Source organism: Solimonas aquatica, assembly GCF_900111015.1.
Classification (GTDB): Bacteria; Pseudomonadota; Gammaproteobacteria; order Nevskiales; family Nevskiaceae; genus Solimonas; species Solimonas aquatica.
The window spans coordinates 503257-560927 of sequence record NZ_FOFS01000001.1; the positions used below are offsets into that span (position 1 = coordinate 503257).

Sequence of the window (57671 nt, forward strand, 5' to 3'; positions counted from 1 at the left end):
CGCTATCTGGTCAACCACCCACGCCAGCCGTATCAGCCCTCGACGCGGGCGCCAGTACCCTGATCGCGCATACAATGCGCGCATGACGCGCATCGATTTCTACATCCTGCCGGAAGGCGCCAACGGCGCCGCCGGCCCGGTGATGACGGCCTGCAAGCTTTGCGACAAGGCGGTGTCGGCCGGACACCGCGTCTACGTGCACCTGCCCGACGCGACGCTGGCCGAAGAGCTGGACGGCGCGCTGTGGAGCTTCCGCCAGGGCGGTTTCGTGGCGCACGAACGCTACGAGGGCAAGCCCCTGGAAGAACCGCTGCCGATGGTGCTGATCGGCACGCAGGAACCGCCGGACAGCCACCACGGCGTGATGCTCAACATGAGCCTCGAAGTGCCCGACTTCTTCAGCCGCTTCGAGCGCGTGCTGGAGATCGTGCCAGGTGACAACCACAGCCGCGGCAAGTCGCGCGAGCGCTACCGCTATTACCGCGACCGCGGCTACGAACTGAGCAGTCACAACCTGTGAAACACCACGCTCTCGCTTACGCGGCCCTGCCCCTGCTGGCGGCCTGCAGCCTATTCAATCCCAAGCCCGATGCGGCGCTGGTGAGCCAGGTACACGCGGCCCTGCCCCTGGGCATGACGCTGGAAAAGGCCGAGGAAACCCTGCACCAGATGAACTTCGATTGCGAACGCCGCCACGGGGCCTACACCGATGAAGCCGGCGGCAATCACGAAGACCAGCGCTTTGCGCTCTGCGTGCAGCGGCCCACCAAGCTGGTGAGCTTCGCCTGCGACAACCGCAATCAGGTGGTGCTGGTGCCCGATGCCAACCAGAACCTCGCCGTGGTCGCCGTCAGCCGTGGGCCCTACTGCGCCGGACAATGAGCGGCCGCCGCCGCGCCATCGTTCCCGCACCAGCGGGAATCCAGGTCCGGCCCGCGAGGCAAAGCCGCGCTTTCCAGTTCCGCATTGGCGGGCCTGAGCGCAGGGCCAGGTCCAGAGTCAAACCCGTCACGATGATTTTCGCCCGCAGCCTTCGCGGGCCTCAGAAGCGAAGCAAACAACATGGACAAGACTTTCGAGCCGCGCGAGGTCGAAGCGCGCTGGCGTGAATTCTGGGAAAGCCAGGGCTGCTATGCGCCCAGCGGCACGGGCGAGCCCTACAGCATCATGATTCCGCCGCCCAATGTCACCGGCACCCTGCACATGGGTCATGCCTTCCAGCACACGGTGATGGACGCGCTGATCCGCCACGCGCGCATGTGCGGCCGCGACACGCTCTGGCAGCCGGGCACCGATCACGCCGGCATCGCCACGCAGATGGTGGTGGAGCGCAATCTCAAGCTGGCCGGCGGACCCAGCCGCCATGAACTGGGCCGCGAGAAGTTCATCGAGAAGGTCTGGGAGTGGAAGCAGTATTCCGCCGGCACCATCGGCGGCCAGATCCGTCGCATGGGCTCCTCCGTGGACTGGTCGCGCGAAGCCTTCACCATGGACCCCGGCTACTCCAAGGCCGTGATCGAGCACTTCGTGAAGCTGCACGAAGCGGGCCTGATCTATCGCGGCAAGCGTCTGGTGAACTGGGACCCGGTGCTGCTCACCGCGATCTCCGATCTGGAAGTGGTGAGCGAGGAGGAAAACGGCAAGCTCTGGCATTTCCGCTATCCGCTCGCCGACGGCTCGGGGCATCTGGTGGTGGCCACCACGCGCCCGGAAACCATGCTCGGCGACACCGCCGTGGCCGTGCATCCTGAAGACGCCCGTTACCAGCACCTCATCGGCAAGACCGTGAAGCTGCCGCTGGTGAATCGCGAGATTCCCATCGTAGGCGACGATTACGTGGACAAGGACTTCGGCAGCGGCTGCGTGAAGATCACGCCGGCGCATGATTTCAACGACTATGCCCTGGGGCAGCGGCATGGTCTGCCGATGCTCAACATCTTCACGCCCACCGCGCATCTCAACGAGGAGGTGCCGGCGGGCTATCGCGGCCTGGAGCGCTACGCCGCACGCAAGCAGATCGTCGCCGATCTGGAAGCCCTCGGCCTGGTCGAGAAGATCGAAGACCACAAGCTGAAGGTGCCGCGCGGTGATCGCAGCGGCGCGGTGGTGGAGCCTTATCTCACCGATCAGTGGTTCGTGGACCTCACGCGCGAGACGCGCCACGACGGCCAGCCCGGCCCGGGCGGTCTGCTCGCCATCACCAAGCCGGCGATCGAGGCCGTGGCCTCCGGCCGCGTGCGCTTCGTGCCGGACAACTGGAAGACCACCTACTTCCAGTGGCTGAACAACATCCAGGACTGGTGCATCAGCCGCCAGCTCTGGTGGGGCCATCGCATTCCGGCCTGGTACGACGCGCAGGGCAAGATCTACGTCGCGCGCAGCGAAGCCGAGGTGCGCAGCAAGTATCAGCTGGACGCCAGCCTCACGCTCACGCAGGACACCGACGTCTTCGACACCTGGTTCTCCTCCGACATCTGGCCGATGGCCACGCAAGGCTGGCCGGAACCGACCGAAGCCCTGAAGAAGTACTACCCGTCCAGCGTGCTGGTCACGGGTTTCGACATCATCTTCTTCTGGGTCGCGCGCATGGTGATGATGGGCCAGTACTTCATGAACGAGGTGCCGTTCCGCGAGGTCTACATCACCGGCCTGGTGCGCGATCCCGAAGGCAACAAGATGTCCAAGTCCAAGGGCAATGTCCTGGACCCGCTGGACGTGGTGGACGGCATCAGCCTCGATGAACTCGTGAAGAAGCGCACCACCGGCCTGATGAAGCCGGAGACCGCGCCCAAGATCGAGGCCAAGACCCGCAAGGATTATCCGAACGGCATCGAAGCCGTGGGCGTGGACGCGCTGCGCTTCACCTTCGCCGCGCTGGCCACGCAGGGCCGCGACATCCGCTTCGACGCCGGCCGCGCGGCGGGCTATCGCAACTTCTGCAACAAGATCTGGAACGCGGCGCGCTATGTGCTGATGAACGCTGAAGGCCAGGACTGCGCGCAGGACGGCGGCAGCGACTATGCGCTCTCCGAAGCCGACCGCTGGATCATCTCGCGCCTGCAGAAGCTGGAAGCCGAGGCCGCCGAGCACTTCGCCAGCTACCGCTTCGACCTGCTCGCACAGGCGCTCTACCAGTTCATCTGGAACGAGTACTGCGACTGGTATCTGGAACTCTCCAAGCCGGCCTTGCAGCAAGGCTCGGCCGCGCAGCAGCGCGGCACGCGCCGCACCCTGGTGCGCGTGCTGGAAACCTGGCTGCGCCTGCTGCATCCGCTGATGCCCTTCATCACCGAAGAGATCTGGCAGCGCGTTGCGCCGCTGGCCGGCGTGAGCGGCGCCACGCTGATGCAGCAGCGCTATCCGCAGGCTGTAGCAGAGAAGATCGACGAAGCCTCCGAAGCCGATATCGAATGGCTCAAGGCCTTCATTCTCGGCGTGCGCCAGATTCGCGGCGAGATGAACATCGCGCCGGGCAAGATCCTGCCGCTGCTGCTGCAGAACGCCGGCGATGCCGACCGCGCGCGACTGACGCGCCTGCAGCAGGCCATCGAATTCCTGGCCCGCGTGGAAGCACCGCGCGTGCTGGCCGCCGATGAAGCGGCGCCGCAGTCGGCGACCGCGCTGCTGGGGGCGATGAAGCTGCTGGTGCCGATGGCGGGCCTGATCGACAAGGACGCCGAGCTGGCGCGTCTGGCCAAGCAGATCGCCAAGCTGGAAAGCGATCTGGGCAAGACCCAGACCCGCATCGAAAATCCCAACTTCGGCAAGGCCCCGGAAGCGGTTCAGCAGCAGGCGCGCGAGCTGCACGCCAAGCAGCTGGCCGATCTGGCCGCGCTACAGGACCAGATCGAGCGCATCCGCGCGCTCTGACAGGGTGAGGCAAAAGTGCATCCCTGCACTTTTGCCTGTCGCTTCGAGAAGGCATGGCTTTTCTCCGCTCCCGACCATCAGGCGCTTGCAGCGCCTGATGGTCGTTGGCACCGTGCCGAATACTTCGTTTTCAGCACACTGCTCAGGCAGCGGCATCCGCCGCACGCCGGCACGGACTCGCCTCAGCCGGGCTGACTCTCCACGTATTCGCGGATGGTCCGCACAAAGCTCTGCCCGTACTGCTCCAGCTTGCGGCTGCCCACGCCGTTGATCTCGGCAAACGCCGTCAGGGTCTGCGGCTGGGTCTGCGCCATTTCGCGCAGGCTGGCATCGCTGAACACCATGTAGGGCGGCAGGTTCTGCTCATCGGCCAGTGATTTGCGCAGCGCGCGCAAGGTTTCGAACAGCGACAGATCGCCCGGCGCCAGCGCCGGAGCAGCGCTCCTGGTTTTGCGCTTTTCCTTGCGCTGGCGTTCCGGCGGCGGCGCAAGCTGCACGCGACGCTCGCCCTTGAGCACGGCGCGGGAGTCGTTGTTGAGCTTTAAGACCGGATAGCCGTCGGTGGTTTCATCGAGCAGGCCCTGGTGCAGACAGGCGCGCAGCAGCACGCGCCACTGATCCTGGCTGCGTGACTTGCCGATGCCATAGGTGGACAGCTGCTGATGTCCGCGATCGATCAGCTTCTGGCCCTGCGAGCCGCGCAGGATGTCGATCACATGCGCCGCGCCATAGCGCTCGCCGCGCTGCGCCAGCCGCGCCACGCAGGACAGCAGCTGCTGCGCTTCCAGGGTCCAGTCCTCCAGCACGCGCGGTTCGGTGCAGTTGTCGCAGGCGCCGCAGTTGCCGGAAAAGCTCTCGCCGAAGTAACGCAGCTGCACCGCGCGCCGGCATTCGCTGGACTCGGCATAGTCCAGCACCTGGCGCAGCTGCTGGCGTGCGACGCGCTGCTCCTGTTCCAGGGGCTCGCCGGTCTGCGGATGGATTTTCTGCGCGATGAAGTATTCGGCGGTGTGGATGTCCCCCAGTCCGAAGTACAGCACGCAGCGCGCCGGCTCACCGTCGCGGCCGGCGCGGCCGGCTTCCTGGTAATAGCCCTCGATGCTGCGCGGCAGATCGTAGTGCAGCACCCAGCGCACATCGGGCTTGTTGATGCCCATGCCGAAGGCCACGGTGGCGATCATCACTTGCACATCGTCGCGGATGAAGCGCTCCTGGTGCGTGCGACGCGTCTCGGCATTGAGGCCGGCGTGATAAGCCAGCACGCTGATGCCGTCGGCCGCCAGGCGCGCGGCGAGTTCATCGACCCGCTTGCGCGACAGGCAATAGATGATGCCGGAGCCGCCCTCGCGCGCCTGCTTGAGCAGCTCGGCATAGGTCTGCGAAGTCTTGGGCCGCACCGCGTAGTACAGGTTCGGACGATTGAAGCTGGACAGATGCAGGGCCGGCTCGTGCAGCTGCAGCTGCGCGACGATGTCCTGGCGCACCCGCTGCGTCGCAGTGGCGGTGAAGGCGAATACCGGCACCTGCGGCAGATGCGCGCGCAGGCTGCCCAGCTGGCGATACTCGGGACGGAAGTCATGGCCCCACTCGGAAACGCAGTGCGCCTCGTCGATGGTCAGCGCGCCGATGCCCACGCTGCCCAGCAGACGCGGCAGCAGGCCGTCGAGAAACTCCGGCATCAGCAGCCGCTCGGGCGCCAGGTACAGCAGCTTGTATTCACCGCGCTGCAGGGCGGCAATGCGCGCGCCGGCCTCTTGGCCGCTGAGCGATGAATTGAGAAAGGTGGCGGCGATGCCCATTTCCTGCAGCAGCCGCACCTGATCCTGCATCAGCGCGATCAGCGGTGAAACCACCAGCATCAGCCCGGGCCGCAGCAGCGCCGGCAGCTGGAAGCACAGCGACTTGCCGCCGCCGGTGGGCATGATCGCCAGCAGATCGCGACCGGCCAGCGCATCGCGCACCACCGCTTCCTGACCGGGACGGAAATGATCGAAGCCGAACCAGCGCTTCAGCTCGGCGTGCAGCGGGTCGGCGGCGTGATCGGGCAGCGCGCTCATGCCAGTCCCAGCACCTCACGGCCCGAGCCCAGCATCGCGCCGGCGATCTCCTGCTCCGACATCACCGTGAGACTGGCTCCGCACTGCTGCAGATGCAGCAGCTCGGCATCCGAGTGCGCACGCGCCACGATCAGCAGCCCGGCATTGGCCTGGCGCGCCTGCTTCACCACCTGCCCCGCCTCGAAAGCCTGGGGAATGGCCACGAACAGACAGCGCGCCTGCGCCAGATTGGCGGCGGCCAGCACCTGGGCTTGTGCGGCATTGCCCAGCAGCAGCTCCGCGCCATCTTCACGGGCCTGCGCGGCCGGCTTGTCGCGATCCTCGATCACCAGATAAGGCCTGCCGCCGGCGCGCAGGCCGGCGGCGATGCGGCTGCCGACGCGGCCGTAACCCACCACCACCGCGTGCTGTGAAAGACGGGTGCCGGCGAGCAGCGCTTCGGGTGAAGGCGAGGCCAGCGGTCGGCGGCCGCGCCGCTCGGCGATGGCGAAGGCCAGCGGATTGAACAGAATCGAGGCGATGGCGCCGGCCAGAATCAGATCCTGCGCCTGCGCCAGAAACAGTTCGAGTGAACGGCCCAGCGTGGCGAGGATGAAGGAGAACTCGCCGATCTGCGCCAGGCTCGCGGCGATGGTCAGCGCCGTGGTCTGCGCATAGCCGAAGGCGCGCACGATGTAGAAGGCGGCAATGGACTTGCCGATCAGAATGATCGCCAGGGTCGCGAGCAGCTGCAGCGGCGCGCGCAGCACGATGGCCGGATCGAACAGCATGCCCACCGAGACGAAGAACAAGACCGCAAAGGCTTCGCGCAGCGGCAGCGATTCCTCGGCGGCGCGATGCGCCAGCGGCGACTCGGCCAGAATCATTCCGGCGAAGAAGGCGCCGAGCGCGAAGGACACATCGAACAGGTAGGCCGCGCCCAGGGCCACGCCCAGCGCGCAGGCCAGCACCGAGAGATTGAACAGCTCGCGCGAGCCGGTGGCGGCCACCCAGTCGAGCAGACGCGGAATCACCCGCCGTCCCACCAGCATCATCACCGCCACGAAGGCCGCGACCTTGCCCAGGGTCAGCGCCAGCGCGCCGGCGATACCGGCCCAGCGCAGCTCGCCGCCGCCCAGCGCGTCTGCGAGCACCGGAATCAGCACCAGGGCCAGCACCATCGCCAGGTCTTCGACGATCAGCCAGCCCACGGCGATGCGGCCACGCTCGCTGTCGAGCAGACGCCGGTCCTGCAGCGCGCGCAGCAGCACCACGGTGCTCGCCACCGACAAGGCCAGACCGAACACCAGACCGCCGCCCAGAGGCCAGCCCAGCAGCAGCGCCAGGCCGGCACCGAGCAGGGTCGCCACCGCGATCTGCACCAGCGCGCCGGGCAGCGCGATGCGCCGCACCGCGAGCAGCTCCTTGAGCGAAAAATGCAGACCCACGCCGAACATCAGCAGGATCACGCCCAGCTCGGCGAGTTCGGCGGCGAGGCTTTGATCGGCGACGAAGCCCGGTGTGTTGGGGCCGATCAGCACGCCGGCGAGCAGATAACCCACCAGCGGCGGCAGGCGCAGGCGCTGCGCCAGCGCGCCGAAGATGAAGGCGAGCACCAGGCCGGCGACGATGGTCGCAATCAGGGGCGTCGGATGGTGCATACGAGATATCCCGGGGGGAATGGACGCGAGCGACCCAGGATAATGCCTGAGCCGGCGCCTCGATGTGAGGCGCACGGCACTGTCATCGCACTCAAACCTCGGCGCGATTGCCCTCGCGTTCCAGCCAGTCCTTGCGATCACCCGCGCGCTTCTTGGCGAGCAGCATGTCCACCACCGGATCGGCGGGAGACTCATCGAGCGTGAGCTGCACCAGACGGCGCGTATCCGGCGTCATCGTCGTTTCGCGCAGCTGCAGCGGATTCATCTCGCCCAGACCCTTGAAGCGCGTGACCTGCGGCTTGGCGCGACTGCCCTCCGCCACGAGCCGGTCCAGCACACCGTTCTTCTCGGCCTCGTCGAGCGCGTAGAACACCTGCTTGCCGGCGTCGATGCGAAACAGCGGCGGCATCGCGATGTAGATGTGTCCGGCTTCCACCAGCGGCCGGTAGTGCTTGAGAAACAGCGCGCACAAGAGCGTGGCGATGTGCAGGCCGTCGGAGTCGGCATCGGCCAGCACGCAGATCTTGCCGTAGCGCAGGCCGCTGATGTCGGGGCTGCCGGGGTCCACGCCGATGGCCACCGAGATGTCGTGGATTTCCTGCGAACCCAGCGCCTCGTTGGCGTCCACTTCCCAGGTGTTGAGAATCTTGCCGCGCAGCGGCATCACCGCCTGGAACTCGCGATCACGCGCCTGCTTGGCGCTGCCGCCGGCCGAATCGCCTTCAACCAGAAACAGCTCGGTGCGGCCCGGATCGCTGGACACGCAGTCGGCAAGCTTGCCGGGCAGCGCCGGACCGCTGGTGATCTTCTTGCGCACCACCTGCTTGGCGAGCTTGAGGCGGGCATTGGCATTGGCGATCACCAGCTGCGCGATCTGCTCGCCGGCCTCGGTGTTCTGGTTCAGCCAGAGACTGAAGGAGTCGTGCACCACGCCCTGCACGAAGGCGGCGGTTTCACGCGAGGACAGACGCTCCTTGGTCTGGCCGGCGAACTGCGGGTCCTGCATCTTGATGCTGAGCACATAGGCGCAGCCGTTCCACACGTCTTCCGGCGTGAGCTTCAGACCACGCGGCAGCAGATTGCGGAATTCGCAGAACTCGCGAATCGCTTCGGTAAGGCCGGTGCGCAGTCCGTTGACATGCGTGCCGCCCTGCGCGGTGGGAATCAGATTGACGTAGCTCTCCGCCACCGGCTCGCCGCGCGGGCCGTCCTGATTGAGCCACACCAGTGCCCACTCGGCCTCTTCACGCGCGGCCTTGAACTGACCGATGAAAGGCTCCGGCGGCAGGGTCTCGGCGCCGGCCAGGGCGTCCTTCAGATAATCCGGCAAACCGTTCTCGTACTGCCAGACCACTTCCTCGTTGTGGATGCGGTCGCTGAGCGTGACCTTGAGATTCGGACACAGCACGGCCTTGGCGCGCAGCACCTGCTTGAGGCGCGGCACCGCGAACTTGGGCGAATCGAAATACTTGGCGTCCGGCCAGAAGCGCACCGTGGTGCCGCGCCTGTTCTTGGCCACTGCGCCCACGGCCTTGAGCTTCTGCGAGACCTCGCCGTCGGCGAACACGATCAGGTATTCCTGAGCGTCGCGGAACACCCGCACTTCCAGACGCGTGGACAGCGCGTTGACCACCGACACGCCCACGCCGTGCAGGCCGCCGGAGTACTGGTACATCTTGTTGGAGAACTTCGCGCCCGAGTGCAGCTTGGTGAGAATCAGCTCCACACCGCTGACCTTGTGCACCGGATGCAGGTCCACCGGCATGCCGCGACCGTCGTCGGCCACCTCCAGCGAACCGTCCTCGTGCAGGATCACGTTGACGCTCTTGCAGTAGCCGGCCAGGGCCTCGTCCACCGCGTTGTCGATGACTTCCTGCGCCAGATGGTTGGGGCGCGTGGTGTCGGTGTACATGCCGGGGCGCTTGCGCACCGGGTCCAGGCCCTGCAGGACTTCAATCGCTGCGGCGCTGTAATTTTGCTCGGAGGCCATGATCGGGAAGGGCTGACAGCTCGGGGAGGGCGCGACCTTAGCCAAGGCGGCACAGGCCCGCAAGATTGACAGATGGCTGCGCGCGCCGCCGTGCTTTGGGTAGACTGCGCGTCCTCCCCGCTTCAGGCAGCGCAAGACCAGCATGGCCCGCAGCAAGACCGAGTCTCCCCCCGCCGACAACGACCCGGTTGGCGCCTTCGAAGCTGCCATGCAGGAGCTGGAAACCATCGTGCAGTCCCTGGAACACGGCGAGCTGAAGCTGGAGGAATCGCTGCGCCTGTTCGAGCGCGGCACCCAGCTGGCGCAGCAATGCCGTCAGGCCCTGCAGAGCGCCGAGCTGAAAGTGCAGGAACTCAGCGCCGGCAACGGCGACGAGAGCGCGTGAACGCCTCGTTTGCCGCGCGGCTCGACGAGTACCGCAGCCGCCTCCAGCAGAACCTGGACCGCTGGCTGCCGCCGGCCAGCCACTACCCCGCCCGTCTGCACGAGGCCATGCGTTATGCCTGCGAGGGCGGCAAGCGTCTGCGTCCGCTGCTGGTCTACGCCGCCGGCGAGGTGCTGCAGCTGCCGCCGCGCAAGCTCGATGCCGCCGCCTGCGCGGTGGAGCTGATTCACGTCTATTCGCTGGTGCACGACGATCTGCCGGCCATGGACGACGACGATCTGCGTCGCGGCCGTCCCACCACGCACAAGGCCTATGACGAGGCCACTGCGATTCTGGTCGGCGACGGCTTGCAGACCCTGGCCTTTCAGCTGCTGGCGGCGGACCGCGATTCGGGTCTGACGGCCGCGCAGCGCCTGGCCATGGTGGAAATCCTGGCCGAGGCCGCCGGTTCGCGCGGCATGGTCGGCGGCCAGGCCGTGGATCTGGCGGCGGAAGGACAGTCGCTGACGCTGGCCGAACTCGAAGCCCTGCACATCCACAAGACCGGCGCGATGATTCTGGCCTGCCTGCGCCTGGCCTGCGCGACGGACGACACGCTCAGCGCCGAGTCGCGCGCCGCGCTGGCGCATTACGGCAAGTGCATCGGGCTGGCCTTCCAGATCCAGGACGATGTGCTGGACATCGAGGGCAATGCCGCCAGCCTGGGCAAGACCGCCGGCAAGGACGAGGCGCATCTGAAATCCACCTACCCCTCGGTGATGGGCCTGCCGGCCGCCAAGGCCCGCGCCGCCGAGCTGTTCGCCGACGCCGCTGCATCCCTGGCTTTGTTCAATGACGCCGCAGAACCCCTGCTGTGGCTGGCCCGCCATATCGAGGCCCGCCAGAGCTGAGACACTGCGCACCAAGTTGGTTCGGGCATGGTGATTGCCCGATAATGCACGGTCCAAAAAATTCTTAACTTCCAGTTCCACGCCCCGCCCGTATGAGTGACATACCCGGTTACGCCCTGCTCGGTCTTATCCGCACGCCCGATGAGCTGCGGAAAATGGCTGTCGAGGATCTTCCCGCGCTGGCGGTGGAGATGCGCCGCTATCTGATCGAAACCCTGGGGCGTGTCGGCGGCCATTTCGCGGCCAATCTGGGCACGGTGGAGCTGTCGCTGGCCCTGCACTGGTGCTTCGACACGCCGCGTGACCGCATCGTCTGGGACGTGGGCCATCAGGCTTATCCGCACAAGATGCTCACCGGCCGGCGCGAGCGCCTGGAAACCATCCGCCGTCTCGGCGGCCTGGCGCCGTTCTGCCTGCGCGCGGAAAGCGAGTACGACACCTTCGGCGTGGGCCACTCCTCCACCTCGATCTCGGCGGCGGCCGGCATGGCTGCGGCGGCGCGCGTGAAGCAGGAACAGCGGCGCGTGGTGGCGGTGATCGGCGACGGCGGCATGACCGGCGGCATGGCCTTCGAGGCCCTGAACCACGCCGGGCACCTGAAGCTGGACATGCTGGTGATCTACAACGACAACGACATGTCGATCTCGGAGAACGTCGGTGCCCTGCGCGACCACTCCGCGCGCCTGATGAAGAAGCTGGGCATCACCGCCCCGCATGCCGCGCGCGAACCGCAGGCCGAGCACAACGAGGCGCATCTGGATCATCCCGGCGCGATGTTCGAGACCTTTGGCTTCCGCTACAGCGGGCCCGTCGACGGCCACGACCTGCCGGCGCTGATGGCCAAGCTCGACGAGCTGAAGAACGCCAAGGGTCCGCAGCTGCTGCACCTCATCACCACCAAGGGCAAGGGTTTCGAGCCGGCCGAGGCCGATCCCATCGGCTATCACGGCATCACGCAGTTCGATCCGGTCACCGGCGCCTTCCCTGCCAAGAAACCCGCCGCCGCGCCCAGCTACACGCAGGTGTTCGGACAATGGCTGTGCCAGGCCGCCGAGCGCGATCCGGCCGTGGTCGGCATCACGCCGGCGATGCGCGAGGGCTCGGGCCTGGTGGAATTCTCGCAGCGTTTCCCCGAACGCTATTTCGACGTCGGCATCGCCGAGCAGCATGCGGTGACACTCGCCGCCGGTCTGGCCTGCGAGGGCCTCAAGCCGGTCTGCGCGATCTACTCCACCTTCCTGCAGCGCGGCTACGACCAGCTGATTCACGATGTCGCCATCCAGAATCTGCCGGTGCTGTTCGCCCTGGATCGCGGCGGTCTGGTCGGCGCCGACGGCGCCACGCATCACGGCGCCTTTGATCTGTCCTACCTGCGCTGCATTCCGAATCTGGTGGTAATGGCGCCTTCGGATGAAAACGAATGCCGTCGCATGCTCAGCACCGGCCTGTCCCTGAGCCAGCCCAGCGCCGTGCGTTATCCGCGCGGCAACGGCACCGGCGTGGCCTGCGAGGCCGAGCCCAAGCCGCTGAGCCTGGGCAAGGGCCGCATCGTGCGCGAAGCCCACGGCCGCCGCCGGCCGCGCGTGGCGATTCTGGCCTTCGGCGCGATGGTGCATCCGGCCCTGGAAGCGGCCGAGATTCTCGATGCAGTGGTGGCCGACATGCGCTTCGTGAAGCCCTTGGACGCCGAGCTGATTCTGCAGCTGGCCAATGACAATGATCTGCTGGTCACTGTCGAGGACAATGCCCGCATCGGCGGCGCCGGCTCCGGCGTGAACGAGGTTCTGCTGGCGCAGCATCAGAGCGTGCCGGTGCTGAACCTGGGTCTGCCGGACCAGTTCGTGGAGCACGGCACGCGCGAAGAGCTTCTGGCGCAATGTGGCCTCGACACCGCCGGCATCCTGCGCGCGATCCAGCGTCGCCTGCGCAGCCGCGACCTGGACGAAACCGCCCGCAGCAAGCGCGGCACCTGAGCGCAGGGCCCGGCGAGGCCGCCGAGCCGTCGCCGCGAACGGTGGCGCGGACTACGGTGCGCGCGCGCCGAACCAGGCCAGCTTGGCCCTCAGACGCACCACCTCGCCCACCATCAGCAGGGCCGGCCGCTTGATGCTGCCGGCATCGATCTGTGCGGGCAGTTCGGCGAGCGTGCTGGCGATGACTTGCTGCTGCGCCGTGGTGCCATCGATCACCACGGCTGCCGGCCAGTCGCCGGGCAGGCCATGGGCGATGAGCTGCTGACAGATCAGCCCCAGGGTCTGCAGGCCCATGTAGAACACCACGGTCTGGCCGCGACGCGCGAGCTGGTCCCAGTGCAGTTCCAGCTGACCATCCTTGCGGGCATGACCGGTGACGAACACACAGCTCTGCGCATAATCGCGATGCGTGAGCGGAATGCCGGCATACGCGGCGCAACCGGAGGCGGCGGTGACGCCCGGCACCACCTGGAAGGCCACGCCATGTGCCATCAGGGTTTCGATCTCCTCGCCGCCGCGCCCGAAGATGAAGGGATCACCGCCTTTGAGCCGCAGCACGCGCCGACCGGCCTGCGCCTGGCGCACCAGCTCGGCATTGATCTCGTCCTGCGGCACGGTGTGCAGATTGCGCGACTTGCCGACGAAGATGCGCGTGGCATCGCGACGCACCAGCTCCATGATCGCGTCGGAGACCAGGCGGTCGTAGAGCACCACATCGCACTGCTGCATCAGGCGCAGCGCGCGGAAGGTGAGCAGATCCGGATCGCCCGGCCCGGCGCCGACCAGATACACCTCACCCTTCGGCCTGGCCTGGGCGATGGCCGCATCCAGCTCCGCCAGGGCGCCGGCCTCGTTGCCGCGCAGCAGCGCCTCGGCACCGGCGCCATCGACGAAACGCTCCCAGACGCCGCGACGCAGGCTCTGCTCCAGCGTCTTCACGCGCGCACGATGGGTCTGCATGAATGCAGCCAGGCGGCCATAAGCGGCCGGAATCTGTGCCTCCAGGCGCTCGCGCAGACGCCGCGCCAGCACCGGTGCACCACCACCGCTGCCGATGGCCAGCAGCAAGGGACTGCGGTCGACGATGGCCGGCATCACGAAGCTGCTGGCAGCGGCATCGTCCACGACATTCACCGGCACCCGCCGCTCACGCGCAGCGGCCGCGAAACGCGCATTGAGTCCGGCATCGTCGCTGGCCGCCACCGCCAGCGTGCAGCCGTCCAGTTGTGCAGGCTCGAACTCGGCGGCGAGGTGCCGGACCCGATCGGCAGCCACCAGCGCCGCCACCTCCTCGTTGAGCGCCCGCGCCACCAGCCGCACCTGTGCCTGCGCACGCAGCAACAGACGCAGCTTGCGCGCCGCCACCTCGCCGCCGCCCAGCAGGAGCACCGGCTCGGCCTGCAGACGCAGGAAGACGGGAAAGTAAGGCCAGGGGGCTTCGTCGCTCATAGGGGCGGCAGCTTAACGAGCGGCCTGGCGACGCCTCAAGGCAAAATCGCTCATTCGAGCTCAGCCCGCCATAAAGAAAGACAAAAAAAATATAGGCAACTTAGACCCAGATCGAATATAAAGCTGCCATGAAACTTCGACAGCTGCATTACATCCATGAGGTGGCCCAGCGCGGACTCAATGTCACCGCTGCAGCCGAGGCCCTGTTCACCTCCCAGCCCGGCGTCAGCAAGCAGATCCGCATGCTGGAAGAAGAGCTGGGCGTGGATATCTTCGTGCGCAATGGCAAGCACCTCACCGAGATCACCCCGGCCGGCCAGCGCATTCTGGATTACGCGCAGCGCCTGCTGTCGGAAGCCGACAATATCCGCCGCGTGGCCGAGGAATTCCACGACGCGGACCGCGGCGATCTGGCCATAGCCACCACGCATACCCAGGCGCGTTATGCCCTGCCGCAGGTGATTGCGCCGTTTCGCAAGCGCTATCCCAAGGTCAACCTGCATCTGCATCAGGGTTCGCCGCCGCAGATCGCCAAAATGGCTTCCGAGGGCCAGGCGGATTTCGCCATCGCCACCGAGGCCATGCATCACTTCGATAATCTGGTGATGCTGCCCTGCTACCGCTGGAACCGCAGCATCCTGGTGCCGCCGAACCATCCGCTGGCGACCAAGCGCAAGCTGAGCCTGGCGGACATCGCCGCCCATCCGGTGATCACCTACACCTTCGGTTTCACCGGCCGCTCGAAGCTGGACCAGGCTTTCGCCGCGCACGGCCTGCGCCCGAACGTGGTGCTGACCGCCGTGGACGCCGACGTGATCAAGACTTACGTGCGCCTGGGGCTGGGCATCGGCATCGTCGCCGCCATGGCTTACGACGAGCGCATCGACAAGGACCTGGTCAACCTGCCGGCCGATCATCTGTTCGAGCCCAGCGTCACGCACATCGGCTTCCGGCGCAGCCTGTTCCTGCGCGGTTATATGTATGAATTTCTTGCGCTGTTCGCGCCGCATCTGACGCGCGCCGTGGTGGACGAAATTGCCTCGATCACCGAAGCCGAGCAGCGTCAGGCCCGGGTGGCCGAGCTGATCAAGCAGCTTCCGGAAGCAGAATAACTTTTCGATCTAAGCTTAGACCGAGAAACGCGCGCAGCAGCAAATTCATCAGGGAGGGTCGGATAATACCGCCCCCTGCGGTTAGCCCTACGCCATGTATCAGTACGACGCCTACGACCAGCAGCTCGTTGACGAGCGAGTCGCCCAGTTCCGCGACCAGACCCGGCGCTTCCTCGCCGGCGAGCTGCCGGAAGACGAATTCCGCGCCCTGCGCCTGCGCAACGGCCTCTACGTGCAGCGCTTCGCGCCCATGCTGCGCGTGGCCATTCCCTATGGTCTGATCGCCGCCAAGCAGATGCGCATGCTGGCGCATATCGCGCGTCGCTACGACAAGGGCTACGGCCATTTCACCACCCGCCAGAACATCCAGTACAACTGGCCGAAGCTGGAGGAAGTGCCGGACATCCTGGCCGATCTGGCCTCGGTGCAGATGCACGCCATCCAGACTTCCGGCAACTGCATCCGCAATGTCACCAGCGATCATCTCGCCGGCGTGGCGCGCGACGAGCTGCTCGATCCGCGCCCCTATTGCGAGCTGACCCGGCAGTGGTCCACCTTCCACCCGGAATTCAACTGGCTGCCGCGCAAGTTCAAGATCGCCTTCTCCGCGAGCCAGAGCGACCGCGCGGCGGTGCGCGTGCACGACATCGGCGTGCAGATCGTGCGCAACGAGACCGGCGAGCTGGGCTATCGCATCTATGTCGGCGGCGGTCTGGGCCGCATGCCCATGATCGGGCCGCTGATCAAGCCCTTCCTGCCGGAGCTCGATCTGCTCTCGTACCTGGAAGCGGTGCTGCGCGTCTACAACCGCCTGGGCCGTCGCGACAACATCCACCGCGCGCGCATCAAGATTCTGGTCAAGGACATCAAGCCGGAGAAGTTTGCCGAGCTGGTCGAGGCCGAATGGGCGCAGCTGCGCGAGGGCGAGCTCAAGCTCCGCCACGCCGACATCGAAGCCATGCGCCAGCGCTTCGACCAGTTCACGTACGATCCCGCCGCCGCGCAGGACCGCAGCTACGCCAAACATCTTGAGCAGGACTCGGCGTTCGCCAGCTTCGCCAAGCGCAATGTGCTGGCGCATCGCGTGGACGGTTATGCGGTGCTGTTCGTCTCGCTCAAATCACCCAGCGGCGTGCCCGGCGACATCAGTGCCGAGCAGATGGAAGTGGTGGCGGATCTGGCCGAGCGCTACAGCTTCGGCGAAGTGCGCGCCACGCATGACCAGAATCTGGTGCTGGCCGATGTGCAGCACAAAGACCTCTATACGGTCTGGAAGACTCTGCGTGAACATGAGCTGGCCACGCCCAACATCGGCCTGCTCACCGACATGATCTGCTGCCCGGGCCTGGATTTCTGCTCGCTGGCCAATGCCAGCTCGATCAGCGTGGCGCAGGACATCAACGACCGCTTCGATGCACTCGATCATCTGCACGACATCGGCGAACTCAAGCTCAAGATGTCGGGCTGCATGAACGGCTGCGGCCATCACACCGTGGGGCACATCGGCATTCTCGGCGTGGATAAGCATGGCGAGGAGTGGTACCAGGTGACGCTGGGCGGCTCGGCCGGCAATGACGCCAGCCTGGGTGATCGCACCGGCCCCTCCTTCAGCCGCGCCGACATCGCCGAAGCGGTGGAACGCATCATCGATGTCTACCTGGAAGCGCGCGACAGCGAGGAAGAAAGCTTCCTCGCCTGCTACCGCCGCATCGGCATGGCGCCGTTCAAGGCACGCCTGTATGCCGAAGAAGCCGTGGAGGCCGCATGAGCGCGCTGATCAAGAACGGCGCGCTGGTCGCCGACGAATACCGTGCACTGGCCGATGAGGACGCGCTGCCGGCTCAGGGCGCGGTGATCGTCACGCTCAAGCGCTGGCTGGAACAGCAGGAAGTGCTGCGCGCCAGCGGCCTGCGCGTGGGCGTGCTGCTGCCGAACACCCTGGACGTCGCCACGCAGTGGCAGGCGCTGTCGGACCGTCCGCTGCTGGTGCTGGACTTCCCGGCCTTCGCCGATGGCCGCGCCTACAGTCAGGCGCGCCTGCTGCGCGAGCGCTATGGCTTTGCCGGCGAGATCCGCGCGCAAGGCGCAGCCGTGGTGCGCGATCAGCTGCACAGCCTGTATCGCAGCGGCTTCACCAGCTTCGCGCTGCGCGCCGACCAGAATCCCGAGCAGTGCCTCGCGGCCCTGAAGGACTTCACGCTCGCCTACCAGCCGACCATCGTCGGCTCGCCGCTGGTGCGGCGTCTGCGCGGGCTGAGCGCGTAATCGGGGACTACAGGCAAGCAATCACGCAAAGGCGCTATTCAAGCCTTGAAGCTTTTTTGCGCCTCTGCGTGATTCTGTCGCCGTAAGAGTCTTTACCCGATCTTTTCCAGCCCCGGCAGATAGGCCCGCAGCGCGTCGGGAATGGCGATGCTGCCATCGGCCTGCTGGTAGTTCTCGATGATGCCCACCAGGGTGCGGCCCACGGCCAGGCCCGAGCCGTTGAGCGTGTGCAGCAGCTCCGGCTTCTTGGTCTGCGGATGCCGGTAGCGCGCCAGCATGCGCCGCGCCTGGAAGTCGCCGAAGTTCGAGCAGGAGGAAATCTCGCGATAGCGGTTCTGGCTGGGCAGCCAGACTTCCAGATCGTAGGTCTTCTGCGAACCCGCACCCAGATCACCGGCGCAGAGCACCACCACGCGATACGGCAAACCCAGCAGCTGCAGGATCTTCTCGGCATGGCCGGTGAGTTCCTCGTGCGCGCGCCGGGAGTCTTCCGGCAGCGTGGCCTGCACCAGTTCCACTTTCTCGAACTGGTGCTGACGGATCATGCCGCGCGTGTCGCGGCCGGCTGAACCTGCTTCCGAGCGGAAGCAAGGCGTGTGCGCCACCCATTTCTTCGGCAGGTTTTCCGGCGCGAGAATCTCGTCGCGCAACAAATTGGTGACCGGCACTTCGGCGGTGGGAATCAGGTATCTATCCTTTTCCTGATTCAATTTGATCTTGAGAGTATTGCTGCCATCCAAACCGAAGTGCCTTTCAGCTTGAAGTAACAAACCAACGTCAGCAAAGTTCAACCCCGGATTTGGGTTAACTAAATTGAATAAGTCCTCTGCAAACTTAGGCAGCTGCCCAGTGCCATAAAGTGAAGCCCCATTGACCATGTAGGGTACATACAACTCTTCATAGCCATGTTCACGGGTATGCACATCAAGCATGAACTGCGTGAGCGCGCGATGCATGCGCGCCAGGCCGCCGCGCAGCACGGTGAAGCGCGCGCCGGTGAGCTTGGCGGCGGCGGCGAAATCCATCAGCCCCAAGGCTTCGCCGAGATCGGCGTGATCCTTCGCACCTTCGGACGGACGCGGCGTGCCCCAGCGGCGCAGCTCGACGTTGTCGTTCTCGTCGCGGCCGTCCGGAACGCTGGCGTCCGGAATATTGGGCAGACGCGCCAAAAAATCATCCAACAAGCCCTGTAGCACCGCGAGCTTGCCTTCGTTGTCGGCCAGCTGCGCCTTGATGCGATCCATGTCGGCCAGAATCGGCGTCACGTCCTCGCCCTTGGCCTTGGCCGCACCGATGCGCTTGGAGCCGTTGTTGCGCTCCGACTGCAGCTGCTCGGTTTCGGTCTGCAGTTGCTTGCGCTGGGCGTCCATCGCCTGGAAGCGCGGCAGATCGAAGATGAAACCGCGACGCGCGAGCTGCGCGGCGATCTTCTCGGGTTCGGTGCGGAGGAGTTTGGGATCGAGCATGGCAATCGGGCCTTTTGCGAAGGCGCCGATTGTAGCCGAGCCGGACCGCCGCTTTACTTGCTGCCGGTCAGCCCAGCAGCACCTTGATGCCGTGCACGCTGAGCAGGCCCAGGCCGGTGAGCAGCAGCGAGCCGAGCACGTGCAGGCCCACGGCCAGCAGCGCCCAGCTGAATTCCTGGCGCAGCAGCAGCGAGGTGGTTTCCGCCGAGAAGCTGGAGAAGGTGGTGAGCCCGCCGAGAAAGCCGGTGCCCAGCAGCAGGCGCAGCTGCGGTGAGAGTTCCGGCACCAGGCTGAACACCCCCATCACCAGGCCCATCAGATAGGCGCCGATCCAGTTGGCGGCCAGTGTGCCGAGCGGAATGGTGGCGAACAGCGGATTGAGCCAGAGACTCAAGAGCCAGCGCGCCCAGGCACCCAGCACCGCGCCGCTGCCCACCGCGAGAAATCCGATGCCGTTCATGCTGCCTCGCTCAAGACTTGCCACCGCGCGCCGCGCGCAGCTGCGCCAAGCGCTCACCGATCTTGATCTCCAGCCCGCGCGTGGTCGGCGCGTACAGCTCGGTGCCGCGCAGGCGCTCGGGGAAGTATTCCTGCCCGGCTGCCAGGGCACCCGCCTCATCGTGGTCGTAGCGATACTCGCGGCCGTAGCCCAGATCCTTCATCAGCCGGGTCGGCGCATTGCGCAGGTGCACCGGCACTTCCAGGCTGCCGGTCCTGGCGACCAGCTCGCGAGCCGCGTTGTAGCCGGCGTAGACCGCATTGCTCTTGGCTGCGCAGGCCAGATAGACCACGGCCTGCGCCAGGGCCAGCTCGCCTTCCGGGCTGCCCAGGCGCTCATAGGTATCCCAGCCCTGCAGGCAGAGCTGCTGCGCGCGCGGATCGGCCAGGCCGATGTCCTCGATGCTCATGCGCAGGATGCGCCGCGCCAGATAGACCGGATCGACGCCGCCATCGAGCATGCGCGCGAACCAGTACAGGGCCGCGTCCGGATCGCTGCCGCGCACGGATTTGTGCAGGGCCGAGATCTGGTCGTAGAAGTTCTCGCCCTGCTTGTCGAAGCGACGCAGGCCGCGACCAATGAGCTTCTCCAGCAAGGCCTCGTCCGCAGCGCCGCTGCCGCGTTCGGCGCGCGACAGCTCCACGGCGGTTTCCAGCAGCACCAGGGCGCGCCGCGCATCGCCGTCGGCGGCCTCGGCGATGCGCGCCAGCCAGGACGCCGGCAGCGCGTCCTCGCGCAGCCCCAGGCCGCGCTCGCGGTCGCAGAGTGCGCGTCGCAGCAGCGCGGCGATGTCGGCCTCTTCCAGCGCGCGCAGCACGAACACGCGCAGCCTGGAGAGCAGCGCGGCATTGAGTTCGAAGGAGGGGTTTTCGGTGGTGGCGCCGATCAGCACCAGGGTGCCGTCTTCCACGAAGGGCAGCAGTGCATCCTGCTGGGCCTTGTTGAAACGATGGATCTCGTCGATGAACAAGACCGTGCGCCGGGGCGCCAGGCCCTGCCGCAGCGCCTGCGCCTGCGCCACCGCCTCGCGGATGTCCTTGACCCCGGCGAGCACAGCCGAGAGCGTGAGAAATTCCGCCTCGGTGTGCTGCGCAATCAGCCGCGCCAGCGTGGTCTTGCCCACGCCCGGCGGACCCCAGAACACCAGCGAGGGAATCTTTCCCGACTCCAGCAGCAGCCGCAGCGGCGCGCCGGCTGCCAGCAGATGCGCCTGCCCCGCCACCTCGTCGAGGTGTTGCGGGCGCATGCGCTCCGCGAGAGGGTGCGCCGGATCCGGCCGATGTCCGGTGGACATCGGCCCCGGCGGACGCCCGGCCATGGAAGGCCGGGCTGGGGTCTGATCAGTCATGGGCAATCGCGCCAAGGACGGCAATGACGAAGCCTAACAGGCTCCGGCTCCCGGCTTACGGCGCCTTGCCATCATCCACCACTTCGGTGCCCTTGGGCGGCGTGAAGCCGAAACGCGCGGCATCCAGCTTCACGCCGGTCTTCACCTTGGAAAAGCGCACATCGGTGTAACCGCCCAGCGCATCGTAGAACTTCATGCGCTGCGGCACGCCGGCAGCCAGCCACAACTCGATCTTCCTGAAATCGGCATCACCGCGCGGCTTGAGAATCACCAGATCGACACCGTCCTTGGCGCCGCCGGATTCGATGGCGAAGGCATCGCCCAGCAGACTCTTCTGCGCCAGCAGCGCCGCCGGCGTGCCGCGCAGCACCTGCGCCGCATCGCGCACCGTCACCTGCGCCAGATCCGGCTCGTAGTTCCAGATGCGCTGGCCGTCGCAGACCATCAGCTGCTGGTAAGGCGACTCATAGCTCCAGCGGAAACGCCCGGGCCGCGACAGCTCGAAGCTGCCGCTGCGCCGCGAGAGCACGGCGCCGTGCTCGTCGATCTGCACCTGCTCGAAAGCTGCACTCAAGGTCTGTACGCCATCGACGAAACGCTTGAGCGCATCCTCGCCGGCGCCGGCCCAGGCCGGCGGCCAGCACAGCAGCAGGAAGGGCAAGCACAGCAGCCTGAGCGTTTTCATGAGCCTGTGAGTCATAGAGAGTGTGGTGCCGGCACTATGGTTCCCGGCACTGAACGCCGTCTTAAAAACAGCCGCGCTCACTCACGCCCGCCGGGCGCGAGGATCTCGCGATTGCCGCCGGGTCCGCTGGGACCAACCAGCCCCGCCGCCTCCATCTGCTCGACCATGCGCGCGGCGCGGTTGTAGCCGATCTTCAGACGCCGCTGCACCCAGCTGACGCTGGCCTTGCGCTCGGAGAGCACCATGGCCACCGCCTGATCGTAGAGCGGATCGGCCTCTGCATCCTCGCCGCCCTCGCCCGCCGGCGTGGCCGGCGCCTCGTCGGCGCAGATGTCCTCGATGTAGCGCGGCTCGCCGACCTGCTTGAGATAGGCCACCACCTTGTGCACCTCGTGGTCATCCACGAAGGCGCCGTGCACGCGGTCCAGACGGCTGGAACCGATGGGCCGGAACAGACCATCGCCATGACCGAGCAGGGTCTCGGCGCCCATCTCGTCGAGGATGGTGCGCGAGTCGATGCGCGAGGCCACCTGGAACGCCAGGCGCGAGGGGATGTTGGCCTTGATCAGGCCGGTGATGACATCGACGCTGGGGCGCTGCGTGGCCACCACCAGATGGATGCCGGCGGCGCGCGCCTTCTGCGCGATACGCGCGATCAGCTCCTCGACCTTCTTGCCGACCACCATCATCATGTCGGCCAGCTCGTCGATCACCACCACGATGTGCGGCAGTGACTCCAGCGTTTCCGGCTGCAGCACGGGCGCCTGTTCGTCGAACAGATCCTGGGCCACGGTCTTGAGCGGGTCCACCAGCGGCGCACCGGCTTCCTGAGCGTCGAGAATCTTGCGATTGAGGCCGGCCAGATTGCGCACGCCCAGCGCCGACATCAGACGGTAGCGCCGCTCCATCTCCGCCACACACCAGCGCAGGGCGTTGGCGGCGTCCTTCATGTCGGTGACCACCGGCGTGAGCAGATGCGGAATGCCCTCGTACACCGACAGCTCCAGCATCTTCGGGTCGATGAAGATGAAACGCACCTGATCCGCCGTGGCCTTGAACAGCATCGACAGGATCATGCCGTTGATCGCCACCGACTTGCCGGCGCCGGTGGTGCCAGCCACCAGCAGATGCGGCATCTTGGCCAGATCAAAGGCCATGGGATTGCCCGCGATGTCCTTGCCCAGGGCCACGGTCAGCGGCGAGCTGGAATTGCGATAGGCCGGCGAGTCGATGATCTCGCGCAGCATCACCATCTCGCGCTTGTGGTTGGGGATTTCCAGGCCCACCACCGACTTGCCTTCGATGACCTCGATCACGCGCACGCTGGACACCGACAGCGAGCGCGCCAGATCGCGCGAGAGATTGGTGATCTGCGCACCCTTCACGCCCGGCGCCGGCTGCAGCTCGAAGCGCGTGATCACCGGACCCGGCGTGGCCGCCACCACCTGCGCCTTGATGCCGAAGGATTCCAGATGCCGCTCCACATCGCGTGACAGCCGTTCCAGTTCCTCCGGCGTGTACTGCCGGCCGCTCGGACGCGGCGGATCGAGAATGCTGGAAGGCGGCAGCGGATCGCCGTCGAAGCTGGGCACTTCCAGCGGCTCGTTCTTGCGCGCGGCGGCGGGCTTGGCCGGGGCGCTGACCGTGGGCAGCAAGGGCAGTTGCTCCTCCTCGCTGCCGGGGAGGCTGGGCGCCTTGCGCTTGCGCTTGCCTTCCTTGGCCACCGGCATGTCGATGATCGGCACCGGAATGCTGAAGGCCGGATCGATGCGCTCGGCGTGCGGCTCCTGCGCCGCCGTCGATTCCACCGTCGCCGGCTCGACCCGCCGCGCCTCGATGCGCCGCGCGGCCAGCGCAAAAATCGCATTGCCGATGCGGTCGAACAGGGTGAACCAGGAGAACACGATGGCCAGCGGTGCGCTGATCGCCGCCAGGGTCAGCAGCAGCAGGCTGGCGCCGAAGTTCCCCAGCACCGCCACCAGACCCGCCGCCAGGGCTTGCCCGGCAATGCCACCACTGCCCTGCGGCGCCCAGGACGGCGAAGCCCCCACGTACATCGCCGCCAGAGCGGCCAGCACCAGCAGCAGCACCAGCCAGGCCGCCACGCGCAGACCGCGCGGAATCACACTCACCACCGAACTCGGACTGAACAAGCGCAGTCCAATCAGCAAGACCGCCAGCGGCAGGAGAAAAGCCACGTAGCCCGCCAGCGACAGCAGCACATCGGCGAGCCAGGCACCCACCGGCCCGGCGAGATTGTGAACGCTGCTGCCGCTGCCAGACGACGACCAGCCGGGATCGTCGGCATTGAAACTGACCAGGGTCATCAGCAAGAACAGGGAAAGGCCCAGGCAAGCCAGCATCGCGGCTTCGCGCGGCAGACGTTCGAGCCAGCTGGGTCCTGCGGTTTCGTCGGTGGCGTGGGCTTTGGCTTTGAACATGCCGGCGGCAGAAAGAATCGGCAGGCGTGCATCTTGCTCGCCTTGCGCGGGGCGCCGGAATGGGCCCCTGGGATATTCGGTCAGTATACCGGCCTTGAGCGGTTGTCGCGGAGTCTTGAAAGTGCCGCTAAAAGCTTCATATTGGAGCTTAAGTCCAACACGCTTCGTCGCAAGCGATAGCAGGTCCACATGAGCCAGCAAGTTCGCCATTTTGTCCTGACGCCGGAAGGCGGCATCCGCGAGTTCTCGCCGGAGCAGGCGGCCCTGATCGCCGCCGGCAACCAGAACCTGCCGGAATTCGCGGGCCGCGATCTGCGCTATCTGCAACTCACCCTCAATGACGGCGCCAGTAGCGGCGAGCTGAAAATCCAGACCGCCGGCGCTTCGATCCATTTCGACGCGCAGGGACGCCTGGAGCAGGCCGGGCCACCTAACGACAGCATGCCCATCACGCATTTCGAGCATGACGCCGTGGTGCAGTGGGTCTTGCGCGACGTGCCGGCGGTGGCGCCGACCTTTCACTAAATTGCGGCGCTCGCCCTCATGCAGGTGCATGAGGGCCGGCGGCGCGGGTATGCTTGGGCTCAAGGAGTGAAGTAGCCCGCACCGCCGATGGACAGTCCGATACGCCTTCATTGGCTGGATCCCCGCAACCCGCACCAGCCTTTCCCGCCGGTGCGGCTGGCGATGCGCGATCCCAATGGTCTGCTGGCCATCGGCGGCGATCTCTCGCCGGCGCGTCTGCTCTCGGCTTATCGGCAAGGCATTTTCCCCTGGTACAACCCGGACGAGCCCATCCTCTGGTGGTGCCCGGACCCGCGCGCGGTGCTGGAAGTCGACGGCATGCGGGTCTCGCGCAGCCTCACCAAGTCCATCCGCCGCGGCGATTACGCGCTGAGCTTCGACAAGGCCTTCACACAGGTGCTGCTGGCCTGCGGCGCGCCGCGCGAGCGCAGCCGCGGGACATGGCTGGGCGACGATATGCGTCGCGCCTACATCGACCTGTTCAACCAGGGTTATGCGCACAGCCTGGAAGTCTGGCGCGAAGGTGAGCTGATCGGCGGGCTTTACGGCGTGGTGCTGGGCCGGGTGTTCTTCGGCGAGTCGATGTTTTCGCGCGCCACGGACGCTTCCAAGATCGCCCTGTACTGGCTCTGCGAACAGCTGCGTCAGTGGGGCTTCGAGCTGATCGACTGCCAGATCAGCTCCGCCCACCTGCTCAGCCTGGGCGCGCAGGAGCTGAGCCGTGAACGATTCTTGCAGAGACTGAGTCAGGCGGTGACGCAGCGCCCGGATACGGGGCGCTGGCAGTTCGACATCGCCGTCCCTGCCGATGCCCGACACGGTCCGCCATGACCCAGTCCCTGCGCCTGTTCCTGAGCACCGAACACGTCTGCGGCTATCTGCCCGGGCTGATGGCGCGCAGCGCCTTCGTGGACCCGGAAGTGGGTTTGGGCCCCACGCATTACCAGCATCTGCTGGAACTGGGTTTCCGTCGCAGCGGCGACCACACCTACCGCCCGCACTGCCGCAACTGCACACTCTGCCTGCCGGTACGCTTGCCGGCGCTGACGTTCCAGCCGGACCGCTCGCAGCGCCGCTGCCTGCGCGACAACGAAGACCTCACGCTGCGCATCGAAACCGAGCTGGGCGATGAGCACTACGCACTGTACCGGCGTTATCTGAGCGCGCGCCATGCCGACGGCGGCATGGATCCGCAGGATCGCCGCGCCTTCCATTCCTTCCTCGAATGCAGCTGGCTGGACGTGCGCTTCTGGTGCCTGCGCCAGAACGGACGCCTGCTGGCGGTGGCGGTGGTGGATCATCTGCCGCAGGCGCTCTCCGCGGTCTACACCTTCTACGATCCGGAAGAGCGCGCCCGCAGCCTCGGCACGCTGGCGGTGCTGCAGCAGCTGCACTACGCCGCCGACACCGGTCTTGCCCACGTCTATCTCGGCTACTGGGTGGAGAACAGCCGCAAGATGGACTACAAGCGTCGCTTCAAGCCCATGGAAGGTCTGATCGGCACCCGCTGGCAGGAGCTGGCACTGCCGCCCGCCTGAGCCGCCGCGGCGCCGGCAGGTTGCCCCCGCACTGCTCTTTCCCGATAATGCCGGCCTTCTAAAAGGACGAGTATCGTCGCAAAGGGCGTATGGCGAAGGAAGATCATATTGAAATGGCCGGCACCGTGCTGGAAACGCTGCCGAACACCACCTTCCGCGTGAAACTGGAGAACGGCCACGTGGTTGTCGCCCATATTTCCGGCCGCATGCGCAAGAACTACATCCGCATCCTCACGGGCGACAAGGTCAAGGTTGAACTGACGCCCTACGACCTCAGCAAAGGCCGCATCACCTTCCGCGACAAGTGAGTTTGTCGCACAGCGACACACTCATCCCCGCGCAAGCGGGGATCCATCGCTCAAGCGCGTAGCGAAACCCTCTAGGCGCAAGCGGGGATTGAGTGCCACCCTGGCTGTTCGCGCTGTACCCTGGATTCCCGCTGCGGCAGGAATGACCAACAAAAAGCCCGCTCATGAGCGGGCTTTTTTGTTTGACGCCAGAGGCGCGAACTCAGACCGGTTCCAGCGTGGTCGGCTTCTCGCGTGCCTCCACCTCGAACACCGGCTCGTCCTTCTCGCCCATCACCGCGTGCACGCGGCCGCCGTTGGCGAGCTTGCCGAACAGCAGTTCCTCGGCCAGCGGACGCTTGATGCTTTCCTGGATCACGCGCGCCATCGGGCGGGCACCCATCTTCACGTCGTAGCCGCGATCCGCCAGCCACAGACGCACGGACTCGTCCACTTCCAGCTGCACATGCTTGGCGGCCAGCTGCTCTTCCAGCTGCATGAGGAACTTGTCCACCACGCGCAGAATCTCGCGGCGGCCCAGCGGCGCGAACTGCACGATGGCGTCCAGGCGGTTGCGGAACTCCGGCGTGAACATCTTGCGCATCACTTCCATGGCATCGGTGGTGTGGTTCTGCTCGGCGAAGCCCATGCTGCGACGCGAGGATTCCTCGGCGCCGGCATTGGTGGTCATCACCAGAATCACATTGCGGAAGTCCGCCTTGCGGCCGTTGTTGTCGGTGAGCGTGCCGTGGTCCATGACCTGCAGCAGCAGGTTGAACACATCCGGATGGGCTTTTTCGATTTCATCGAGCAGCACCACCGCGTGCGGATGCTTGATCACCGCCTCGGTGAGCAGGCCGCCCTGATCGAAGCCGACATAGCCCGGCGGCGCGCCGATCAGGCGCGACACCGTGTGCCGCTCCATGTATTCGGACATGTCGAAGCGGATCATCTCGATGCCCAGCAGCTGCGCCAGCTGACGGGTGACCTCGGTCTTGCCCACGCCGGTGGGACCGGCGAGCAGGAAGGAGCCGATCGGCTTGTCGGGATTGCCCAGGCCCGAACGCGAGAGCTTGATCGCCGAAGTCAGCTGGTCGATGGCCGTGTCCTGGCCAAAGATCACCAGCTTCAGATCGCGCTCCAGCGTGGCGAGCTTGTCGCGGTCATTGGCCGAGACGCTCTTGGGCGGGATGCGCGCAATGCGGGCAACGGTTTCTTCGATGTCCCGCACCTGCACGGTCTTGCGCTTCTTGCTCTCCGGCAGCAGACGCAGACGCGCGGCGGCCTCGTCGATGACGTCGATGGCCTTGTCCGGCAGATGGCGGTCGGTGATGTGCCGCGCCGAGAGTTCCACCGCCGAGCGCAGCGCGCCGCGGGTGAACTGCACCTGGTGATGATCCTCGAAGCGGGCGCGCAGGCCTTCGAGAATCTTCACGGCGTCGTCCACGCTGGGCTCACCCACGTCGATCTTCTGGAAGCGGCGCGCCAGGGCGCGGTCCTTTTCGAAGATGCCGCGATATTCCTGGTAGGTGGTCGAGCCCATGCAGCGGATCTCGCCGGAGGCGAGCAGCGGCTTGAGCAGGTTTGAGGCATCCATGACACCGCCGCTGGCGGCGCCGGCCCCGATGATCATGTGGATCTCGTCAATGAAGACGATGGAACCGGGACGCTTCTGCAGGTCATTGATGACCGCCTTGAAGCGCTTTTCGAAGTCGCCACGGTACTTGGTGCCGGCAATCAGGCTGCCCAGGTCGAGACTGAACACCACGGCGTTGCGCAGCAGATCCGGGACCTTGCCTTCGACGATCAGCCAGGCCAGGCCTTCGGCAATGGCGGTCTTGCCCACGCCGGCCTCGCCGACCAGCAGCGGATTGTTCTTGCGGCGGCGGCAGAGCGTCTGCATCACCCGCTCGATTTCCAGATCGCGGCCGATCAGGGGGTCGATCTTGCCTTCGGCGGCGCGCTCATTGAGGTTGACCGCGTACTGCTCCAGCGGGCTCTGGTTGGTGCTGCGCTCGCTGCTTTCCTCGCCGGACTCGGATTCGGCCGGCTTGTCCGGCGCGGCGTTACGCGACACGCCATGCGAGATGTAGTTGACGATATCCAGGCGCGTCACGCCCTGCTCGCCGAGCAGATACACGGCGTGCGTGTCCTTTTCCGAAAAGATCGCGACCAGCACGTTGAGCGTGGTGACTTGTTTCTTGCCGGCGGCCTGCACGTGGTAAATGGCCCGCTGCAGCACGCGCTGGAAGGACAAGGTGGGCTGCACCTCGTGCTTTTCCAGCTCCTTGACCGCCTGGATGTGGGTCTGGATGTAGTCCTTGAGCGCGGCTTCGAGCTTCTCGCTGTCGGCGCCTGCGGCGCTCAGCGCACCGGCGACCTGCGTATCCGACAGCAGGGCCAGCAGGAGATGCTCTACCGTGAGCAGTTCGTGACCCTGCATGCGGGCCGAGACGAATGCGGCATCCAGCGCTTTTTGCAGCTCTTCACTCAACATTTGCGAACTCTCCGCGCCTTATCAGCGTCAGACTAAAGTGACTTACGCCTTCTCCATGACCGTCAGCAGGGGGTGTTGGTTCTTGCGAGCAAACGCATTGACCTGCGCAGTCTTGGTTTCAGCGATCTCGGCGGGAAAAATGCCCGCCACACCCCGGCCCTCGGTATGAATCTGCAGCATGATCTGTACCGCCTTTTCCCGGTTGTGCCGGAAGAACTGCTGCAAAACCTGGACCACGAATTCCATCGGGGTGTAGTCATCATTGATCATGATGACCTTGTACATGGGCGGGGGCGCGAGGCCGGGCTTGGCCTCCTCCACCGCCAGACCTTGGTTGTCACCGGGACGTGTCAGCTCGTTGCTCATGTCCCGCAGTTTACCCCTTCCGGTCCGGCGGCCAAGATGCTTTTCCTGTCCTGTTTCATGAATCTTGAATTTGGGTCGATTCCTCCAGCCTCAAGAGCAGCGATGACACATTGTCATCGCCTGCCGGTATGATGCCGAGCCCATGGCGCAATCCATCTCCCTGCAGCGGCTCTCCCGCTGGTACGAACAATACGGCCGCCAGCTGCCGCCCGCTGCTACGCTCATCCTGCTGCTTATCAGCGCCCATCTGGCAGCGCGGCTATGCTGGTCCCTGATACCCCTGCCGGCAGAGGTCCGCTGGCAGCCGCCCGTCATTTCCCCGTCATCGCGGCCGGATGCGCGTCAGGTCGACGTCCAGGCGCTGGCCGAACGCCATTTGTTTGGCACCTGGCAGGCACCCACCGCCGCCGACGCCGCCGAGGCGCCGGAGACACGCCTGTCGCTGACCCTGCTGGGCATCCTGGCGTCCAGCAAGCCCGAGGGCTCGCGCGCCCTGATCGGCAGCTCCGACGGCGAGGAAAAGCCCTACGCGATCAGCGACGAGGTGATACGCGGCGTGACGCTGCAGGCGATTTTTGCCGACCGCGTGGTGCTCTCGCGCAATGGCGTGCTGGAAACCCTGCGCCTGCAGAAGGACGCCCCCATCGAAGGCAGCACCCCGGATCAGAACGTCAGCAGCGCCGCCGGCTCGCAGCTCGGACAGATCCGCGACCAGATCATGGCCGACCCCAGCAAGGCGGCGCAGTACATCCGCGTGCAGCCGGCCATGGTCAACGGCGCGATGCGCGGCTTCCGCATCTATCCAGGCCGCGAACGCGAGGCCTTCAACAATCTGGGCCTGCGCCCCGGCGATCTGGTCACCGCGGTCAATGGCATACAATTGGACGATAGCCAGAAAGCCCTGCAGACCCTGACCGACATGGCCAAGGTCGGATCGGCGTCGGTGACCATCGAACGCGGCGGGCAGAGCCAGCTCCTAAACCTGAATTTCAACTAATGACGACTATGCGCAAAGCGTTTGCAGGCGCGCTGCTGGCTCTGGCCTGCCTGGTCACGGCGCCGGCCCGTGCCGATATCACGCTGAACCTGAAGGACGCCGACATCAGCACCCTGATCGCCACGGTCAGCGATGTCACCGGCAAGAACTTCATCGTCGACAACCGCGTCAAGGGCAAGGTCACGGTGGTCTCGGCCTCGCCGATGAATGCCAACGCACTCTACGAAACCTTCCTGGCGGTGCTGCAGGTCAACGGTTTTGCGGCGGTGCCGGCGGGCAACACGATCAAGATCATCCCCGAGGCCAACGTCCGTCAGGAAGCCAGCCCCTACACCTCCGACGGCAGCGGCCTGCCGCGCGACGACGTGGTCACCCATGTCTATCAGCTGCAGAACGTCAGCGCCACGCAGCTGGTGCCGATTCTGCGTCCCCTGATTCCGCAATGGGGACATCTGGCCGCGTATCAGGCCAACAACACCCTGATCATTTCCGACCGCGCCGCCAACGTCGCGCGCCTGGGCAAGCTGATCGCGCAGATGGATCAGGCCGGCGACCGCGACATCGAAAAGCTGCATCTGAAATACGCCTCGGCGGCCGACACCGTGCGTGTGCTGACCTCGATGCTGCAGCAGGACGTCAAGCAGGGCGATGCTGCCGCCAACAAGCCGATGGTGATCGCCGACGAGCGCAGCAACAGCATCCTGATCGGCGGCGACAAGACCGACCGCGACCGTTTGATCGCGGTGGTCAAGGAGCTGGATGTGGAGCTGCCCGACGGCGGCAGCACCCAGGTGGTGTATCTGCGCTACGCCAGCGCCGAGAACCTCGCGCCGATCCTGGAAGGCTATGCCCAGCAGATCAAGAAGGCCGACAGCGCCGGCGGCACATCCGGCGCTGCAGCGCCCAGCACGCCGGCCGCCAGTTCCAGCAGCAGCGGAGGCGGCAACGGCGATTCGCGCGTGCTCGCCGACAAGGACACCAACTCGCTGATCATCACCGCCGCGCCCAAGGCCATGCGCCAGATCCGCGACGTGATCGCGCAGCTGGACATCCAGCGTGCGCAGGTGCTGGTGGAAGGCATCATCGCGGAAGTCAGTGCCAACAAGCAGCGCGACGTCGGCGTGAACTGGGCGGTGTACAACCCCGACCGCATCGCCGCCGCCGGCATTCTGAGCAGCTCCGTGTCCAGTGCCCTGAGCAGCCTCGGCAGCGCTGCCGCCAGCACCAGCAGTTCCAGCAGCAGCAACAACGCGCTGATCGGCGCCGCCGCCGGCGCGCTCACCAGCGGCGGCAACATGGTGATCGGCTCCACCACCGGCAACACCATCTTCGGCGCACTGATTCAGGCCATGCGCAGCGACGGTGACACCAATGTGCTGTCGACGCCCTCGCTGGTGACGCTGGACAACGAGGAAGCCAAGTTCTCGGTCGGCCAGGAAGTGCCCTTCCTGTCCGGCAGCTACGCCAACACCGGCACCACCAGCGCCACCGGCGTGGTCAATCCCTTCCAGACCATCAACCGCAAGGATGTCGGCCTGACGCTGTCGGTGACACCGCAGATCAGCGGCGTGGGCGACACCATCAAGCTCAAGATCAATCTGGAGACTTCCGGCATCGCCAGCGGCGCCGCCGGCTCGGCCAATCTGATCACCAACAAGCGCACGCTGAGCAATGTGGTGGGCATCGAGAACGGCCAGATCCTGGTGATCGGCGGCCTGATCGACGATCAGCTGCAATCCAGCCAGACCGCGATTCCCTTGCTGGGCGACATTCCGCTGATCGGCGGCCTGTTCCGCAGCAACAGCGTCAAGAAGTCCAAGCAGAACCTGATGCTGTTCATCCGGCCGACCATTCTGCGCAAGGCGGCCGACATCGATTACTACACGCGCATCAAGTACGACGGCGTGCGCCAGAGTCTGGTCGATGCCGCCAACCGCGGCGGCGGCAAGACCAATCCGCTGCTCAAGCCCTATGACGACTACCTGAAGGATCGCGCGCCGAGCAGCAACGAAGCGCCGCCGCCTGCCGCCAGCAGCGCCGGGCCCGGTGCGTTGCAGGCGCCGCCCAGCGACGCCAAGTCCGGCAACTGAGACTGCGCATGCAAGCGCCGCTGCGTCGTCCGCCCTTCACCTTTGCCAAGCGTCACGGCCTGATCGTCACCGAGGATCTGGGCGAGCAGGTGCTGGCCGTGATCCGCCCGGGCACGAGCCTGGACGCGGTGCAGGAGACGCGCCGCTACGTCGGCCGGCCGCTGAAGCTGCAGAGCGTGGACGCCGCCAGCTTCGACGCCCTGCTCTCGCGCACCTACGAGGGCCAGACCGCCGCCACCGCCAGCCTGATGGACCGCCTGCAGGACGACGAGGCCGATCTCGACGCGCTGGCCCAGGCCCTGCAGGAAAACCAGGACCTGCTGGACAGCGACGACGATGCGCCGGTCATCAAGTTCATCAACGGCCTGCTGGTGGAAGCCATCCGCGAGAACGCCTCGGACATCCACATCGAAAGCTTCGAGTCGCGCCTGCAGATCCGCTTTCGCGTCGACGGCGTGCTGCGCGAGGTGATGTCACCGCCGCGCCAGCTGGCGCCGCGCCTGGTCTCGCGCATCAAGGTGATGGCCAAGCTCGACATCGCCGAAAAGCGTCTGCCGCAGGACGGCCGCATCTCGCGCGGCTTCGGCGGCCGCAAGGTGGACGTGCGCGTCTCCACCATTCCCACCGGCACCAATCAGGAACGCGTGGTGATGCGTATCCTCGACAAGCAGGCCGAGAAGCTCGATCTGGAGCAGCTGGGCCTGGATGAGGCCGCCATCGCCGCGCTCAAGCGCATCATCCACCACCCTTACGGCATTCTGCTGGTCACCGGCCCCACCGGCTCGGGCAAGACCACCACCCTGTACTCGGCGCTGTCGGTGCTCAATGACCGCTCGCGTAACATCATGACCGTGGAAGACCCCATCGAGTACTACATCGACGGCGTCGGCCAGACTCAGGTCAACACCAAGGTGGAAATGACCTTCGCACGCGGCCTGCGCGCGATTCTGCGCCAGGACCCGGACGTGGTGATGGTCGGTGAAATCCGCGATCTGGAAACCGCCGAGATTGCGGTGCAGGCCTCGCAGACCGGCCATCTGGTGCTCTCGACCCTGCACACCAACACCGCGGTCGGCGCGGTCACGCGTCTGCGCGACATGGGCGTGGAGCCTTACCAGCTCTCCTCCTCGCTCATCGGTCTGGTGGCGCAACGCCTGGTGCGCCAGCTCTGCGCCCACTGCAAGCAGGCTTACGAGGCGCCGATCGCCGAGAAGGAACAGCTGGGTCTGGACCCGGCGCAGCCGCTGACCCTGTACAAGGCGGTGGGCTGCGCGCAGTGCCGTCACACCGGCTACTTCGGGCGCAGCGGCATCCATGAAGTGATCGAAGTGGACCGCACCCTGGAGGCGATGATTCACGACAACGCCTCCGAGCAGCAGCTGGAAGCCTACGCCCGCAAGAACAGCCCCGGCATCCTGCAATCCGGGCGCAACAAGGTGATCGCCGGCCACACCACGCTGCGCGAGGTCTTGCGCGTGACGATCGAGGAGTGACGGTACGTGAGGCCTGAGGCGCGACAGCAAGCAGGCCGGTGCGGCGCGATCGCTGCGTTGTGCCCGCCCGCCAAGCGCCGGCCCGCCTCTCAAGCCTCGCGTTAAATGGCCGCCTACGAATACACCGCACTCGACGCCCAGGGCCGCGAGAAGCACGGCCTGATCGAAGGCGATACGCCGCGTCATGCCCGCCAGCTGCTGCGTGAGCGCGGCCTGTCGCCGCTGCAGGTGCAGGAAGTCGCCGAGAAACGCGGCGGCGCGGGCAGCCCCTTCCAGCGCGGCGGCATCAGCGGCGCGGAGCTGTCGCTGTTCACCCGCCAGCTGGCGATTCTGGTGCGCTCCGGCCTGCCGCTGGACGAGGCGCTCACCGCCGTGTCGGAGCAGAGCGAGAGCAAGCGCGTGAAACGCGTGGCGCTGGGCGTGCGCGCCGGCGTGGTGGAAGGCAACACCCTGGCGCATTCGCTCAACCAGTTTCCCAATGCCTTTCCGGCCCTGTTCCGCGCCACCGTGGAAGCCGGCGAGCAGTCGGGCAAGCTCGATCACATCCTCGAACGGCTCGCCGACTACGTCGAGCGCCGGCAGGTCCTGCGCCAGAAAGTCAGTCTGGCGCTGATCTATCCGGTGATGTTGACCCTGGTCGCCATCACCGTGATCGTGGCCCTGCTCACCTACGTGGTGCCGCAGGTCGTGGAGGTGTTCACCAGCATCGACGCGCAGCTGCCGGTGCTGACGCGCGCGCTGATTGCGATCTCCGCATTCCTGCGCGAATTCGGCCTGTATCTCTTGCTGCTGCTGGGCCTGGGCATCTTCGTCTTCCTGCGCATGATGCGCGGCGAGGCCTTCAAACGCCGCGTGCATGCGCTGATCCTGCGCATGCCGCTGGTGGGCCGGCTCACCCGCGGCAGCAACACCGGCCGCTTCACGCGCACCCTGGGCATTCTGTTCGGCTCGGGCGTGCCGATTCTGGATGCCATGCGCATCGGCACCCAGGTGGTGGGCAATCTGCCGATGCGCGAGGCGATCAACGAGGCGGCGATCAAGGTGCGCGAAGGGGCCCCCTTGTCGCGCTCGCTGGCTGCCAGCAAGCTGTTCCCGCCAATCACCGTGCATCTGATTGCCAGCGGCGAATCCTCCGGCAAGCTCGACGAGATGCTCAACCGCTCGGCGGAGAATCAGGAGCGCGAGGTGGAGCTGCTGGTGGCCACCACGGTGAGCATTTTCGAGCCGGCCCTGATCGTGGTGATGGGCGGCATCGTGCTGCTGATCGTGCTGGCGATATTGGTACCGATTTTCGACCTGAACCAACTCGTCAAGTGAGCCGGCTGCGAGCCATCCATGGCGCTTGAGTCCTGCCTCGCCATCCATGGCGGGGCGTTCAGCGGCGCACGAAGCCTGGCTTCGTCAGCGCGCCGCGTCACCCAATTTTCGATCTGAACCAGCTGGTCAAGTAACGACCGACCGCGCCTTGGCAGTGCTCAGCTGGTGGCGCGTACCACCAGCTCCGTGGGCAGCATCACCGACTCGGGCGTTTCGCCGGCGACGATCTTCAAGAGCTGATCGACCAGCGCGCGACCGGCATCGACCACCGGTTGGCGCACCGTGCTCAGCTCCGGATGGAAATAGCGCGCCAGTTCGATATCGTCATAGCCGGTCACGGCCACATCATCCGGCACACGCTTGCCCACGGCACGCAGACCGTTGATCACAGTCATCGCCAGCAGATCGCTGCAGGCGAACACGGCGTCGAAGGCAATCTGCGCATCGAGCAGGTGCTTGAGCGCGGCGCGGGCGCTGTCCTCGGCAAAAGCCACCGACAGCTTGAGCTGCTCCGGCACCGTCAGACCGGCGCGCTGATGCGCGAGCAGGAAGCCTTCGAGACGCTGCGCCACTTCAGGAAAACGCGCATCGCCGAAGAACGCGATGCGACGACGACCGCGCTCCAGCAGATGCGCGGTGGCCAGTGCGCCGCCGAGCACATTGTCGCCGCCGACCGTGCAGTAGAGTTGCTGCGGTAACTGAGCCCCCCAGACCACCACCGGCAGACGGCGCAAGGCCATGGCATTGAGCTGATCGTGATGCAGCCACTGTCCGATCATGATGATGCCCACCGCACGCCCGGTGTCGTAGAGACGGCTGACCGCATCCAGATGTTCGGCATCGACACGCGACAGCAGCATGTCGTACCCGCGCTCGGTGAGCGCATCGGCGAGACTGCCGACCATGCTCAGGAAGAAGGGATCGGAAACATGCTGGCGGGTGGCGCTGTCCAGCGGCACCACCACCGCCACCGTGCGGTTCTGCCGCGTGCGCAGGCTCTGCGCGCCGGCATTGATGGAGTAGTTCAGGGAGCGCGCCAGATCGGCGATGCGCTGCCGCGTCTGCTCGTTGATCAGCTGGCTGCCGGCCAGCGCCCGGGAAACGGTGGACACCGAAACTCCCGCCATACGGGCGATATCGGCCATCTGCAGGCGCCGGCTTGCCGCCGGCAGTTCCTGCTGCGCCTTCTCTCGCTTGCTCGATTTGTCAGGCATGAGTCCCAGACCGTGTTCAGTCGCTTGGCGGCATTCTACAAAGCGGCTCCGACTGCATACTGTGTCGCACTTGGCGACAGGAATCACGATACGACTTGCAATCGATTGCAATATGATCTAAAAAATGGCGGCGGGCATGGCTACCGTTTTAATGCAATCGTTTTCATCACAGCGGGCACTTCGGTGCCGGCGCTGCAAAACGACCCCTAGACCGAGCCCGACCAAAACAATACGGAGGATGCTCATGAGAAACCTGTGCTTCACTGTCACGCCCTGGGCTGCCGCCCTGTCCCTGGCCCTGGCCGCGATGGCCAGCGCGCACGCCCAGGAGGCCGCCGAGCCGCCCGCCGCCACCGCGCCGACAGCTGACGCGGCCACCGGCCCGCTGGATCTGGACGAGGTGGTGGTGACCGCCTCGCTGGCCAAGGCCTCCAAGATGGACAGCAGTGTCTCGGTGAGCACCCTGGACGCCGAACAGATTCTGCAGAGCGGCGCCAGCAGCACCGCCGAACTCCTGCGCAGCATCCCCGGGGTGCGCTCGGAATCCTCCGGCGGCGAGAGCAATGCCAATCTCACGGTGCGTGGCGTGCCGATCTCGGCCGGCGGTTCACGCTATGTGCAGTACCAGGAAGACGGCTTGCCGATCCTGCAGTTCGGTGACATCGCCTTCGCCACGCCCGACAGCTTCGTGCGCACCGACCTCTACACCAGCCGCCTGGAAGTGATTCGCGGCGGCTCGGCGTCCACGCTGGCCAGCAATGCGCCCGGCGGCATCATCAATTTCATCAGCAATCGCGGCGAACACCCCGGCGGCAGCGCGGCCATCAGCTATGGCCTGGATTTCGAACAGACCCGCTACGACCTCGCCTATGGCGGTCCTGCCGGAGACAGCAATCGTTTCTTCGTCGCCGGACACTACCGCTCCGGTGAGGGCATGCGCAACGGCGGGGTGGGCATCGAACAAGGCGGTCAGCTGCGCGGCAATTTCACGCACGATTTCGAAAACGGTTCGGTCACGGTCAGCTTCAAGCATCTGGACGATCACTCGCCCACCTATCTGCCGGTGCCGGTGCAGTTCAGCAGCAGCGGCAAGATCTCCCGGCGTCCCGGCATCGACCCGCGCAAGGCCAGCTTCTACTCGCCGTACTGGCAGCTCGACGCCACGCTGGCGCGCGACAACACACGCGTGCTGTCCGACATCAACGACGGCCTCACCGCCAAGACCGATGCCATCGGCGTGGACGCGCAGTTCGATCTGGGCCAGGGCTGGTCGCTGTCGGAGAAGTTCAGCCACGCCAGCAACAGCGGTCGCTTCATCGGCATCTTCCCGGGCGATGATCCGGCCAGCGTCAGCACCACCTACCTCACCGGCCCCAAGGCCGGCCAGGCTTACAACGGCCCGGCCTTCCACGCCGTGGTGTTCAACACCTCGCTGGATGATCTGGGCCTCACCGCCAACGACCTGAAGCTGGAGAAAAGCCTGAACCTCGGCGAGGCCACGGTGAAGGCCAGCGCGGGTATCTACACCGCCACGCAGAATCTCGCCGTCACCTGGAACTTCAACCAGTACCTGCTCGAAGCCAGCGGCAACAAGCCGGCCATGCTCAATGACGCAAGCAATGGCACGGTGGCTTTTGGTGGCTGCTGTTCCAACACCCAGGATTCGCAGTACCGCAGCACCTCGCCGTATGCGGCCCTGAGCCTGAACTTCGGTGCGCTGAACCTGGACGGCAGTCTGCGCCGCGACAAGCAGAAAGCCACCGGCAGCTATAACCAGCTTGGCTTTGCCGGCAGCGGCGCCACGCAGTACGACCTGAGCAAGGCGCGTGCGATCGATTACGAGGTGGACCACAACTCGTATTCGGTGGGCGCCAACTACCGCCTCAGCAACGATCTGGCACTGTTCGCGCGCTACAGCGACGGCGTTGCCTTCAACGCCGACCGCATCACTTTCTTCCACGCCGCCGCGCAGGTGGATGGTTCCTCGCCGGTGCCGGTCAACGAGATCAAGCAGACCGAGGCCGGTGTGAAGTGGCGTCATCAGGATCTGAGCAGCTTCCTCACCTTCTTCCAGGCCAAGACCGACGAAAGCAATTTCGACGTGACCACGCAGAAGGGTAGCGCCAACCGCTACGACGCCAAGGGTGTGGAGCTGGAGCTGGGTTACCGGCTCGGCGGCTTCAGCCTGGGCGGCGGCCTGACCTATACCGATGCCGAGGTGAAGGATTCCACCAGCCCCGCGCTGATCGGCAAGGCCCCCAAGCGTCAGGCCAGGCTGGTGTATCAGCTCACACCCTCCTACGCCATCGGCGAGCTGATGCTGGGCGCCAGCCTGGTCGGCACCGGCAGCGCCAAGGACGACGGCCCGGCCGGAGCGCTCAGCGTCACCCTGCCCTCGTATCTGGTGGTGAACGCCTTCGCCAGCTATCAGCTGGTGACGAACACGGAGCTGGCGCTGAGCGCGAACAATCTTTTCGACACGCTGGGCTACACCGAATCCAACGATGGCCGCCAGGCAGCGCGCGCCATCGATGGCCGCTCGATGAAGGCCAGTCTCAAGTACCGGTTCTAGGCGCATGCAGTGTTGGGAGCGCGGTGGCAGTCCCCTGCGCTGCGCTCCTTCTTTTACAAGGTCGGCCTCATGGATGGGCAAAAACAGATGAACGCGGAGGACGAATACACGGCACGTCTGGCCGTGCACCGCGACAAGCTGCATGCCTGTCTTTACAGCCTCTACGGCCGGCATGCGGATTTTGAAAACTGGTTCGCGCAGCTGCTCCGGCAAGCCGGCCATCGCCATGCGCAACGTAGCGCGGCCCTGCGAGCGCTGGACGCGCGCCGGCAGGCTGCACCCGACTGGTTTGCTCACGAGCGGATGCTGGGCTACTGCGCCTACGTCGATCGCTTCGCCGGCGATCTGCAGGGCCTTGCCCAGCGCATCGACTACCTGCGTGAACTGGGGGTGCGCCATCTGCATCTGCTGCCGTTCCTCAAGATGCGCGCACAGGACAACGACGGCGGCTTTGCGGTTTCCAGCTTCGAGGCGGTGGAGCCGTCCCTGGGCAGCATGGCCGATCTGGAAGCGCTCACCGCCGCCCTGCGCGAAGCGGACATCAGCCTCTGCGCCGACTTCGTGCTCAATCACGTCGCCGACGATCACCCCTGGGCACAGGCGGCCAGAAGCGGTGATGCGCAGCATCGCGCCTTCTTTCATCTGTTCGACGATCAGGCGCAATGCGCACAGTACGAGCGCCATCTGAATCAGGTCTTCCCGCACAGCGCGCCCGGCAATTTCACCTACGTGACAGCGCTCGGCGCCTGGGTGTGGACCACGTTCTATCCCTATCAGTGGGATCTGAACTACGCCAATCCGCAGGTGTTCGCGGCCATGGCCGATGCCCTGCTCCAGCTGGCCAATCGCGGCATCGAGGTGTTTCGCCTGGATTCGGCACCGTTTCTCTGGAAACGCCTGGGCAGCAGCTGCCAGAACCTGCCCGAGGTGCATGTACTGCTCAAGGCGCTGCGCGGCCTGATCGAACTCGTCGCCCCGGGCTGCCTGCTGCTGGCCGAGGCCATCGTGCCCAGCCAGGAACTGCCGCCGTACTTCGGCGCCGGCGATGAATGCCATCTGGCCTATCACAGCAGTCTGATGGCGGCGGGCTGGGCGGCGCTGGCGCAGGAGCGCAGCGACATCCTGCGCGAGGTGATGGCGAGCACGCCGACGCTGCCGATGCCGGCCAGCTGGCTCTGTTATGTGCGCTGTCACGACGACATCGGCTGGCAGGTCCTGGCCAACGACTACCGTCGCATGGGTTCCGGCAGTCATGAACTGCACGCCGTCTCGGCTTTCTACAACGGCCGCGATCCGCGCAGTTATGCGCAGGGCGCGGCCTTCCAGAGCGACGATCCCAAGGCCGCGCACGGCAGCAATGGCATGAGCGCTTCCCTGCTGGGTTTTGAGCGCGCGCGGGATGCGCAGGACACCGAGCTGGCGCTGCGCCGCCTGCTGCTGCTCTACGGCCTGGCCTTCAGCTTCGGCGGACTGCCGGTGATTTACATGGGCGATGAGCTGGCGCAGACCAATGACAGTGCCGACAGTGCGCAGGCCCGCGCCGCCGCCGATGGCCGCTGGCTGCAGCGTCCGGTTCTGGACAGCACACGTCTGGCGCAGCGCCACGATGCGCAGCAGCCCTCCGGGCGCTCCTACCAGGCCTTGCGCGAGCTGATCCAGCTGCGTGCCGCCTTGCCGGAACTGGCCGCGAACGCGCCGCGACAGCTGCTGCGCAGCCAGGAACCGGCGCTGCTGGCCTTCGAGCGCGACGCTTCGCTGCGGGTGCTCGCCAATTTTTCCTCGCGGCCGCTGCCGCTGTCTTCGCTGCGCGCGGAGCTGAACATGCCGGCCTCGGACTGGCATCTGCTGTGGCGCGCGCAGGCCGCGGCCAGTGACGAGGCGCTGCTGCCCTGGGAAATGCTCTGGATGCAGCGCAGATGAGCGATCCCTACGAGGTCCTGCTGTTCGGCGAAGCACTCGTCGATCAGTTCGAGGAACGCACGGTGGTGGGCGGCGCCCCCTTGAATGTCGCGCGCCATCTCGCCGGCCTGGGCCTCAAACCCCTGCTGATCACGCGCATCGGCCGGGATGCCGTCGGCGAGCTGATCCGCGCCGAGTTCGCCCGCTTCGGCCTGTCCGAGGACGCGCTGCAGCTGGATCCGCATCTGGGCAGCGGACGGGTGCGCGTGCATGCGACAGCCGGCGGGGAACATCGTTTCGAGATTTTGGAAGCACGCGCCTACGACGCCATCGAGGCCGCGCCGGCCCTGGCCGCCGCCCGCGCGGCCGCTGGCGCGACGCTCTACTTCGGCAGCCTGGCACAGCGCGCTGCGGGCTCGCGACTGAGTCTGGCGCAGCTGCGCCGCGAACATCGCGGTCCCGGCTTCTGCGATCTGAACTGGCGCGAAAACCAGCTGCCACTGGCGGAAGCGCTGCCCAGCCTGCGTGGCTGCAGCACGCTCAAGCTCAACGAAACGGAGCTGCGGCTGCTGCAGCAACAGCTCTGCCTGCCGTCCAGCACCGCCAGGGCACTGCTGGGTCAGCTCGGCATCGGCCAGCTGCTGGTCAGCTGCGGTGCCCACGGCGCCTGGAGTCTGGACAGCGAAGGCCGGCGCCAGGAAGTGGCGGCACCTGCGCAGGACAGACTGGTCGACACCGTCGGTGCCGGCGATGCCTTTGCCGCCGTGATGCTCTGCGCGCAACGGCGCGGCTGGCCGCTGCCGCAGGCGCTGCAACGCGCCACGGCCTTTGCCAGCGCGATCTGCGGCATTCGCGGCGCGGTGCCCGATTCGCTGGACTTCTACAAGCCCTGGCGCCAAGCCTGGGCATTGCGCTGCGCCTGAAGCACTGCGCGATACTGCCGCGCGCCTTTTCCGCCGACGAGGTCCTTGAATGAGCCTGCCGATGCCGCCGCTGCGCCTGCGCCAGATTCTCAGCATGAATCTGGGCTTCTTCGGCATCCAGTACAGCTTCGGCCTGCAGCAGGCCAACATGAGTCCGCTGTATCGCTATCTGGGCGCCGACGAGGCCAGCCTGCCGTATCTGTGGCTGGCCGGACCGATGACCGGCCTGCTGGTGCAGCCGATCATCGGTGCGCTGAGCGACCGCAACACCAGCCGCCTGGGCCGGCGCACGCCCTACTTCCTGATCGGCGCCATCCTCTGCAGCCTCTGTCTGCTGGCCATGCCCTTCAGTCCCACGCTATGGGCCGCCGCCGGTCTGCTCTGGCTGCTGGACGCCGGCAACAACATCACCATGGAGCCGTATCGCGCCTTCGTCAGCGACCGCCTGCCACCGGCGCAGCGACCGCTGGGCTTTCTCACGCAGAGCGCCTTCACCGGTCTGGGCCAGACCCTGGCCTATCTCACACCCAGCCTACTGGTGCTGCTGGGCATGCCCAAGGACGCGCTCAGCGGCAATCACATTCCGCTGATCACGTATGCGGCCTTCATGATCGGCGCGGTGATTTCCATCGTCACCATCCTGTGGACCGTGCGCAGCACGCCCGAGCCGCCACTGAGTGCAGCGCAGCTCGCCGAGCTGCGCGCGCGCGCCAGCGGCCTGGCGGCGACCTTGCGTGAGGTGTTTGCGGCGCTGCGCGAGATGCCGCCGACCATGCGCCAGCTGGCGCCGATGATGCTCTGCCAGTGGTATGCGATGTTCTGCTACTGGCAGTACATCACACTGTCGCTGGCGCGGACCCTGTTCGACACCGGGGACGCCGGCAGCGCCGGCTTTCGCGAGGCAGGGCTGATCACCGGCCAGATCGGCGCCTTCTACAACTTCGTGGCGTTTCTGAGTGCTTTTGCGCTGGCGCGCTATGCACAACGCTTCGGCGCACGCAGCGTGCACAGCCTCTGCCTGCTCGCCGCCGGCATCGGCATGTGGAGCATTCCCGCCATCCACAGCCAGGCGCTGCTGCTGCTGCCCATGGCCTGCATCGGTCTGGCCTGGGCCAGCATCATGGGCAATCCTTACGTGATGCTCGCCGACAGCCTGCCGCCGCAGCGCACCGGCGTGTACATGGGCATCTTCAATCTCTACATCGTGATTCCGATGCTGATCCAGATCTTCACGCTGCCGCTGATCTACCATCGGCTGCTGGACGGCGATCCGCGTCAGGTGATCCGTCTGGCCGGCCTGCTGATGCTGGCCGCCGCCGCCTGCGGTCTGCTGGTGCGCGCAGGCACGCCCAGCGCGCAGCTGCGCGGCGCCTGAGCTGCCTCAGGCCGCCGCCGCGGCGCCCAGCAAGCCGGTATGCGGGTGCGTGATCAGCTGCGTGGGGACGCGGCTGAGCAAGGCACTGAAGCGACCCTTGGCCTCGAAGCGGTTGCGGAAGGCCTCTTTCTGCAGCCAGGGCAGCAGACGCGGCGTGACGCCGCCGGCCAGATACACCCCATCCCAGGCTCCGCTGCCCAGCACCACATCGCCGGCGAATGCGCCCAGCAAGGCGCAGAACAATTCCACGGTGTGCAGGGCCAGCGCATCCGTGCCGCCGGCCGCGCGCTGCGTGATTTCGGCCGGCTGCAGGACCTGCGCATTCACACCGCGCGTCGTGGCCAGCGCACGATACAGATTCACCAGGCCCGGCCCGGACAGCAGGCGCTCCCAGGACACGCGCGGGAATTCGTCGAGCAATACGCGCAGCACCTCGCGTTCCTCGGCGCTGCCCGGCGCAAAGCCCACGTGTCCCCCTTCGGTTTCGATGACGATGGCCTGATGCTGGCGGAGCAGCAGATGCGCCACGCCCAGGCCGGTGCCGGGACCGAGCACGGCATAGCGCGCCTCGGCGCCGCGCACGGGCGGCGCCGCCACTTCGCCCAGGGCCAGCAGATGCTGCGGCGGCAGGCGCGTCACCGCATAGGCCACGGCGGCGAAGTCGTTGATCAGGCGCAGTTGCGCCAGCTGCAACTGCTGGCGCAGCTGCGGAATCGAAAACCGCCAGGGATTGTTGGTGATGACGATCTCATCACCCGCCACCGGCGCCGCCACCGCCAGCACCGCGCGCGTCGGGGCCGCGCGGCCGATGCCGGCGAGGTAATGGCGCAGGGCATCGGCCAGCGAGGCGAAGTCGGCGGTGTGCAGCTCCTGCACCGCCTCCAGCTCGATATGCGCACCGGCTTCACGCGCCAGCGCAAAGCGGGCATTGGTGCCGCCGATATCCGCCACCAGCAAATCCGGATTTTCGCGCTGCGGGTTCATGATCGCGTCCTTGTTTCAGCTGTCGGTTTCACGGATGCGCCGTGCTCGCAGCGCCTGCTTGCTGCGCTGCAGGCGCTCGGCCGCCGCCGGACCCAGCTTCAGGCCCAGCGCCACCGCCAGCACATCGAGCACCATCAGATGCGCCAGGCGCGACACCATCGGTGCCTGCAAATCCGGATCCTCCGGCACATCGGCCGGCAGCAGAATCGCGGCGCGACGCGCCAGCGGCGAAGCGGCGGTGGTCAGCGCAATCACGCAGGCCCCGGATTCGCGTGCGATCTCCGCCGCCGCGCACAGCTCGCTGCTGCGGCCACTGGCGGAAATCGCCAGCACCACATCGTCATTCTGCAAGACGCCGGCGGCCATCGCCATGCTGTGGCTGTCGCTGTAGCAGGCGGTGTTGAGCCCGTAGCGGAACAGCTTGTGCTGGGCATCCTGGGCGACGATGCCGGAATTGCCCAGACCATAGAACTCCACGCGGCGCGCGCCGGCAATGGCGTTCACCGCCGCCTCCACCGCCGTCACCGGCAGGCGCTGACGCAGGGCCAGCAAGGCGCCCAGCGCGCGATCAAACACCTTGCCGATCACCTGCTCGGTGCCGTCGCCGGCGGCGACATCCTGATGCACCAGCGGCGCGCCCTCGCCCAGGCTCTGCGCGAGACTCAGTTTGAAGCTGCGGAATCCGGAGAAGCCCAGACCGGCGGCGAAGCGCGCCACGGTGGGCTGGCTCACGCCGACGCGGGCGGCGAGTTCGGCAATCGACAGATGCAAGACCTCGGATGGCTGCAGCAGCACGAAATCGGCGACGTTGCGCTCGCTGGGACGCAGCTGCTCGCGGCTGGCGGCGATGCGCAGCAGCAGCGCATTCTGGGCCGGGAGCGGACGCGCCTCAGTCACAGTCGTAGACGGTGAGCGGCGTACCGCCGTACAGCACCGCCGCCACCGGCAGCTCGCTGGGCGGCGCGCTCAGCGCACGCTGCAGGACCGCGCGCTTCACCGGCCCCTGGACCGGCAGCAGCAGCTGGCGCGCGGCGAGCACCGCCGGCAGCGTCAGACTGATGCGCGCATGCGGCGCGCGCGTGGGGCGCACGGCCGCGACGAACGCGGTATTGTCGGCACGCATCGCCGCCGGCGTTTCCACCGCATCGGGAAACAGCGAGGCGGTATGACCGTCCTCGCCCAGACCCAGCACCAGCACATCGCAGTCGGGCAGTTCGCGGCGCTGCAGGGCGCGCGCCTCGTCCAGCCCCTGCTCGGGCGTGGCGGCGGCATTGACCAGCGGCACGAACTTCGCGCCCGCCGCCGCGTTCTGCAGCAGATGCTCGCGCAGCAGGCGTGCGTTGCTGTCGGCATGGGTATCGGCCACCCAGCGGTCATCCACCAGGCCGATCGTCACGCGCGACCAGTCCAGCGCCTCCAGACTCAGCAGTTTGAAGAACGCCACCGGGCTGCGGCCGCCGGACAGGCGCAGGCTGGCATGGCCGCGCGCGGCCAGCGCTTCGCGCATCAGCCCGGCGATGTCCTGCGCCAGCTGCTGCGCCTGCTCGGCGGCATCGCGCGCGGTGCGCAGGCGCAGCGGCGCCGGCAGGGACAGACTCGTCGACATACTCAACTCTCCTCATGCCAGGCCAGACCGTCGCGCGCCAGCAGCGCGCTCGATGCGGTCGGGCCCCAGGTTCCAGCGGGATAGGATTTCGGCGGCAGGGGCTGCTTTTCCCAGGCCTGCATGATCGGCTCCACCCAGGCCCAGGCCGCATCGAGTTCGTCGCGGCGCATGAACAGCGTGAGCCGGCCACGGATCACATCCATGATCAGACGCTCATAGGCGTCCCAGGGCCGCATGTGATAAGTCTCGGCGAAAGCCACGTCCAGGGGAATGGGCTGGATCTGCATGGACTCGCCCGGCACCTTGGCCATCAGATCCAGACGCAGGCCCTCATTGGGCTGCAGGCTGATCACCAGACGGTTGGCGGCGGCACTGCCCGCCACGTTCGGCAGAATCGGATGCGGCACCGCGCGGAAGTTCACCACGATCTCGGCCAGGCGCTCGCTCATGCGCTTGCCGGTGCGCAGGAAGAACGGCACGCCCGACCAGCGCCAGTTGTCGAGTTCGGCGCGGATCGCGACAAAGGTTTCGGTGCGGCTCTGCGCAGGAATACCCGGCTCTTCCAGATAGCCCGGCACCGGCTTGCCGGCGATGGCGCCGGCGCGATACTGGCCGCGCACCACGCGCGTGGCCACATCATCGGTACTCAAGGGCCGCAGCGAGCGCAGCACTTTCAGCTTTTCATCGCGCATGGTGTCGGCCTCGATATTGGCCGGTGGCTCCATGGCGACGATGCACAAGAGCTGCAGCAGATGGTTCTGCACCATGTCGCGCAGCGCGCCGGCGTTGTCGTAAAACTCGCCGCGCCCTTCCACGCCCACGGTCTCGGCGATGGTGATCTGCACATCGCGCACCCAGGCGCGATTCCACAGGGGTTCAAAGAGCAGATTGCCGAAGCGCAGCGCAATCAGGTTCTGCACCGTCTCCTTGCCCAGGTAATGATCGATGCGGAAGATCTGCTCTTCCGCAAACACCCGCCCCACGTCCTCGTTGATGCGCTGCGCCGAGGCGCGGTCGCGGCCCAGGGGTTTTTCCAGAACCACGCGGGCGTTCGGCGTGACCAGACCGGCGGCGCCGAGATTGCCGCAGATGGCGGTGAACAGGCTGGGCGCGGTGGCCAGATAGAACACCCGCACCCGCTGCGGGTCCTGCAGGCGCTGCGCCAGCGCCGCGTAGTCGTCCGGCACGGTGCCATCCAGGCGCTGGTACTCCAGACAGGGCACGAAGCGCTGCCAGGCGGCCTCGGAGAAATCCGCCGCCGGCAGATACTGCCGGCAATGCTGCTCGGCGCGCTGACGGTACTGCTCGTCATTCAGGGCTTCGCGGCCGATGGCGATCACGCGCCAGCCTTGTGCATCGGGACTGTCACGGTGGCGGTAATAGAGCGCCGGAATCAGCTTGCGCATCGCCAGATCGCCGCCACCACCGAACAGCACGAAATCGAATGCTGGTAGCGCCATGCCCGCCCTCTCCTCTCGTCCGGATTTGTGTATTTTTACTACAAAAAATCCAGAGCTGACAAGCAGCCCGTCGAGAAGTGCCACATACCGCGGCAGCGCTTGATTTCCCTTATTAGCTCATTACACTACAGGTGCTTATCGTTTCATCTTGAAGAACGCCGCAGCTCTGAGTCTCGGTGAATCTGTAATTAAACTACAGAAACGCAAGGCCGACTGAAGCCACCAGGACAGGAACATGACCCATCCACTGATTGCCCGTGTCACCGCCCGCATCCAGGAGCGCAGCCGCCCCAGCCGCGAGCCCTACCTCGCCCGCTGCGCCCAGGCGGCGCAAGCCGGCTCGCAGCGTTCGCAACTGTCCTGCACAAACCTTGCCCACGCCATCGCCGCCTCCCCCGCCGAGGAAAAGCAGCAGCTGCGCAATGGCCGCTGGCCCAATCTCGCCATCGTCTCGGCCTACAACGACATGCTGTCGGCGCATCAGCCGTATCAGCGTTACCCGGATCTGATCCGGCAGGCGGCGCGCGAGGTGGGTGCGGTGGCGCAGTTCGCCGGCGGCGTGCCGGCGATGTGCGATGGCGTGACCCAGGGCTACGCCGGCATGGAGCTGTCGCTGTTCTCGCGCGATGTGATTGCCATGGCCACGGCGATTGCCATGTCGCACAACGTCTTCGACGCCGGCCTGTACCTGGGCATCTGCGACAAGATCGTGCCGGGGCTGGTGATCGGCGCGCTGCAGTTCGGTCATCTGCCGGCGATCTTCGTGCCGGGCGGACCGATGAGCACGGGCATGTCCAATCCCGAGAAAGCCAAGATCCGCCAGCTGCATGCGCAAGGCAAGGTGGGACGCGAGGCGCTGCTGGAATCGGAGATGAAGTCCTATCACGAGGCCGGCACCTGCACTTTCTACGGCACCGCCAACAGCAATCAGATGATGATGGAGGTCATGGGCCTGCATCTGCCGGGCGCGGCCTTCGTGACGCCAAACACGGCGCTGCGCGATGCCCTGACCCGCGCCGCCGCGCAGCGTGCCGCGAAGATCTCGCAGCTGGGCGGTGAATACATTCCGATCAGTGCCGTGGTGGACGAGCGCGCCATCGTCAACGCCATCGTCGGCCTGCTCGCCACCGGCGGCTCCACCAATCACACCATCCACCTGGTCGCCATGGCCCGCGCCGCGGGCATCATCATCGACTGGAGCGATTTCGACGCGCTGTCGGCCGAGGTGCCGCTGCTGGCGCGCATCTACCCCAATGGCGGCGCCGATGTGAATCACTTCCACGCCTGCGGCGGCATGGGCTATCTGATCCGCGAGCTGCTGAAGGCCGGCCTGCTGCACGAGGACGTGATGACGGTGGCCGGCCAGGGTCTGGCGCGCTACGCGCAGGAGCCTTATCTGGAAGGCACGCAGCTGGTCTGGCGTGACGCGCCCGACAAGAGCCTGGACGAGAATGTGCTGCGTCCCGCCAGCGCGCCGTTCTCGGCCGACGGCGGCCTGCGCCTGCTGCAGGGCAATCTCGGTCGCGCGGTGATCAAGGTCTCCGCGGTGAAGCCCGAGCATCGCCGGGTGCAGGCGCCGGCCCTGGTCTTCGACAGCCAGGACGCGATGCTGGAAGCCTACAAGCGCGGCGAGCTGCAGCGCGACTTCATTGCCGTGATCCGCTTCCAGGGGCCACGCGCCAATGGCATGCCGGAACTGCACAAGCTCACGCCGGCGCTGGCCAATCTGCAGGACGAGGGTTTCCACGTGGCCCTGGTCACCGATGGCCGCATGTCCGGCGCCTCCGGCAAGGTGCCGGCGGCGATTCACGTCACGCCGGAAGTCTTGAGCGGTGGACCACTGGGCCGCGTGCGCGACGGCGACCTGATTCTGCTCGACGCCGAAGCCGGCCAGCTGGAAGCGCTGGTCGATGCCGCTCAGTGGCAGAGCCGCGAGCAAGCCAGCGCCGATCTGCGCGACAACGGCCATGGCATGGGCCGCGAACTGTTCGCCAACGCCCGCGCCATGGCCAGCGGCGCCGAGCAGGGCGCCATCAGCTTCAACGCCGGCATGGCGGTCTGACGGGAGCCCAGCATGAGCAGCCTCAGTGTGGCAGCGGTGATGAACGACGGCCCGGTGATTCCGGTGATCGTCATCGAAGAACTCGCGCAGGCGGTGCCGATGGCACGCGCCCTGATCGCCGGCGGGGTGCGCGTGCTGGAAGTCACCCTGCGCACGCCGGTGGCGCTGCAGGCGATCCGCCTGATTGCCGACGAGGTGCCGGAGGCCATCATCGGCGCCGGCACCCTGGCCAATGTTGCTGATCTGGAGGCCGCGCTGAAGGCCGGCGCGCGCTTCGGCGTCAGCCCGGGCAGCACCGTGAGCCTGCTGCGTGCGGCACGCAGCGCCGGCCTGCCGCTGCTGCCCGGCGTGATGACTCCCGGCGAGCTGATGTCGGCACTGGATGAGGGCTATGGCGCTCTGAAATTCTTTCCGGCCGTGCCGGCCGGTGGCATCGCCATGCTCAAGGCCCTGCACGGACCCTTCGCGCAAGTGCGCTTCTGCCCCACCGGCGGCATCAGCCCGGCCACTGCCAAGGATTTTCTCGCCCTGCCCAATGTCGCCTGCATCGGTGGCTCCTGGCTGACGCCGGCGGCAGCGGTGAAGTCGGGCGACTGGGCGACGGTGACACGGCTGGCGAGCGAAGCGGTGGCGCTGCGGCCCTGAAAAACCTCGGACCTGAGACCAGGCAGGCTCGCGGCGTCTCAGGTCTCGCCTGCCTAGCTCGCCGCGCCTCCAGCGTGGCTCGGCACCGGCACCTTGGCCAGCTGCGCGGCGATGCGTTGCGGCACCTGATGGCGTACTTCGGCGACGGCGACGCGGATCGCCGTGGCAAAGGCCTGGGCGTCCGCGCTGCCGTGCGATTTGATCACGATGCCGCTCAGGCCCAGCAGGCTGGCACCGTTGTAATTGCGCGGATCCATGCGCTTCTTCAGCGCCTTCAAGGCCGGCAGCGCGGCGATGGCGGCGGCCTTGGTCAGCAGCGAGCGGGTGAACTCCTGCTTGATGTAGTGATACAGCAGCTTGGCCACACCCTCGCCGGTCTTCAGCGCGATGTTGCCGGTGAAACCATCGCAGACCACCAGATCGAGGTCGCGCGTGAACACGCCATCACCTTCGACATAGCCCACGTAGTTGAGCGCCGAGGCCTGCAGCAGCTGTGCCGCCTGCTTGATCACCTCATTGCCCTTGATCTCTTCCTCGCCGATGTTGAGCAAGGCCACGCTGGGCCGCTCGATGCGGCGCGTGGCGGTGAGCATGGCCGAACCCATCAGCGCGAACTGGAACAGCTGCTCGGCGCTGCACTGGGCATTGGCACCCAGATCCAGCATGTGCACATGGCCGTTCATGCTGGGAATGGCGGAGATGATCGCCGGCCGGTCGATGCCCGGCAGGGTCTTGAGCACGAACTTGGCGGTGGCCATCAGCGCGCCGGTGTTACCGGCGGACACCGCCGCCTGCGCCCGACCGTCGCGGACCAGATTGATGGCCACGCGCATCGAAGAGTCTTTCTTGCCGCGCAGGGCCTTGGACGGTGACTCGTCCATGCCCACGGTTTCGCTGGCATGGTGCACCACTACCCGCGTTTCACCCGCCAGCCGATGCTCATGCAGCGCCGGACGCAGCCGCGCCTCGTCGCCGACCAGAATCAGATGCAGCTGGGGATGCTCGTCCAACGCCAAACGGGCGGCGGCCACGACTGTTGCATAGCCGTGATCGCCACCCATCGCATCCAGGGCGAGCGTGATCGGAGCCACTGCGGGCATACGCCGCCGCAGGCAGCGCGATCAGACGAGGCGCAGTCTTACTCGGCCGCGTCGGCGGCCGTCGCGGTGTCGATGACCTTCTTGCCACGGTAGTAGCCGTCGGCGGTCACGTGATGACGGCGATGCGTCTCACCCGAGGTCGGATCGGTGGACAGCGCAGGCGCCTGCGCCTTGTTCTTCCAGTGCGCGTGACGGTGGCCACGATAGGCGCGGGATTTCTTGGAATCTTGAACTGCCATGTCTCTACTCCGTAGGGCCAATCTGGAGGCCCAACACTCAAAAACGAAAAAGTCAGTGCCGCTTCTTGAACTCTTCTTGCAGCTGGAGGAAGGGATTCACCCGTTCTTCCACCTGCTCCACCGCCGCTTCCTGCACTGCAGCGCTGGCCTTGACCGCATTTTCGCATGATTCGCAGCGAGGCAGCATCGGCAAAGCCAGCAGCACCTCGTCTTCGATCAGCTCCTGCAGGGGCAGTTCATCGTCCTGCACCCAGTAGGGCTCGGCATCCTGCAGTGCCGCCGCCTCTTCTTCCTCACTGTGCACCAGCAGCAGATCCATCTCGATCCGCAGCGGCCACTCGAAACTGCGCTCGCAGCGCTGGCAGCAAAACTTCAGGCCGCCCTGCAGCTCACCCTGCAAATGCTCGCGCCCCTGTCGCACGCCGGCCTGCAGTTCCACCTGCAGCGCGCCGCTGGCATCGGCCAGCAAGTCGCGAAGCCTCGGCAGGCTGCGCAAAGCCAGTTCGCCGCGATACGCTTGCCGCTGCGCGATCGCAGCCGAGGCGCGTACGCGTTGCGGAACCGGCATAGGCTGCACCCATTGCGAAAAAGGCCGCGCATCATAGTGAGACAGCCCTTGAAAGTCAAAGAATTTCAATGAGTAATTCCGAAAGCCCGCCCCTGTTGCTGCTGGCCTCGGCCTCGCCTTACCGCGCCGAGCTGCTCCGCCGGCTGCGCCTGCCGTTCAGCGCCCAGGCCTCGGCGGTGGATGAGACGCCGCTGCCCGGCGAAACCGTGGCCGAACTGGTCACGCGCCTGGCACGCGCCAAGGCGCTGGCCCTGGCCCCGGCCCACCCGCAGCACTGGATCATCGGCTCGGATCAGGCCGCCAGCGTCGACGGGCAGATTCTGGGCAAGCCCGGCAGCCTGGAACAGGCGCGCCGCCAGCTGCGCCTGTGCTCGGGCCGGCGCGTGGTGTTCCATACCGGCGTGGCGCTGCTCGCCGACGGCCAGTGCCGGCAGGAACTGGATCTGACCACGGTGGAGTTCCGCGCGCTGGACGAGGCCGCCATCGAGGCCTATCTGGCTGCCGAACCGGCGCTGGACTGCGCCGGCAGCTTTCGCTGCGAGGGCTATGGCATCAGCCTGTTCGAGGCCATCGACAACCGCGATCCCAGTGCGCTGATCGGCCTGCCCCTGATCGCCACCTGCCGTCTGCTGCGCGCCGCCGGCCTGACACTGCCCTGACAGCGCCGTCTCCGCCGCGCCCACAAGGACGCAGGCAGATACCGCGCACCGCCATCAGCAATTTGCTCATTGTCCGGGGGAGCAGCGCAGCCGGAAAATCCAGATCGAATCATCGGGCGTACCACGACCCCGTCATGAGCCACGATCAGGACGCAACGGAAACACTGGGCGGCAAGGAACTGCATGACCTGGAATGCGTCGTGCGTGCCGGCGGCTCGCGGCTGCTGCGCCTGCCGGGCCGCCTGGAGACCCTGTATCTGGCACAGATGCGCCATCAGGCGCGACTCACCCGCGTGCTGCTGGCGCTGCTGCCGGCGCTGATCTGCGGCACCTCGGGCCTCTGGGCCGGCAGCTTCATCAGCCTGCCCGATCCGCTGACGGCCTGGATGCAGACCATCAATCTGCAGGTGATCGTGCCCTCGTTCCTGGCCTTGAGCCTGGTGCAGTGGCGATACAGCCAGCACGCCGCCGCCGAATGGCTGCTGATGGGCGGCTTCATCGCGGTATGCCTGCTGGGCGAATGGATGCGCTTCGAAAGCGCCAGCTACGGCTGGCGCCTCGAACCCTTGCTGATCACCACCATGCCGATCGCGGTGCTGGCACTGGCGCGCATCGGCCTGCTGCGCATGCTGGCCTTCATCGGCGCGTATATCGTGGGCATCAGCCTTGCCGACCAGCTGTTCCAGCATCCCGACTATCAGCGCAGCCCCAGCACCTGGCTGGCCGAGTGGCTGCTGCTGGCGATCATGTTTCTGGCCTACGCGCATTCCCAGTACGCCCGACGCAAGGCCTGGTGCTATGCCGCGCTGCTGCGCGCGCAGGCGGTCACCGATCCGCTCACCGGCCTGAAGAACCGCCGCGCGCTGGAACTGCAGTACGAAGCGGTGCGCGCCGCGCTGCAGCGCCATCCGGCGCCGGTGAGCCTGATCGCGGTGGACGTCGATTACTTCAAGCTGATCAATGACAGCTACGGGCATGCCTATGGCGATGGCCTGCTCACTGCCTTCGCCGCCCGCCTCGCCCAGTTCGCGCGGCGGCCGCTGGACGCTGCAGTACGCCTGGGCGGAGACGAATTCATCCTGCTGCTGCCGGAGTGCGACGCCGCGGCCGCCGAGCAGATCGCACAGAATCTGGTGCAGGACATCCGCGCCCTGGGCCTGGACAACCGCCAGTCGCCGCACCGCGTCCTCACCACCAGCGCCGGCGTCGCCACCTGCCAGGAAGCGCTGCCGCTCTGGGAGCTGATGCGCAAGGCCGATGCCGCGCTGTACCGGGCCAAGAGCCGCGGCCGCAGCTGCGTGGCCAGCTTCGAAGCCGGGATGCTGGAGACGCCGCCGGTGCCGGCCCGGGCGCTGCGGGCCTGAAGCCTGCCGCCAGCGCGCAGATGACAAAAACCCCCTTGCGCCGGCGCCGGCCGCAAGGGGGTTTTTCGACTGGCCGCCGGATCAGAACAGATCGACCGTACCGCTCTGCATGCTCACCTGCGCCACCGGCTGATGCACCGGCTTGCGCCAGTCCACCGCCGCCGGACGACGCTCGCCGGCCGGCTTGTCGGTATCGCCCAGCTCCACGCTGATGGCTTCCACGCGCTGCGCATGGGCACGCGCGGTGGCCAGGGCCTGGGTCGAGATGTCTTCAAACTGCAGGCAGCGCACCGCGCGGCCCACCGATTCGGCGATACGCTCGCGGGCGCCGCCCACGGCGCGGATGCCGCCGGTGAGCGCGTTGTTGATGTCGTCCACCTGACGCAGCAGACGGCTGACTTCGTCGCGGGCGCCGTTGGACAGGCTCATGTCGCGGGTGGCCATGGCATCGACGGTTTCGCGCGCCTTGGCGATGGCTTCCTTGGAGCCGGACACCAGCTTGCGGATCTGCTCGTTGAAACTGGTGGAACGTTCGGAGAGGTTGCGCACTTCTTCCGCCACCACCGCGAAGCCGCGACCGGCCTCGCCGGCACGCGCCGCTTCGATGGCGGCATTGAGCGCCATCAGATTGGTCTGATCGGCAATCGACTTCACATCGCTGAGCAGATCGAAGATCGCGTCGAGCTGCTTGACCATGGTGTCGATCTGCTGCACGGTCGCCACGCTCTGGCCGGCGACTTCCGACAGCGACTGCGCGAGATTGTTCATCAGGCCCGCCGCCGCCTCGGCAAAGCGCCGCACGTTGACGCCGGCGCCGCTGGCACCGTCCTGGCTGAGCATGCCGGCCACCGCATCTTCCTGCATCTTGGCCTGGCGGTTCATTTCCTCGAAGGCCGCGCCCAGCTGCTTGACCGCATCGCTGATCAGGCCGCGCACGCGTTCGACTTCGCTGCCGGCGGCCGAGGCTTCCTGCGCCAGCCCGGCGCGGATTTCGGAGACCATCTGTTCCTGATGCCGCACGCGGCCGCTGAGGCGGCCCAGTTCGGCCAGCTCGGTTTCACGCAGGCGCGCCTGATACACCGCCAGCGCGGCCCAGGCCAGCACTGCCAGCAGACCGCTGCTCCAGCCCCAGATGGCCTGCGGCGCTACGGCAAGCAGCAGCACGTGCAGAACCGTCAAGGCCGCGGGTGCGGCAAATGATTTCCACTGTGAAGACGGCATAAGGCTAGACTCCTGAGCTGATTGAGGCGACACGGCACTTCTATTTGCAAATGGTAGCGGCCGTGACCGGCATGCCTGGATACCGGTCGGCACCGCGCAGACGCCGCTCGCCGGTCGCAGTGCGGCCATTCACAGGGTTTCGGCCCAATCCAGCAGGCGGTTGGTGATCTGGTTGAGCGGCAACACCAGTTCGGCGGCACCGAGCTTGTAGGCGGCGCCGGGCATGCCCCAGACCACGCAGCTGGCCTCGTCCTGCACCAGGGTGCGGGCCCCTGCCTCACGCAGCGCGCGCATGCCTCTTGCCCCGTCGTCGCCCATGCCGGTGAGTATGGCCGCCACCACATTGCGTCCGGCGCAGCGCGCCAGCGAGTTGAACATCACATCGACGCTGGGCCGATGACGGTTCTCCGGCGGCGCATCGCTCAGATGGCAGACATAGCGTGCGCCCGAGCGGGTGATTTCCAGATGCCGGTCGCCCGGCGCGATATAGACGTGCCCCGGCACGATCTGCTGTCCGTCACTGGCCTGGAACACGCGCATCGCCGAGCTGCGATCCATGCGCGCCGCAAACGGCGCGCTGAACATCGCGGGAATGTGCTGGGTGATGACGATGGCGGGCGCATCGGCCGGCATCGTCTCCAGCACTTCCTTGATCGCCTCGGTGCCGCCGGTGGAGGCACCGATGGCGATGATCTTTTCGGTGCTGCGGAAGGGCTTGCGCGCGCGCGCCGCCGGTGCCGAAGTCGGCTCCTGCCGGCGCGGCCGGGCGCGGGCCGCAGTCTTGACCTTCTCCCGCAGCATGTCGGCGTAGTCGCGCAGGCCGGCGGCGACGTCGATCTTGGGCTTGGTGACGAAATCCACCGCGCCGATCTCCAGCGCATCCAGGGTGATGTCGGCGCCGGCCTCGGTGAGCGAGGACACCATCAGCACCGGCATCGGCCGCAGCCGCATCAGGTTCTCCAGGAAGGTGAGGCCGTCCATGCGCGGCATCTCCACATCCAGGGTCAGCACATCGGGCTGCAGCTGCTTGATCTTGTCGCGCGCCACGAAGGGATCGGGCGCGGTGCCCACCACCTCGATTTCGGCATCCTCGGAAAGAATCTCGGTCATCAGATTCCGCACCACGGCGGAATCGTCCACGATCAACACTCGAATGGCCATCAGAAGAGCTCCACGGAACCGGCCTTGGGCTGCTGCCGGATCTGCTTGAGATAACGGACTTCCTCGTCACGCACCGCCTCGCGATCGGTGATCGGCAGGCGCCGCACCAAGGCGCGCCCGTCGCGCGGAAAGTAGTGAACGCGGCGCGGCACGATGTCGCCCAGATCCGCCGCCAGCACTGGAATACGTTCGTCCTGCAGATACCTCAGGACGAACTCGCAATTGCGCTCGCCGACGTTTCCGAACTTCATGCCGGCCAGCACCGCGCCGCCGCCGAACACCTTGGCTTCCAGGTGTTCGCGCCGGGCGCCGCGCTTGAGCAGTTCGTTGATCATCATTTCCATGGCATAGCTGCCATAGCGTGCCGAGTCATTGCCCGGCGCCGAGAGCCCGGCATCGGGCAGCAGGAAATGATTCATGCCGCCGATGCCGCTGCGCGGATCGCGGATGCACGCCGATACGCAGGAGCCCAGCAGCGTCACCAGCATCACGTCCTCGCCGGTGGCAACGAATTCGCCCGGCGCCACCTTGACCGCCATGGCATCAAAACGATTGTCGTAGTAGCGACCGGCATGTTCGGAATCATCGTCCTTGCGCTGGCGGCTACGCTTCAACGCGCGCGTCGGTAAATCGTTCGCCCACATGGTTGGATCAGATCGGTGGCGTGGAAAAAGCTTTCCGAATGGCCGGTAAACAGCAGGCCGTCGGGCGTCAGCAGCGGAACCATCTTTTGCAACACGCGATACTGGGTGGGCTTGTCGAAATAGATCATCACATTGCGGCAGAAGATCACCGTGAACGGCCCCTTGAGCGGCCACTGCGGATCGAGCAGATTGAGCTGCTGGAAGCTCACCATTGCCCGCAGCTCGTCGCGCACCCGCACGTAACCCTGCGCCGAACCCGAACCGCGCAGGAAGAAGCGCCTCTTGCGTTCCTCACTGAGCTTTTCGATGCGGTCGAGCGCGTAGACGCCCTGGCGCGCGGTCTCCAGCACATTGGTATCCAGGTCGGTGGCCAGGATGCGCACCCGCAGCCGCACCTTGTCCAGGGCCTCCATCACCGTGATCGCCATGGAATAGGGCTCTTCACCGGTGGACGAGGCCGAAGACCACAACAACACCTCGGAGCCGGGCGTCTGCTTCAGCAGCAGTTCGTACAGGCGGTCGAAGTGGTGCGCCTCGCGAAAGAACGAGGTGAGATTGGTGGTCAGCGCGTTGACGAAGGCTTCCCATTCCGCTGACAGGGGATCGTCCAGATCGTCGAGATAGGCCTTGAAGCTGTCGATCTGGCGCGCGCGCAGACGCCGCGCCAGACGACTGTAGACCATGTCCTGCTTGCTGGGCGCCAGGGCGATGCCCGCGCGCTGATAAATCAGCTTGCGCACGCGTTCGAAGTCAGCCGGTGTGAATTCGAACTCGCGCGTGCTGTCTGGTAAGACG

General features: G+C 66.4%; 49 protein-coding genes (2 of these 49 only partly in view). 26 read left to right on the top strand and 23 right to left on the bottom strand.

Features of this window, described 5'->3' with window-relative positions:
* The 4 genes from BMY12_RS02250 to BMY12_RS02265 all read left to right on the top strand — a co-directional run.
* On the top strand, nucleotides 1-63 hold the final stretch of the coding sequence (locus tag BMY12_RS02250; RefSeq protein WP_093281383.1) for a phosphoethanolamine transferase. It extends 1566 nt beyond the left edge of the window; 63 of the gene's 1629 nt are visible here — the last part of the coding sequence; its start codon lies beyond the left edge, outside the window; the stop codon is at nucleotides 61-63.
* A 19-nt stretch (nucleotides 64-82) separates the two neighbouring features.
* On the top strand, nucleotides 83-520 hold the full coding sequence (locus tag BMY12_RS02255) for a DNA polymerase III subunit chi (protein ID WP_093281385.1): 438 nt from the start codon (nucleotides 83-85) through the stop codon (nucleotides 518-520).
* A complete protein-coding gene (locus BMY12_RS02260) occupies nucleotides 517-882 on the top strand; it encodes a hypothetical protein (RefSeq protein WP_093281388.1) in 366 nt (121 codons plus the stop codon). Before BMY12_RS02255 ends, BMY12_RS02260 begins: the two co-directional genes overlap by 4 nt.
* Before the next feature lie 180 nt (nucleotides 883-1062).
* A complete protein-coding gene (locus BMY12_RS02265) occupies nucleotides 1063-3870 on the top strand; it encodes a valine--tRNA ligase (protein ID WP_093281390.1) in 2808 nt (935 codons plus the stop codon).
* A 182-nt stretch (nucleotides 3871-4052) separates the two neighbouring features.
* On the opposite strand, the gene recQ is transcribed toward BMY12_RS02265, so the two are convergent.
* From recQ to parE, 3 genes are all read right to left on the bottom strand, one after another.
* On the bottom strand, nucleotides 4053-5927 hold the full coding sequence (gene recQ, locus BMY12_RS02270; protein WP_093281393.1) for a DNA helicase RecQ: 1875 nt from the start codon (nucleotides 5925-5927) through the stop codon (nucleotides 4053-4055).
* Nucleotides 5924-7567 (bottom strand): cation:proton antiporter domain-containing protein, encoded by a 1644-nt coding sequence (locus BMY12_RS02275; protein WP_093281395.1) that lies wholly within the window; start codon nucleotides 7565-7567, stop codon nucleotides 5924-5926. The genes recQ and BMY12_RS02275 overlap by 4 nt, the downstream gene beginning before the upstream one ends.
* A gap of 91 nt (nucleotides 7568-7658) precedes the next feature.
* Nucleotides 7659-9557, bottom strand: coding sequence for a DNA topoisomerase IV subunit B (gene parE / locus BMY12_RS02280; RefSeq protein WP_093281398.1), 1899 nt, complete (start codon nucleotides 9555-9557; stop codon nucleotides 7659-7661).
* Nucleotides 9558-9699: 142 nt separating this feature from the next.
* On the opposite strand from parE, the gene BMY12_RS02285 reads away from it, so the two are divergent.
* From BMY12_RS02285 to dxs, 3 genes are all read left to right on the top strand, one after another.
* The gene (locus tag BMY12_RS02285; protein ID WP_093281401.1) at nucleotides 9700-9942 is read left to right on the top strand and encodes an exodeoxyribonuclease VII small subunit; all 243 of its coding nucleotides are present in this window, start codon (nucleotides 9700-9702) and stop codon (nucleotides 9940-9942) included.
* Nucleotides 9939-10832, top strand: a complete 894-nt coding sequence (locus tag BMY12_RS02290) for a polyprenyl synthetase family protein (protein WP_093281404.1) — start codon at nucleotides 9939-9941, stop codon at nucleotides 10830-10832. The genes BMY12_RS02285 and BMY12_RS02290 overlap by 4 nt, the downstream gene beginning before the upstream one ends.
* Before the next feature lie 92 nt (nucleotides 10833-10924).
* A complete protein-coding gene (gene dxs, locus BMY12_RS02295; RefSeq protein WP_093281406.1) occupies nucleotides 10925-12805 on the top strand; it encodes a 1-deoxy-D-xylulose-5-phosphate synthase in 1881 nt (626 codons plus the stop codon).
* A gap of 51 nt (nucleotides 12806-12856) precedes the next feature.
* Here dxs and cysG read toward each other — a convergent pair whose 3' ends face one another.
* On the bottom strand, nucleotides 12857-14254 hold the full coding sequence (gene cysG, locus BMY12_RS02300; RefSeq protein ID WP_093281409.1) for a siroheme synthase CysG: 1398 nt from the start codon (nucleotides 14252-14254) through the stop codon (nucleotides 12857-12859).
* Nucleotides 14255-14382: 128 nt separating this feature from the next.
* Here cysG and cysB point away from each other — a divergent pair, with 128 nt between their 5' ends.
* From cysB to BMY12_RS02315, 3 genes are all read left to right on the top strand, one after another.
* The gene (gene cysB / locus BMY12_RS02305) at nucleotides 14383-15366 is read left to right on the top strand and encodes an HTH-type transcriptional regulator CysB (RefSeq protein ID WP_093281411.1); all 984 of its coding nucleotides are present in this window, start codon (nucleotides 14383-14385) and stop codon (nucleotides 15364-15366) included.
* Nucleotides 15367-15460: 94 nt separating this feature from the next.
* Nucleotides 15461-17134: a nitrite/sulfite reductase gene (locus BMY12_RS02310; protein ID WP_093281414.1), complete on the top strand. Its 1674-nt coding sequence runs from the start codon at nucleotides 15461-15463 to the stop codon at nucleotides 17132-17134.
* Nucleotides 17131-17631 (top strand): DUF934 domain-containing protein, encoded by a 501-nt coding sequence (locus BMY12_RS02315; protein WP_093281417.1) that lies wholly within the window; start codon nucleotides 17131-17133, stop codon nucleotides 17629-17631. Before BMY12_RS02310 ends, BMY12_RS02315 begins: the two co-directional genes overlap by 4 nt.
* Nucleotides 17632-17723: 92 nt before the next feature.
* Here BMY12_RS02315 and serS read toward each other — a convergent pair whose 3' ends face one another.
* From serS to BMY12_RS02340, 5 genes are all read right to left on the bottom strand, one after another.
* A complete protein-coding gene (gene serS, locus BMY12_RS20570) occupies nucleotides 17724-19097 on the bottom strand; it encodes a serine--tRNA ligase (protein ID WP_093281419.1) in 1374 nt (457 codons plus the stop codon).
* A gap of 67 nt (nucleotides 19098-19164) precedes the next feature.
* A complete protein-coding gene (gene crcB / locus BMY12_RS02325; protein WP_093281422.1) occupies nucleotides 19165-19557 on the bottom strand; it encodes a fluoride efflux transporter CrcB in 393 nt (130 codons plus the stop codon).
* Nucleotides 19558-19567: 10 nt separating this feature from the next.
* Nucleotides 19568-20914: a replication-associated recombination protein A gene (locus BMY12_RS02330; RefSeq protein ID WP_093281424.1), complete on the bottom strand. Its 1347-nt coding sequence runs from the start codon at nucleotides 20912-20914 to the stop codon at nucleotides 19568-19570.
* Nucleotides 20915-20999: 85 nt separating this feature from the next.
* The gene (lolA, locus tag BMY12_RS02335; protein ID WP_093281427.1) at nucleotides 21000-21629 is read right to left on the bottom strand and encodes an outer membrane lipoprotein periplasmic chaperone LolA; all 630 of its coding nucleotides are present in this window, start codon (nucleotides 21627-21629) and stop codon (nucleotides 21000-21002) included.
* 77 nt (nucleotides 21630-21706) lie between these two features.
* Nucleotides 21707-24070, bottom strand: coding sequence for a DNA translocase FtsK (locus BMY12_RS02340; protein ID WP_093281430.1), 2364 nt, complete (start codon nucleotides 24068-24070; stop codon nucleotides 21707-21709).
* 189 nt (nucleotides 24071-24259) lie between these two features.
* On the opposite strand from BMY12_RS02340, the gene BMY12_RS02345 reads away from it, so the two are divergent.
* The 4 genes from BMY12_RS02345 to infA all read left to right on the top strand — a co-directional run bounded on the left by BMY12_RS02345 (nucleotide 24260) and on the right by infA (nucleotide 26441).
* Nucleotides 24260-24595 carry a hypothetical protein gene (locus BMY12_RS02345; RefSeq protein ID WP_093281433.1) on the top strand — a complete coding sequence of 112 codons (336 nt, stop codon included), beginning with the start codon at nucleotides 24260-24262 and terminating at the stop codon, nucleotides 24593-24595.
* A gap of 162 nt (nucleotides 24596-24757) precedes the next feature.
* Nucleotides 24758-25426 carry a leucyl/phenylalanyl-tRNA--protein transferase gene (gene aat, locus BMY12_RS02350; protein ID WP_245732314.1) on the top strand — a complete coding sequence of 223 codons (669 nt, stop codon included), beginning with the start codon at nucleotides 24758-24760 and terminating at the stop codon, nucleotides 25424-25426.
* Nucleotides 25423-26133 carry an arginyltransferase gene (locus BMY12_RS02355; protein WP_093281438.1) on the top strand — a complete coding sequence of 237 codons (711 nt, stop codon included), beginning with the start codon at nucleotides 25423-25425 and terminating at the stop codon, nucleotides 26131-26133. Before aat ends, BMY12_RS02355 begins: the two co-directional genes overlap by 4 nt.
* Nucleotides 26134-26222: 89 nt before the next feature.
* Complete coding sequence (infA, locus tag BMY12_RS02360) at nucleotides 26223-26441, top strand: translation initiation factor IF-1 (RefSeq protein ID WP_093281441.1); 219 nt, start codon at nucleotides 26223-26225, stop codon at nucleotides 26439-26441.
* A gap of 202 nt (nucleotides 26442-26643) precedes the next feature.
* Here the strand turns inward: infA and clpA are convergent, their stop codons facing one another.
* A complete protein-coding gene (clpA, locus tag BMY12_RS02365) occupies nucleotides 26644-28917 on the bottom strand; it encodes an ATP-dependent Clp protease ATP-binding subunit ClpA (RefSeq protein WP_093281444.1) in 2274 nt (757 codons plus the stop codon).
* A 42-nt stretch (nucleotides 28918-28959) separates the two neighbouring features.
* Entirely contained in the window at nucleotides 28960-29283 is a 324-nt protein-coding gene (gene clpS, locus BMY12_RS02370) for an ATP-dependent Clp protease adapter ClpS (RefSeq protein ID WP_093281446.1), read from the bottom strand.
* 142 nt (nucleotides 29284-29425) lie between these two features.
* Between clpS and gspC the strand changes: the two genes are divergently transcribed.
* From gspC to gspF, 4 genes are all read left to right on the top strand, one after another.
* Nucleotides 29426-30280, top strand: a complete 855-nt coding sequence (gene gspC / locus BMY12_RS02375) for a type II secretion system protein GspC (RefSeq protein ID WP_093281449.1) — start codon at nucleotides 29426-29428, stop codon at nucleotides 30278-30280.
* Nucleotides 30280-32370: a type II secretion system secretin GspD gene (gspD, locus tag BMY12_RS02380; protein ID WP_245732317.1), complete on the top strand. Its 2091-nt coding sequence runs from the start codon at nucleotides 30280-30282 to the stop codon at nucleotides 32368-32370. Before gspC ends, gspD begins: the two co-directional genes overlap by 1 nt.
* A gap of 8 nt (nucleotides 32371-32378) precedes the next feature.
* Nucleotides 32379-33863, top strand: coding sequence for a type II secretion system ATPase GspE (gspE, locus tag BMY12_RS02385; protein ID WP_177188800.1), 1485 nt, complete (start codon nucleotides 32379-32381; stop codon nucleotides 33861-33863).
* 105 nt (nucleotides 33864-33968) lie between these two features.
* Nucleotides 33969-35180 (top strand): type II secretion system inner membrane protein GspF, encoded by a 1212-nt coding sequence (gspF, locus tag BMY12_RS02390; protein WP_093281457.1) that lies wholly within the window; start codon nucleotides 33969-33971, stop codon nucleotides 35178-35180.
* A gap of 158 nt (nucleotides 35181-35338) precedes the next feature.
* Here gspF and BMY12_RS02395 read toward each other — a convergent pair whose 3' ends face one another.
* Nucleotides 35339-36394: a LacI family DNA-binding transcriptional regulator gene (locus tag BMY12_RS02395; protein WP_218140030.1), complete on the bottom strand. Its 1056-nt coding sequence runs from the start codon at nucleotides 36392-36394 to the stop codon at nucleotides 35339-35341.
* A 244-nt stretch (nucleotides 36395-36638) separates the two neighbouring features.
* Here BMY12_RS02395 and BMY12_RS02400 point away from each other — a divergent pair, with 244 nt between their 5' ends.
* From BMY12_RS02400 to BMY12_RS02415, 4 genes are all read left to right on the top strand, one after another.
* Nucleotides 36639-38966, top strand: a complete 2328-nt coding sequence (locus BMY12_RS02400; RefSeq protein ID WP_093281459.1) for a TonB-dependent receptor domain-containing protein — start codon at nucleotides 36639-36641, stop codon at nucleotides 38964-38966.
* An 87-nt stretch (nucleotides 38967-39053) separates the two neighbouring features.
* Complete coding sequence (locus tag BMY12_RS02405; protein WP_177188801.1) at nucleotides 39054-40886, top strand: alpha-amylase family glycosyl hydrolase; 1833 nt, start codon at nucleotides 39054-39056, stop codon at nucleotides 40884-40886.
* Nucleotides 40883-41788, top strand: coding sequence for a PfkB family carbohydrate kinase (locus BMY12_RS02410; RefSeq protein WP_093281464.1), 906 nt, complete (start codon nucleotides 40883-40885; stop codon nucleotides 41786-41788). The genes BMY12_RS02405 and BMY12_RS02410 overlap by 4 nt, the downstream gene beginning before the upstream one ends.
* 49 nt (nucleotides 41789-41837) lie before the next feature.
* A complete protein-coding gene (locus BMY12_RS02415) occupies nucleotides 41838-43163 on the top strand; it encodes an MFS transporter (RefSeq protein ID WP_093281467.1) in 1326 nt (441 codons plus the stop codon).
* Nucleotides 43164-43169: 6 nt separating this feature from the next.
* Here BMY12_RS02415 and glk read toward each other — a convergent pair whose 3' ends face one another.
* From glk to zwf, 4 genes are read right to left on the bottom strand one after another with little or no spacing between them, the layout of a single operon-like run.
* Entirely contained in the window at nucleotides 43170-44147 is a 978-nt protein-coding gene (gene glk / locus BMY12_RS02420) for a glucokinase (protein ID WP_093281469.1), read from the bottom strand.
* Nucleotides 44148-44162: 15 nt separating this feature from the next.
* Nucleotides 44163-45044 carry an SIS domain-containing protein gene (locus tag BMY12_RS02425; RefSeq protein WP_093281471.1) on the bottom strand — a complete coding sequence of 294 codons (882 nt, stop codon included), beginning with the start codon at nucleotides 45042-45044 and terminating at the stop codon, nucleotides 44163-44165.
* Nucleotides 45037-45753 (bottom strand): 6-phosphogluconolactonase, encoded by a 717-nt coding sequence (gene pgl, locus BMY12_RS02430; protein WP_093281474.1) that lies wholly within the window; start codon nucleotides 45751-45753, stop codon nucleotides 45037-45039. Before pgl ends, BMY12_RS02425 begins: the two co-directional genes overlap by 8 nt.
* Before the next feature lie 2 nt (nucleotides 45754-45755).
* The gene (gene zwf, locus BMY12_RS02435) at nucleotides 45756-47213 is read right to left on the bottom strand and encodes a glucose-6-phosphate dehydrogenase (RefSeq protein WP_093281476.1); all 1458 of its coding nucleotides are present in this window, start codon (nucleotides 47211-47213) and stop codon (nucleotides 45756-45758) included.
* A gap of 235 nt (nucleotides 47214-47448) precedes the next feature.
* Between zwf and edd the strand changes: the two genes are divergently transcribed.
* Nucleotides 47449-49275 (top strand): phosphogluconate dehydratase, encoded by a 1827-nt coding sequence (gene edd, locus BMY12_RS02440; protein ID WP_093281479.1) that lies wholly within the window; start codon nucleotides 47449-47451, stop codon nucleotides 49273-49275.
* 12 nt (nucleotides 49276-49287) lie between these two features.
* Complete coding sequence (locus BMY12_RS02445) at nucleotides 49288-49920, top strand: bifunctional 4-hydroxy-2-oxoglutarate aldolase/2-dehydro-3-deoxy-phosphogluconate aldolase (protein WP_177188802.1); 633 nt, start codon at nucleotides 49288-49290, stop codon at nucleotides 49918-49920.
* Between the two features lie 53 nt (nucleotides 49921-49973).
* Here the strand turns inward: BMY12_RS02445 and plsX are convergent, their stop codons facing one another.
* From plsX to BMY12_RS02460, 3 genes are read right to left on the bottom strand one after another with little or no spacing between them, the layout of a single operon-like run.
* Nucleotides 49974-51020, bottom strand: coding sequence for a phosphate acyltransferase PlsX (gene plsX / locus BMY12_RS02450; protein ID WP_093281482.1), 1047 nt, complete (start codon nucleotides 51018-51020; stop codon nucleotides 49974-49976).
* Nucleotides 51021-51058: 38 nt separating this feature from the next.
* A complete protein-coding gene (rpmF, locus tag BMY12_RS02455; RefSeq protein WP_093281484.1) occupies nucleotides 51059-51259 on the bottom strand; it encodes a 50S ribosomal protein L32 in 201 nt (66 codons plus the stop codon).
* 52 nt (nucleotides 51260-51311) lie between these two features.
* Nucleotides 51312-51827, bottom strand: a complete 516-nt coding sequence (locus BMY12_RS02460) for a YceD family protein (protein ID WP_093281486.1) — start codon at nucleotides 51825-51827, stop codon at nucleotides 51312-51314.
* Between the two features lie 68 nt (nucleotides 51828-51895).
* Here BMY12_RS02460 and BMY12_RS02465 point away from each other — a divergent pair, with 68 nt between their 5' ends.
* Together BMY12_RS02465 and BMY12_RS02470 are read left to right on the top strand one after the other, a co-directional pair.
* Complete coding sequence (locus BMY12_RS02465; protein WP_093281488.1) at nucleotides 51896-52486, top strand: Maf family protein; 591 nt, start codon at nucleotides 51896-51898, stop codon at nucleotides 52484-52486.
* A 134-nt stretch (nucleotides 52487-52620) separates the two neighbouring features.
* Nucleotides 52621-53850, top strand: a complete 1230-nt coding sequence (locus tag BMY12_RS02470; RefSeq protein ID WP_093281491.1) for a GGDEF domain-containing protein — start codon at nucleotides 52621-52623, stop codon at nucleotides 53848-53850.
* Between the two features lie 81 nt (nucleotides 53851-53931).
* Here the strand turns inward: BMY12_RS02470 and BMY12_RS02475 are convergent, their stop codons facing one another.
* From BMY12_RS02475 to BMY12_RS02490, 4 genes are all read right to left on the bottom strand, one after another.
* The gene (locus BMY12_RS02475; protein WP_177188803.1) at nucleotides 53932-55029 is read right to left on the bottom strand and encodes a methyl-accepting chemotaxis protein; all 1098 of its coding nucleotides are present in this window, start codon (nucleotides 55027-55029) and stop codon (nucleotides 53932-53934) included.
* A 171-nt stretch (nucleotides 55030-55200) separates the two neighbouring features.
* Nucleotides 55201-56232 carry a protein-glutamate methylesterase/protein-glutamine glutaminase gene (locus BMY12_RS02480; RefSeq protein WP_093281495.1) on the bottom strand — a complete coding sequence of 344 codons (1032 nt, stop codon included), beginning with the start codon at nucleotides 56230-56232 and terminating at the stop codon, nucleotides 55201-55203.
* On the bottom strand, nucleotides 56232-56771 hold the full coding sequence (gene cheD / locus BMY12_RS02485; protein ID WP_366516775.1) for a chemoreceptor glutamine deamidase CheD: 540 nt from the start codon (nucleotides 56769-56771) through the stop codon (nucleotides 56232-56234). The genes BMY12_RS02480 and cheD overlap by 1 nt, the downstream gene beginning before the upstream one ends.
* Nucleotides 56772-56842: 71 nt before the next feature.
* A protein-coding gene (locus BMY12_RS02490; protein WP_093281500.1) for a CheR family methyltransferase crosses the window boundary here: on the bottom strand, nucleotides 56843-57671 show its 3' portion. The gene runs 11 nt beyond the window's last position; the window shows 829 of its 840 coding nt (coding positions 12-840); its start codon lies beyond the right edge, outside the window — the gene reads right to left on this strand; its stop codon occupies nucleotides 56843-56845.

Coding starts and splice junctions, on each gene's coding strand:
- BMY12_RS02445 (WP_177188802.1), top strand. CDS start 49,288: ATGAGCAGCCTCAGTGTGGCAGCGGTGATGAACGACGGCCCGGTGATT.
- clpA (WP_093281444.1), bottom strand. CDS start 28,917: ATGTTGAGTGAAGAGCTGCAAAAAGCGCTGGATGCCGCATTCGTCTCG.
- gspF (WP_093281457.1), top strand. CDS start 33,969: ATGGCCGCCTACGAATACACCGCACTCGACGCCCAGGGCCGCGAGAAG.
- lolA (WP_093281427.1), bottom strand. CDS start 21,629: ATGAAAACGCTCAGGCTGCTGTGCTTGCCCTTCCTGCTGCTGTGCTGG.
- BMY12_RS02460 (WP_093281486.1), bottom strand. CDS start 51,827: ATGCCGGTTCCGCAACGCGTACGCGCCTCGGCTGCGATCGCGCAGCGG.
- BMY12_RS02265 (WP_093281390.1), top strand. CDS start 1,063: ATGGACAAGACTTTCGAGCCGCGCGAGGTCGAAGCGCGCTGGCGTGAA.
- BMY12_RS02330 (WP_093281424.1), bottom strand. CDS start 20,914: ATGGCCGGGCGTCCGCCGGGGCCGATGTCCACCGGACATCGGCCGGAT.
- recQ (WP_093281393.1), bottom strand. CDS start 5,927: ATGAGCGCGCTGCCCGATCACGCCGCCGACCCGCTGCACGCCGAGCTG.
- BMY12_RS02315 (WP_093281417.1), top strand. CDS start 17,131: ATGAGCGCGCTGATCAAGAACGGCGCGCTGGTCGCCGACGAATACCGT.
- cysG (WP_093281409.1), bottom strand. CDS start 14,254: ATGAGCGACGAAGCCCCCTGGCCTTACTTTCCCGTCTTCCTGCGTCTG.
- aat (WP_245732314.1), top strand. CDS start 24,758: ATGCGCGATCCCAATGGTCTGCTGGCCATCGGCGGCGATCTCTCGCCG.
- cysB (WP_093281411.1), top strand. CDS start 14,383: ATGAAACTTCGACAGCTGCATTACATCCATGAGGTGGCCCAGCGCGGA.
- zwf (WP_093281476.1), bottom strand. CDS start 47,213: ATGGCGCTACCAGCATTCGATTTCGTGCTGTTCGGTGGTGGCGGCGAT.
- BMY12_RS02310 (WP_093281414.1), top strand. CDS start 15,461: ATGTATCAGTACGACGCCTACGACCAGCAGCTCGTTGACGAGCGAGTC.
- infA (WP_093281441.1), top strand. CDS start 26,223: ATGGCGAAGGAAGATCATATTGAAATGGCCGGCACCGTGCTGGAAACG.
- BMY12_RS02410 (WP_093281464.1), top strand. CDS start 40,883: ATGAGCGATCCCTACGAGGTCCTGCTGTTCGGCGAAGCACTCGTCGAT.
- gspE (WP_177188800.1), top strand. CDS start 32,379: ATGCAAGCGCCGCTGCGTCGTCCGCCCTTCACCTTTGCCAAGCGTCAC.
- BMY12_RS02355 (WP_093281438.1), top strand. CDS start 25,423: ATGACCCAGTCCCTGCGCCTGTTCCTGAGCACCGAACACGTCTGCGGC.
- crcB (WP_093281422.1), bottom strand. CDS start 19,557: ATGAACGGCATCGGATTTCTCGCGGTGGGCAGCGGCGCGGTGCTGGGT.
- BMY12_RS02465 (WP_093281488.1), top strand. CDS start 51,896: ATGAGTAATTCCGAAAGCCCGCCCCTGTTGCTGCTGGCCTCGGCCTCG.
- cheD (WP_366516775.1), bottom strand. CDS start 56,771: ATGGCGGTCAAGGTGGCGCCGGGCGAATTCGTTGCCACCGGCGAGGAC.
- BMY12_RS02415 (WP_093281467.1), top strand. CDS start 41,838: ATGAGCCTGCCGATGCCGCCGCTGCGCCTGCGCCAGATTCTCAGCATG.
- edd (WP_093281479.1), top strand. CDS start 47,449: ATGACCCATCCACTGATTGCCCGTGTCACCGCCCGCATCCAGGAGCGC.
- BMY12_RS02285 (WP_093281401.1), top strand. CDS start 9,700: ATGGCCCGCAGCAAGACCGAGTCTCCCCCCGCCGACAACGACCCGGTT.
- BMY12_RS02400 (WP_093281459.1), top strand. CDS start 36,639: ATGAGAAACCTGTGCTTCACTGTCACGCCCTGGGCTGCCGCCCTGTCC.
- plsX (WP_093281482.1), bottom strand. CDS start 51,020: ATGCCCGCAGTGGCTCCGATCACGCTCGCCCTGGATGCGATGGGTGGC.
- BMY12_RS02340 (WP_093281430.1), bottom strand. CDS start 24,070: ATGTTCAAAGCCAAAGCCCACGCCACCGACGAAACCGCAGGACCCAGC.
- serS (WP_093281419.1), bottom strand. CDS start 19,097: ATGCTCGATCCCAAACTCCTCCGCACCGAACCCGAGAAGATCGCCGCG.
- BMY12_RS02480 (WP_093281495.1), bottom strand. CDS start 56,232: ATGGCCATTCGAGTGTTGATCGTGGACGATTCCGCCGTGGTGCGGAAT.
- pgl (WP_093281474.1), bottom strand. CDS start 45,753: ATGTCGACGAGTCTGTCCCTGCCGGCGCCGCTGCGCCTGCGCACCGCG.
- gspD (WP_245732317.1), top strand. CDS start 30,280: ATGACGACTATGCGCAAAGCGTTTGCAGGCGCGCTGCTGGCTCTGGCC.
- gspC (WP_093281449.1), top strand. CDS start 29,426: ATGGCGCAATCCATCTCCCTGCAGCGGCTCTCCCGCTGGTACGAACAA.
- glk (WP_093281469.1), bottom strand. CDS start 44,147: ATGAACCCGCAGCGCGAAAATCCGGATTTGCTGGTGGCGGATATCGGC.
- clpS (WP_093281446.1), bottom strand. CDS start 29,283: ATGAGCAACGAGCTGACACGTCCCGGTGACAACCAAGGTCTGGCGGTG.
- BMY12_RS02470 (WP_093281491.1), top strand. CDS start 52,621: ATGAGCCACGATCAGGACGCAACGGAAACACTGGGCGGCAAGGAACTG.
- BMY12_RS02255 (WP_093281385.1), top strand. CDS start 83: ATGACGCGCATCGATTTCTACATCCTGCCGGAAGGCGCCAACGGCGCC.
- dxs (WP_093281406.1), top strand. CDS start 10,925: ATGAGTGACATACCCGGTTACGCCCTGCTCGGTCTTATCCGCACGCCC.
- BMY12_RS02395 (WP_218140030.1), bottom strand. CDS start 36,394: ATGCCTGACAAATCGAGCAAGCGAGAGAAGGCGCAGCAGGAACTGCCG.
- BMY12_RS02405 (WP_177188801.1), top strand. CDS start 39,054: ATGAACGCGGAGGACGAATACACGGCACGTCTGGCCGTGCACCGCGAC.
- BMY12_RS02275 (WP_093281395.1), bottom strand. CDS start 7,567: ATGCACCATCCGACGCCCCTGATTGCGACCATCGTCGCCGGCCTGGTG.
- BMY12_RS02345 (WP_093281433.1), top strand. CDS start 24,260: ATGAGCCAGCAAGTTCGCCATTTTGTCCTGACGCCGGAAGGCGGCATC.
- rpmF (WP_093281484.1), bottom strand. CDS start 51,259: ATGGCAGTTCAAGATTCCAAGAAATCCCGCGCCTATCGTGGCCACCGT.
- parE (WP_093281398.1), bottom strand. CDS start 9,557: ATGGCCTCCGAGCAAAATTACAGCGCCGCAGCGATTGAAGTCCTGCAG.